Origin of the sequence: Stenotrophomonas sp. 22692 (assembly GCF_052045015.1) — a bacterium.
GTDB classification, from domain to species: Bacteria; Pseudomonadota; Gammaproteobacteria; order Xanthomonadales; family Xanthomonadaceae; genus Stenotrophomonas; species Stenotrophomonas geniculata.
Genome location: NZ_JBQEMR010000003.1, coordinates 1 through 57671, shown reverse-complemented (window position 1 = coordinate 57671; position 57671 = coordinate 1). Strand labels below are relative to the sequence as shown.

General features: G+C 65.8%; 46 protein-coding genes. 17 read left to right on the top strand and 29 right to left on the bottom strand.

The features are described from left to right. The first annotated feature begins 232 nt into the window (after positions 1-232). The 3 genes from ACTJJM_RS04810 (at position 233) to ACTJJM_RS04800 (ending at position 4337) form a co-directional block, all read left to right on the top strand. A complete protein-coding gene (locus tag ACTJJM_RS04810; protein ID WP_440865184.1) occupies positions 233-2695 on the top strand; it encodes a hypothetical protein in 2463 nt (820 codons plus the stop codon). A gap of 500 nt (positions 2696-3195) precedes the next feature. Further along, positions 3196-3750 (top strand): hypothetical protein, encoded by a 555-nt coding sequence (locus ACTJJM_RS04805; RefSeq protein ID WP_440865183.1) that lies wholly within the window; start codon positions 3196-3198, stop codon positions 3748-3750. Continuing rightward, on the top strand, positions 3747-4337 hold the full coding sequence (locus ACTJJM_RS04800; RefSeq protein WP_440865182.1) for a hypothetical protein: 591 nt from the start codon (positions 3747-3749) through the stop codon (positions 4335-4337). Before ACTJJM_RS04805 ends, ACTJJM_RS04800 begins: the two co-directional genes overlap by 4 nt. 92 nt (positions 4338-4429) lie before the next feature. On the opposite strand, the gene ACTJJM_RS04795 is transcribed toward ACTJJM_RS04800, so the two are convergent. The 8 genes from ACTJJM_RS04795 to ACTJJM_RS04760 form a co-directional block, all read right to left on the bottom strand. Beyond that, positions 4430-5650, bottom strand: coding sequence for a hypothetical protein (locus ACTJJM_RS04795; protein WP_440865181.1), 1221 nt, complete (start codon positions 5648-5650; stop codon positions 4430-4432). A gap of 670 nt (positions 5651-6320) precedes the next feature. After that, positions 6321-7886, bottom strand: a complete 1566-nt coding sequence (gene guaA / locus ACTJJM_RS04790) for a glutamine-hydrolyzing GMP synthase (protein WP_014646866.1) — start codon at positions 7884-7886, stop codon at positions 6321-6323. Continuing rightward, a complete protein-coding gene (locus tag ACTJJM_RS04785) occupies positions 7883-8362 on the bottom strand; it encodes a hypothetical protein (RefSeq protein WP_049410969.1) in 480 nt (159 codons plus the stop codon). The genes guaA and ACTJJM_RS04785 overlap by 4 nt, the downstream gene beginning before the upstream one ends. A 107-nt stretch (positions 8363-8469) precedes the next feature. Further along, a complete protein-coding gene (gene guaB / locus ACTJJM_RS04780) occupies positions 8470-9927 on the bottom strand; it encodes an IMP dehydrogenase (protein ID WP_005416248.1) in 1458 nt (485 codons plus the stop codon). Positions 9928-10376: 449 nt separating this feature from the next. Next, positions 10377-11255, bottom strand: a complete 879-nt coding sequence (gene folD, locus ACTJJM_RS04775; RefSeq protein WP_049402332.1) for a bifunctional methylenetetrahydrofolate dehydrogenase/methenyltetrahydrofolate cyclohydrolase FolD — start codon at positions 11253-11255, stop codon at positions 10377-10379. A gap of 92 nt (positions 11256-11347) precedes the next feature. Then, a complete protein-coding gene (locus tag ACTJJM_RS04770) occupies positions 11348-13180 on the bottom strand; it encodes a monovalent cation:proton antiporter-2 (CPA2) family protein (RefSeq protein WP_197598036.1) in 1833 nt (610 codons plus the stop codon). Positions 13181-13484: 304 nt separating this feature from the next. Then, entirely contained in the window at positions 13485-14621 is a 1137-nt protein-coding gene (gene moeB, locus ACTJJM_RS04765) for a molybdopterin-synthase adenylyltransferase MoeB (protein WP_440865180.1), read from the bottom strand. Positions 14622-14681: 60 nt separating this feature from the next. Then, a complete protein-coding gene (locus ACTJJM_RS04760) occupies positions 14682-15593 on the bottom strand; it encodes a LysR family transcriptional regulator (protein WP_312660241.1) in 912 nt (303 codons plus the stop codon). A gap of 119 nt (positions 15594-15712) precedes the next feature. Between ACTJJM_RS04760 and ACTJJM_RS04755 the strand changes: the two genes are divergently transcribed. Beyond that, positions 15713-16747, top strand: coding sequence for an alcohol dehydrogenase catalytic domain-containing protein (locus ACTJJM_RS04755; RefSeq protein ID WP_010484597.1), 1035 nt, complete (start codon positions 15713-15715; stop codon positions 16745-16747). A gap of 61 nt (positions 16748-16808) precedes the next feature. On the opposite strand, the gene der is transcribed toward ACTJJM_RS04755, so the two are convergent. The 7 genes from der to ndk all read right to left on the bottom strand — a co-directional run bounded on the left by der (position 16809) and on the right by ndk (position 23440). Then, positions 16809-18206: a ribosome biogenesis GTPase Der gene (gene der, locus ACTJJM_RS04750; RefSeq protein WP_010484595.1), complete on the bottom strand. Its 1398-nt coding sequence runs from the start codon at positions 18204-18206 to the stop codon at positions 16809-16811. 17 nt (positions 18207-18223) lie between these two features. Next, positions 18224-19432 carry an outer membrane protein assembly factor BamB gene (gene bamB, locus ACTJJM_RS04745; RefSeq protein ID WP_010484593.1) on the bottom strand — a complete coding sequence of 403 codons (1209 nt, stop codon included), beginning with the start codon at positions 19430-19432 and terminating at the stop codon, positions 18224-18226. Then, complete coding sequence (locus tag ACTJJM_RS04740; protein ID WP_010484590.1) at positions 19432-20070, bottom strand: YfgM family protein; 639 nt, start codon at positions 20068-20070, stop codon at positions 19432-19434. The genes bamB and ACTJJM_RS04740 overlap by 1 nt, the downstream gene beginning before the upstream one ends. A gap of 65 nt (positions 20071-20135) precedes the next feature. Further along, complete coding sequence (locus tag ACTJJM_RS04735) at positions 20136-21008, bottom strand: RodZ domain-containing protein (protein WP_019338408.1); 873 nt, start codon at positions 21006-21008, stop codon at positions 20136-20138. Between the two features lie 18 nt (positions 21009-21026). Continuing rightward, positions 21027-21812: a type IV pilus biogenesis/stability protein PilW gene (gene pilW, locus ACTJJM_RS04730; RefSeq protein WP_019338407.1), complete on the bottom strand. Its 786-nt coding sequence runs from the start codon at positions 21810-21812 to the stop codon at positions 21027-21029. Then, a complete protein-coding gene (rlmN, locus tag ACTJJM_RS04725; protein ID WP_005409296.1) occupies positions 21799-23004 on the bottom strand; it encodes a 23S rRNA (adenine(2503)-C(2))-methyltransferase RlmN in 1206 nt (401 codons plus the stop codon). The genes pilW and rlmN overlap by 14 nt, the downstream gene beginning before the upstream one ends. A 10-nt stretch (positions 23005-23014) precedes the next feature. Further along, entirely contained in the window at positions 23015-23440 is a 426-nt protein-coding gene (ndk, locus tag ACTJJM_RS04720) for a nucleoside-diphosphate kinase (RefSeq protein WP_008265389.1), read from the bottom strand. Between the two features lie 346 nt (positions 23441-23786). On the opposite strand from ndk, the gene ACTJJM_RS04715 reads away from it, so the two are divergent. The 3 genes from ACTJJM_RS04715 to ACTJJM_RS04705 all read left to right on the top strand — a co-directional run bounded on the left by ACTJJM_RS04715 (position 23787) and on the right by ACTJJM_RS04705 (position 28170). Continuing rightward, positions 23787-24440: a TetR/AcrR family transcriptional regulator gene (locus tag ACTJJM_RS04715; protein WP_049453251.1), complete on the top strand. Its 654-nt coding sequence runs from the start codon at positions 23787-23789 to the stop codon at positions 24438-24440. Positions 24441-24479: 39 nt separating this feature from the next. Next, complete coding sequence (locus ACTJJM_RS04710; RefSeq protein ID WP_033834902.1) at positions 24480-26852, top strand: 3-hydroxyacyl-CoA dehydrogenase/enoyl-CoA hydratase family protein; 2373 nt, start codon at positions 24480-24482, stop codon at positions 26850-26852. Between the two features lie 109 nt (positions 26853-26961). Continuing rightward, complete coding sequence (locus ACTJJM_RS04705; protein ID WP_005409292.1) at positions 26962-28170, top strand: acetyl-CoA C-acyltransferase; 1209 nt, start codon at positions 26962-26964, stop codon at positions 28168-28170. 638 nt (positions 28171-28808) lie between these two features. Here ACTJJM_RS04705 and galU read toward each other — a convergent pair. The 8 genes from galU to cmk all read right to left on the bottom strand — a co-directional run bounded on the left by galU (position 28809) and on the right by cmk (position 37095). Beyond that, positions 28809-29687 carry a UTP--glucose-1-phosphate uridylyltransferase GalU gene (gene galU, locus ACTJJM_RS04700; RefSeq protein ID WP_019336276.1) on the bottom strand — a complete coding sequence of 293 codons (879 nt, stop codon included), beginning with the start codon at positions 29685-29687 and terminating at the stop codon, positions 28809-28811. Further along, the gene (locus ACTJJM_RS04695) at positions 29684-31597 is read right to left on the bottom strand and encodes a polysaccharide biosynthesis protein (RefSeq protein WP_043397011.1); all 1914 of its coding nucleotides are present in this window, start codon (positions 31595-31597) and stop codon (positions 29684-29686) included. Before ACTJJM_RS04695 ends, galU begins: the two co-directional genes overlap by 4 nt. Positions 31598-31600: 3 nt before the next feature. Then, positions 31601-32590, bottom strand: coding sequence for an MraY family glycosyltransferase (locus tag ACTJJM_RS04690; protein ID WP_049454747.1), 990 nt, complete (start codon positions 32588-32590; stop codon positions 31601-31603). Positions 32591-32593: 3 nt separating this feature from the next. Beyond that, positions 32594-33772: a lipopolysaccharide assembly protein LapB gene (gene lapB / locus ACTJJM_RS04685; RefSeq protein ID WP_005416232.1), complete on the bottom strand. Its 1179-nt coding sequence runs from the start codon at positions 33770-33772 to the stop codon at positions 32594-32596. 6 nt (positions 33773-33778) lie between these two features. After that, complete coding sequence (locus tag ACTJJM_RS04680; RefSeq protein WP_010484569.1) at positions 33779-34063, bottom strand: LapA family protein; 285 nt, start codon at positions 34061-34063, stop codon at positions 33779-33781. Positions 34064-34140: 77 nt separating this feature from the next. Then, complete coding sequence (locus ACTJJM_RS04675) at positions 34141-34446, bottom strand: integration host factor subunit beta (protein WP_005409286.1); 306 nt, start codon at positions 34444-34446, stop codon at positions 34141-34143. An 87-nt stretch (positions 34447-34533) separates the two neighbouring features. Next, positions 34534-36219 carry a 30S ribosomal protein S1 gene (gene rpsA / locus ACTJJM_RS04670; protein ID WP_005416230.1) on the bottom strand — a complete coding sequence of 562 codons (1686 nt, stop codon included), beginning with the start codon at positions 36217-36219 and terminating at the stop codon, positions 34534-34536. Between the two features lie 198 nt (positions 36220-36417). Continuing rightward, a complete protein-coding gene (gene cmk, locus ACTJJM_RS04665) occupies positions 36418-37095 on the bottom strand; it encodes a (d)CMP kinase (RefSeq protein ID WP_010484566.1) in 678 nt (225 codons plus the stop codon). A 197-nt stretch (positions 37096-37292) separates the two neighbouring features. Here cmk and ykgO point away from each other — a divergent pair, with 197 nt between their 5' ends. From ykgO to ACTJJM_RS04635, 6 genes are all read left to right on the top strand, one after another. Beyond that, complete coding sequence (gene ykgO, locus ACTJJM_RS04660) at positions 37293-37418, top strand: type B 50S ribosomal protein L36 (RefSeq protein WP_005409283.1); 126 nt, start codon at positions 37293-37295, stop codon at positions 37416-37418. Between the two features lie 172 nt (positions 37419-37590). After that, a complete protein-coding gene (locus tag ACTJJM_RS04655) occupies positions 37591-37893 on the top strand; it encodes a hypothetical protein (RefSeq protein ID WP_440865314.1) in 303 nt (100 codons plus the stop codon). Positions 37894-37932: 39 nt separating this feature from the next. Beyond that, the gene (locus ACTJJM_RS04650; protein WP_043397004.1) at positions 37933-38970 is read left to right on the top strand and encodes an agmatine deiminase family protein; all 1038 of its coding nucleotides are present in this window, start codon (positions 37933-37935) and stop codon (positions 38968-38970) included. Between the two features lie 165 nt (positions 38971-39135). Continuing rightward, positions 39136-40023, top strand: coding sequence for a carbon-nitrogen hydrolase (locus ACTJJM_RS04645; protein WP_005409280.1), 888 nt, complete (start codon positions 39136-39138; stop codon positions 40021-40023). Positions 40024-40036: 13 nt separating this feature from the next. Further along, positions 40037-40567 (top strand): GNAT family N-acetyltransferase, encoded by a 531-nt coding sequence (locus ACTJJM_RS04640; protein WP_005409279.1) that lies wholly within the window; start codon positions 40037-40039, stop codon positions 40565-40567. Between the two features lie 4 nt (positions 40568-40571). Further along, positions 40572-41792, top strand: coding sequence for a TraB/GumN family protein (locus tag ACTJJM_RS04635; protein ID WP_005409278.1), 1221 nt, complete (start codon positions 40572-40574; stop codon positions 41790-41792). Between the two features lie 224 nt (positions 41793-42016). Here the strand turns inward: ACTJJM_RS04635 and ACTJJM_RS04630 are convergent, their stop codons facing one another. The 3 genes from ACTJJM_RS04630 to ACTJJM_RS04620 are packed head-to-tail and all read right to left on the bottom strand — an operon-like array spanning position 42017 to position 49763. Continuing rightward, on the bottom strand, positions 42017-45097 hold the full coding sequence (locus ACTJJM_RS04630; RefSeq protein ID WP_010484555.1) for an efflux RND transporter permease subunit: 3081 nt from the start codon (positions 45095-45097) through the stop codon (positions 42017-42019). Continuing rightward, the gene (locus ACTJJM_RS04625; protein WP_010484554.1) at positions 45094-48615 is read right to left on the bottom strand and encodes an efflux RND transporter permease subunit; all 3522 of its coding nucleotides are present in this window, start codon (positions 48613-48615) and stop codon (positions 45094-45096) included. Before ACTJJM_RS04625 ends, ACTJJM_RS04630 begins: the two co-directional genes overlap by 4 nt. Next, a complete protein-coding gene (locus tag ACTJJM_RS04620; RefSeq protein WP_010484552.1) occupies positions 48612-49763 on the bottom strand; it encodes an efflux RND transporter periplasmic adaptor subunit in 1152 nt (383 codons plus the stop codon). Before ACTJJM_RS04620 ends, ACTJJM_RS04625 begins: the two co-directional genes overlap by 4 nt. 212 nt (positions 49764-49975) lie before the next feature. Between ACTJJM_RS04620 and ACTJJM_RS04615 the strand changes: the two genes are divergently transcribed. Continuing rightward, positions 49976-50359 carry a c-type cytochrome gene (locus ACTJJM_RS04615; RefSeq protein WP_053463250.1) on the top strand — a complete coding sequence of 128 codons (384 nt, stop codon included), beginning with the start codon at positions 49976-49978 and terminating at the stop codon, positions 50357-50359. 9 nt (positions 50360-50368) lie between these two features. Beyond that, positions 50369-50830: a c-type cytochrome gene (locus ACTJJM_RS04610; protein WP_019661289.1), complete on the top strand. Its 462-nt coding sequence runs from the start codon at positions 50369-50371 to the stop codon at positions 50828-50830. A gap of 256 nt (positions 50831-51086) precedes the next feature. On the opposite strand, the gene ACTJJM_RS04605 is transcribed toward ACTJJM_RS04610, so the two are convergent. Continuing rightward, positions 51087-52970: an ATP-binding cassette domain-containing protein gene (locus tag ACTJJM_RS04605; RefSeq protein WP_341926404.1), complete on the bottom strand. Its 1884-nt coding sequence runs from the start codon at positions 52968-52970 to the stop codon at positions 51087-51089. A gap of 346 nt (positions 52971-53316) precedes the next feature. Continuing rightward, a complete protein-coding gene (locus tag ACTJJM_RS04600) occupies positions 53317-54192 on the bottom strand; it encodes a LysR family transcriptional regulator (RefSeq protein WP_049454745.1) in 876 nt (291 codons plus the stop codon). Between the two features lie 102 nt (positions 54193-54294). On the opposite strand from ACTJJM_RS04600, the gene ACTJJM_RS04595 reads away from it, so the two are divergent. Beyond that, a complete protein-coding gene (locus ACTJJM_RS04595; protein ID WP_440865179.1) occupies positions 54295-55374 on the top strand; it encodes a YeiH family protein in 1080 nt (359 codons plus the stop codon). 85 nt (positions 55375-55459) lie between these two features. After that, on the top strand, positions 55460-56836 hold the full coding sequence (dbpA, locus tag ACTJJM_RS04590) for an ATP-dependent RNA helicase DbpA (protein WP_010484543.1): 1377 nt from the start codon (positions 55460-55462) through the stop codon (positions 56834-56836). 78 nt (positions 56837-56914) lie between these two features. On the opposite strand, the gene ACTJJM_RS04585 is transcribed toward dbpA, so the two are convergent. After that, positions 56915-57451 carry an adenine phosphoribosyltransferase gene (locus ACTJJM_RS04585; protein WP_317216486.1) on the bottom strand — a complete coding sequence of 179 codons (537 nt, stop codon included), beginning with the start codon at positions 57449-57451 and terminating at the stop codon, positions 56915-56917. Positions 57452-57671: the final 220 nt, after the last annotated feature.

Genomic DNA, 57671 nt, shown 5'->3' with positions numbered 1-57671 from the left:
GATAGGGATTTCAACCGGGTCGGCTCGCCGATCAGTCGAGACTCGCCCGAAGGACCCAGGGTCTGGTGTCCTTGAAGCCGCAGGGGCCAGCGTTCCCGCTTTCAAAGGAAGAAGCGCACTCTAGCCAGGCGGTCGCGACGGCCTCACTCGGCATGTATTGTGGTTGCTGCATGAGTCGGGGGTCTCTGCCCTCTGGCTCAAGCAATTGACCAACAGGACAGACGAGCCGCCGATGCCCCAACGCCCGCCACCGTCAAGTGCTTCTCCCACGTTGGGAGAGGTGCTCTCTGCACGATCAGCCAATGCCGCGCCACCCGCGCATTGGAGCGAAGCCGATCGCGCCCTGTTTTCGAAGGACTATGCCGCGGCGGCTTCAAGCTATGCGGCCCTGGCCGATTCCAGTCCGACTGAGCGAGCCAAGCATGGCTTCTGTCTCGGCATGCAGGACGACGATGCCGGCGCCGAAGCGTTGTTGAGCGAGGCCAACGTCGGAACGCATCCAGAGGCCCTGGCCATGCTGGCCTGGGTCTTGGGCGGCTCTTCTGGGCAGCGGATACGCGGGGGACTCGGAAATACCGACGTGGCGCAACGCGTGGCCGCACGTCGGGCGCGAGTCGAGGCGCTGCTCACCGCAGCGCTCGCGCCAGAGCGCCCCCCAATGTTTGCCTTCAACGCGTTCTTCCAAGTGATCGGTACCTACGCGGAGACGGTGGTGCCGGAGGCTGCTCGTGCCCGCGAGTTGTACCCCAATTGGGCACTGCCGCACGCGATCGTTGGGACCAAGCAGCGCCTAGCCGGAAAATTCGACCCCAAACTCCTAGACGACCTGATTCGTACGCTTCCGGGAGCACGCCAGGAGAAGGTCTTCCATGAGGCCTATGTCCATGCGATGCACCTGGCGCAGTGGGGGGACGTAGCGCGTGTGATGGAAAAGCTCGAACAATTGGTGGGCCGCGATACGCAGATCGATGATCGCAACCGCGCCTCCCTTGCAGAGATGCGCGCAATGATGGCCCTGCATCGAGCGCGTACTGGCGAGACAGACGCCTACGAGACTGTCTTGAATCAGCTTGCCGCGTTCTTACCTGGAGTCTCGCCGACGACCGACGGCCATGACCCTACCGTAGTTGCGAAGTTTCTCCTGCAGGTAGCGCTGGAGACGGGTCAGCAGGATCGACTTCGTGATGCCGCCGCGACGCTAGTCTCGCTTGCCTGGGACAGGCACGGTGAAAGCGGCGAGGACCTCGATTGCTGGAGTCCCTGGATTTCTGCGCCCGGTCTCGACGGCGTTTTGCGGTTCGGGCACTTCGGCTTCGACTTTGTCCGGCGCTGGCACGAGATTGAGGCCCACCTGGACGGCCCTGTGCGCGAACACTGGCGACTGCTGTTGGCCGCAGACGCGACGCTACATCTCGAGCCTGACCCCGAGCAGATCGAGTACCTGCGCGCGACTCCCGCGCACGGATTGCCATGGTGGATCAGTCGAGCTATCTACCTGGCACATGCAGCCCACTCGGATGACCTGACCGGAGCTGGGGCAGTGCTCGCCGAACTCGCGGAAAGGGCCGCTGACGTCCCGCCAGCCGAAGACGATCGATACACCACGCCCTTGGAATCGCTCTACATCGATGTCGAAAGCCTCGAAGACCCGATAGCCCTCTTTAACGGAGCACTGGGCTGGCTGCGTGCGACACCAGGCGCAACAGGCCAGATGCTCTTGGAACAATGGGGGGCGGACCTTGCGGAGATTGACGGCGGTAGGACTGTTCTAGCCAGCATCGCCACACTCTCGCTGTCGCGTGCCGATTCACCCATCGCACGTCAGATGAAGGACCTTGCCGAGATTCCGGATACGCCCGAGGGAAAGCTGGCAGCAGTACTGGCAGGCTATCCACAACCGGAATCCACGCGCATTCGTCCTGAGGAGCTGACTCTGCTTGAAGCGGCGACCCTGATCGCCCTATTGCGCGCGAGTCCGCTCGATCACGTCCGCTGGACGCTGGCACCTCTGGCTGAATCTGGTCAGAGGTTCGAACCGACCAACAAGTTCATTGGGACGTTCTTTGGTTTGATGAAGAAAGGGGTACTCGCCCTGGACGCATCGACGCCTGCTGGCGTCATGGGTTTCGACGAGAGCGGTCGCCTGACCGCATACCTGACACGCGTGGTGTGGCGAATCTCCCCGAACACTCTCGCATTGCAGCGTGGTATCCGCGACCTGCCTCAAGCGCAGTGGCCAGAAGCATGGCGCGACCACGCTGCCGTCCTCGCTCGCGATCTCGGTGTCGAGGAGATGGTGACATACCTTGAACATGTCCTCACCGACCGCGACTTGCCGTCCCCGAACATGGACGATGCTCGCAGCCTGTTCCGCATGCAGCTGGAGCATCTATCCCTTGCACAGTGCTACTACCTGGCGCACAAGACGATGCGGGAGGCGCTGGACTATCAAGCGCGCTATCGGCCTGGACGTGCACAGCTGGAAACCCGAATAATCAATCTGCTGCGCGGCAATGGCGAACGTGCAATCGCGCTCCGCTGGGACACGCGCTATGACCGCATTCGCGAGCTGCCATCGTCACTACTGTCGGAAGCCCTACACGATGTCCTCACCCGTTGGGGACTTGCTGCCTTCAACGAGCCGGTGATGACACTAGCGCTTGGTAATACCGAGATCCCTCCGATACGCCACTGACCGAGTCTTGCATTTGACCCAAGCGACATATCGCTGGTCCTTCGCCGCGCTATCGGAATACGCGCTCTGGGAGCTCCGCCGTAGGCGGGGGGGCTATCGAGCCGCTTGCCTCTTGCACAGCAAAGTCGCGTCACTGGCGCTCCGCTAGACACCGGATCGTCAATCGCGGAGGAGGAACACAGGCGTGCCTCGTTCAAGGACACCTCCAGCTCTATCGATCACTAGATCCACACACTATTCTGAGCCGTACGCTTGCCCAGGCGTCGCCCATACTTCAGCTGATAGAGCCCCCACAAAACCCCCTGATAAACAAGGTCGGCAAGGCGACGATGCATCTTAACGACGTCAAAGTGGGCACCATTCCCGGCTTTCCCACCTTCTTCTGGCTGTTGCCTGGCAATGAACTTCTCGCGACCCTACGCATCGACAGCCCGGTCACCGCACAGGGCCCCTTCCAGGCCTACTGCGAATAGTTCCTGACCACGCAGTCCACACAGGCGGTGCAACTGCCGCCCGATCCCGCAGATCCTGACGCAATTACCGTCTTTGGATATCGCAAGGTCAAAACGGACGAGCCAAGCTCTCAGTTCCATCCCCGTTTCAGAACCGCTCTCTACAGCAAACCGGGTATCAACGATATCATCGTCAAGCGCTACGATGATATTCGAAAGGTCCATCGGCGGACCACGATCGAGTTCAAGACGGTCGAGCAGCGCAGCGTTTGGCAAAAGGGACTTGGCCTCATGGGGATGGGTGCCCCCAAGCAGGCGCCGCGAACGGCAAAGGTCAATTCCAGTTTGAGCATGCGGCTGACAAAGAAGGAGGTTCAGGAGCTTGTCGATAATTGGGGACAGCGAGCCCAAGACCTGGATTGGGACGACTACGGTTTCCAGTTCAAAGGCGAGAGCCGAGTGAACTGGCTCAGCGGGGCGACGGCGCGCGGCGAGGTCCGCCTGGACGGCATCCGTAGCCAGGATGGATCCATCAACACGAAGACGCTCTTGGAGAAGCTCATGAGGCGGCGCACAGCTCTACTGAAAGAACTCCTCGAATGAGAATCATCCTGTGCGGGGCAGCTGTTGGACTGACCGCCCTGCTGCTGGGCGGCGCGATGTGGTACGGCCGATGGATTCCGTTTGCCCAGCAATGGCCGCTCTTTGAGGCACTGCGAACGACCGCGGCCATCATCTTCGCGGTCGTTGGCGCTTGGCTAGCCATTGTTTACCCAGACCGCTTGCGGCTTTCGTTGGGAGAAAGCAAGAAGGCTGGCGAAGAAAGCGGTGAACGTTTTCGCAAGCTGTTCACCCCGATCGCCCACTCGACAATGATCCTCGGCATAGTTCTCGTCGCCGGCATCATCGTGCCCATGGCCCGGCAGGTCCCACTGGTGCTGAGGCATGTGGAGGCATCAAGAACGATCTCTTTCGTCATTCTGGTCGCCCTGACGCTATGGCAGGTGTGGACGGTGATCTTGACGCTGGTGCTTACGGACATGATCAAGTCCCAGGCGGACCGCGAGTTCGCGCAGACCACCTCCATGTCAGCTTTGCGAGGATTGGCCAGTACCGAAACGCCTATCGACACAGACGACGACACAGACCCCTCTCCCTCGTTCGGAAAGGACTCCGATCACCCTGCCTGATCACTGCCGCGCCGCGGACGCCGGTCGTCGATTCCACTGCCCAAGGCCTTTCTAACTCCCGACAAGAATCGTCAGGAATGGACCTGGCCGGATCATCCTGGCGGCCTCAACAAATCGACGAACAAGACCTGCATTCCGCCGTTGTACCCATCATCCGAGTCCGACTCGCTCATCTCGGGAGGCTCGCCTCCATCGTTGTTTTGCTCGGACGCGAGCATCTCTTCCGGCCATGACGACGTCTCCAGGCCATCGAACATTCGCAGTGATTCTCGAGCCTCTTGTTCTGGAAGGCCCGCGATCGCCCATTGGCCGCTGAACGAGGACTGAGCCCCAGAGAGCCATCCCACGGGCCTGTAGTCCGGGAACCCGAACCCGGAGTCCAACCAGCGCACGCTCGATGCCTCTTGGGCCATCAACTGACTGAACTGAAGAACAGAGCCGGAGGGGTTGCCTGACGACTTAGCGTGACCCGAAACCCCTCCTACGGAACGCGTCATCAGCGCGGTATACAAGCGGTGCCATTGAGGGTAGACCGACGGATCCAGCGGTGCGCCTGGAGCAAAGGTGCGGCACGCGCTTGCATGGCCTGGATGGCGCCAGGCCACCTGTTGCCCAGAGATGATGCCAAGCAGGCAGGCCGTGTAGGACGCCAGCAACGGACTGGCGCCGCCCCCAGCCCTCAACCACTGTTCTGCCCAACTTCCCGCTGGAGCAGACGGCGTTCCCAACCATCGAGCCGACACCGGGCTGAAATGATTGCGAGCGGCCGAGCTTGCATCCTTCACGTCGCTATCGAAATCCAAAAACGTCCAGGGCACCACGCCCGGACATGGCCAAGGCGACACGCCGGCAGGCGTCTTCCCAATCGCAAACTCGTTCGCCAGCGCAATATTGCTAGCAATGAGCCGACGGGTTTTCCCATCGCCTTCCAGCAATGAAAAGTCAGGCATGCGATGCAGCAGGTCCAGTTCATGGAGACTGCTGCTGCCGACGTATGAATCGAGGAGATGCATCGTCCGCTTTGCCTGCAGAAGCCACATCCATTGCGCGACCTTTCCCCCCATGGGCTGTCGCACTACCACCGCAAGGTCGGCGAGCTCACGACGGCTCACCAAATGTCCAGCCGAATCTTTCCACGTCACCCAAGCATTCTTGTCCAACCAGATGGACATAAGGCGAACGGGAATCCCCGTGGAAATCGTCAGATCAGCGGCAAGGCTACTCAATGCCCGCCCCTGGTGCAGGCCGCGGACAAAGTCCAGCTCCCAGTTTTTGTAGCGACGCCCCTTCTCCCGCGCAACCTTGCGCCCCATTCGCCAAATTTCCCTGTCCACGGCTCTGCCACTCCTTATATTGGCTCACTGCCGCCATGCTCCGCTCCTGATAGGCGTGGCGGACGACTGCATGACTATAGATGACCAGAGCCAAAATTGATCATCAGGGCACATTTCCAGTAGGCGATGTCCGGACGGTTCACTACAACGGCGCGGGGGCGCAGGCGAACCTTCAAGTCACTGTCAGATCCACGCCGCCTGAGATCACACGCACGGAAAGCTACTCCGGCACTGCCTACCTGCAGGGCCCGCATGACCGCTGTTGGCATCCCCATAGAAAAGCTCGCCCGGCAGGCCCTCCCACAGGGCTCTACCGGGCCAAAGGGCGACCCTGGAGATCAACAGGGCCAGCACCTGACGGCAGGATATAGACGCCCAAGGTCAACTGGAGTCAAACAGGCATCACATCCTGCGATAAGTGCCATCGCCCGTGCACCAACCCGTCGGATAGAGCTCCGCCCCCGCACCGCAGGTTGACTCCCCGGTAAAAAGCCATCAAGGACCGCATCCATGTCGGCCCTGACAGCGCGAGCGGACTCCACGCAGGATTGCGCCTTGTCCATCGGACTTATCAGAGGGTCAAATCCCAACTTCGTTGGCACCTACATATGAGAAAAAGGACGCCTCTCGGCGCCCTCGTTCGTTCAACTCACTCCCACTCAATAGTAGCCGGCGGCTTCCCCGAGATGTCATAAACAACCCGCGACACCCCCCGCAACTCATTGATGATCCGGTTGCTCACCGTCCCCAGGAACTCATACGGCAGATGCGCCCAATGCGCGGTCATGAAATCAATCGTCTCCACGGCACGCAGTGCAATCACCCACTCATAAGCGCGCGCATCGCCCACCACACCCACCGACTTCACCGGCAAGAACACAGCAAACGCCTGGCTGGTCTTGTCGTACAGATCCGCCTTGCGCAGCTCATCAATGAAGATGGCATCGGCCTTGGCCAGCAGTTCGGCGTATTCGCGCTTCACTTCGCCCAGAATGCGCACGCCCAGGCCCGGGCCCGGGAACGGATGGCGGTAGACCATGGTGCGCGGCAGGCCCAGTTCAACGCCCAGGCGGCGCACTTCGTCCTTGAACAGCTCGCGCAGCGGCTCCACCAGGCCCAGCTTCATGTGCTCCGGCAGGCCGCCCACGTTGTGGTGGCTCTTGATCACATGCGCCTTGCCGGTCTTGCTGCCGGCCGACTCGATCACATCCGGGTAGATGGTGCCCTGCGCCAACCACTTGGCGTTGCTCAGCTTGTTCGACTCTTCGTCGAAGATCTCAACGAACAGGTTGCCGATGATCTTGCGCTTGGCTTCCGGGTCGCTCACGCCTTCCAGCGCGGCGAAGTAACGGTCGGCGGCATTCACGCGCACGACCTTTACGCCCATGTGCTCGGCGAACATCGCCATCACCTGGTCGCCTTCCTGCCAGCGCAGCAGGCCGGTATCCACGAACACGCAGGTCAGCTTCTCGCCGATGGCCTTGTGCAGCAGCGCAGCCACAACCGACGAATCAACGCCGCCGGACAGGCCCAGGATCACTTCGTCATCACCCACCTGCTCGCGCACGCGGGCGATCTGGTCGTCGATGATGTTGGCGGCGGTCCACAGGGTCTGGCAGCCGCACACATCCACCACGAAGCGGCGCAGCAGCGCCTGGCCCTGCAGGGTGTGGGTCACTTCCGGGTGGAACTGCACGCCGTACCAGCGCTTTTCTTCGTTGGCCATGGCAGCCACCGGAATGCGGTCGGTGGTGGCGGTGATGGTGAAGCCCGGCGGTGCAACGGAGACGTGGTCGCCGTGGCTCATCCAGACATTCAGCTTCGGCTCGCCGCCGTGGTCGCTCAGGCCCTTGAACAGCGCATCCGGGTTGATCACGTTCACTTCGGCGTGGCCGAATTCGCGCTGATCCGCCGCTTCGGTGGCACCGCCCAGCTGCGCGGCCAGGGTCTGCATGCCGTAGCAGATGCCGAAGATCGGCAGGCCGCTGTCGAACACTTCCTGCGGCGCGGCCGGGGCGCCCGGCAGCGTGGTCGATTCCGGGCCACCGGACAGGATGATGCCCTTGGCGCCGAACGCCGCGATCTCGGCCGGGTTGTGGTCCCACGCCCAGATTTCGCAGTAGACGCCCAGCTCGCGGATGCGGCGGGCGATCAGCTGCGTGTACTGCGCGCCGAAATCGAGGATGAGGATCTTGTCGTTATGGATGTTGGTCATGGTGCCGTTCCAGTGGTGTTTTTCGCAGTGCCCGGCGCTTCAAGGCTCTGCGTCAGCGTGGCGATGAACGCCTCGCGTTGTTGAATATGTGAGGGGTCTTCCTCATCCCAGCGCAGCATCAGCAGGCCGTGCGGTGCGTTGGGGTTGGCGCGGTCGGCGCGCGGCAGCTCGGCGATTTCCTGCACTTCGGTGCCGGGCACGATGCGCCGTTGCAGCGTGTGCATCGGGTAACCGGAATCCACGGCGTTGCCCCAGAACGCGGACTGCACGCTCATCCGTTTCGGCTCCAGGGGCCCTAGCTCGACGGTGACCACAGGATCTTCAAGCCTCTCACTCAGATCGGTAACGCACCGCAGGATCACCTGCAGCGGGCGCTCGCCGGTGCCTTTCAGCAGCCAGCGCTGCTCGCCTGCGGCCTGCACCTGCCAGCCCTTCGGCAGCGAGAACGCGTTCTGGCACGCCTGCACGTCCTTCACTTGCGAAACCGCCGCGCCCGGAAACCCGGAGCGCGGCGGCGGTTCGGACAACGAACAGCCTGCCATCAGCAGGCTGCCCGTGATCGCAAGAGCAGTTCGCAAGCGCATCAGGCGCGGTAGTTCGGCGGCTCTTTGGTGATCGTCACGTCGTGGACGTGGCTCTCACGCTGGCCGGCGCCGCTGATCTTCACGAACTTGGGCTTGCTGCGCATGTCTTCGATGGTGGCGCAGCCCACGTAGCCCATGGTGGCGCGCAGGCCGCCCATCAGCTGGTGGATGATGCCGCCCACCGGGCCGCGGTACGGCACGCGGCCTTCGATGCCTTCCGGCACCAGCTTGTCGGCGGTGGCAGCGTCCTGGAAGTAGCGGTCCTTCGACCCCTTCTCCATGGCAGCCAGCGAACCCATGCCGCGGTAGCTCTTGTACGAGCGGCCCTGGTACAGCTCGGTCTCGCCCGGCGATTCCTCGGTACCGGCCAGCAGGCCGCCGACCATGATGGTCGAGGCACCGGCGGCCAGCGCCTTGCCGATGTCGCCCGAGTAGCGGATGCCACCGTCGGCGATCAGCGGGATGCGGTCCTGCAGCGCTTCGGCCACCAGATCAATGGCGGTGACCTGCGGCACGCCGACGCCGGCGACGACGCGGGTGGTGCAGATCGAGCCCGGGCCGATGCCGACCTTCACTGCGTCCGCGCCGCTGTCCAGCAGCGCCAGTGCGGCTTCGCCGGTGCAGATGTTGCCACCGATGACCTGCACGTTCGGGAAGTTCTTCTTGACCCAGCTGACGCGGTCCAGCACGCCCTGCGAGTGGCCGTGCGCGGTATCGACCACGATCACGTCCACGCCGGCGGCGACCAGCGCTTCCACGCGGCGATCGGTATCGCCACCCACGCCGACGGCCGCGCCGACCAGCAGGCGGGTCGACAGATCCTTGGCAGCGTTGGGGAAGTCGGTGTTCTTCTGGATGTCCTTGACGGTGATCAGGCCACGCAGTTCGAACGAGTCATTGACCACCAGCACCTTCTCGATGCGGTTGCGGTGCAGCAGCTGCAGCACTTCATCAGACGCGGCGCCTTCCTTGACCGTGATCAGGCGATCCTTCTTGGTCATGATGTGGCGGACCGGATCGTCCAGCTCGGTCTCGAAGCGCATGTCGCGGTGGGTCACGATGCCGGCCAGCTGGCCGTCGCTGCCCACCACCGGCACGCCGGAGATGTTGTGCGCCTGGGTCAGGGCCAGCACGTCGCGGATGGTGGTTTCCGGGCCGACGGTGATCGGGTCGCGGATGACACCGGCCTCGAACTTCTTGACCTTGGCCACTTCCGCGGCCTGCTGTTCCAGGCTGAGATTCTTGTGGATGATGCCCATGCCGCCGAGCTGGGCCATGGCGATGGCCAGGCGGGCTTCGGTGACGGTATCCATGGCAGCGGACAGGATCGGAAGCTTCAGCTTCAGGTCTCGGGTCAACCGCGTTTCGAGGTTGACGTCCTTGGGCAGGATGGTCGAATGGGCGGGGACGAGCGAGACGTCGTCGTAAGTGAGTGCTTCAGCCTGGATGCGCAGCATCGGCATACCCGAGATGTGGGGAAGCGCGACATTTTACCCTGTTTTCGCGCCGCGTGGCAGGGGGTAGATGCGACGCAGTGTCGCGCGGGCGGTGATTGGTTCAGGGGGCGGTGAAACCTGCCTCGGTGGGTGCGGACCGTTGGTCCGCACTACCTTCATACACCTGTGCACCGGCATTGTGCCGACCAACGGTCGGCACCCACCTTGACCTTGAGAGGATCACCTGGGCCAGCCCTGGGGCATCTTTGGTAGGTGCGGACCGTTGGTCCGCACTAGCCTTCAGACACCTGTGCGCCAGCATTGTGCCGACCAACGGTCGGCACCCACCAGGAGCACATCTCGAGCACATCTCGCGAGCCGACCCAAGGGCCAGATCCAGCCGCTTCAGGTGGGTGCGGACCGTTGGTCCGCACTATCCCTCAGACACCTGAGAACAGCCCCAGGTGAGGTCAGCTCAGCGCTTCCGCCGCTTCCAGGGTGTTCTGCATCAACGTAGCCACGGTCATCGGGCCCACGCCGCCCGGCACCGGGGTGATCCAGCTCGCCCGCTGCGCTGCGGCCTCGAACCCGACATCGCCCACCAACCGACCGTCGTCCAAGCGGTTGATGCCCACGTCGATCACCACCGCGCCCGGCTTCACCCATTCGCCCGGCACGATGCCCGGGCGGCCGACCGCCACCACCAGGATGTCGGCGTTGCGCACGGCCTGTTCCAGCACGTCCTTGGGGGTGAACTTGTGGCAGCTGGTCACGGTGCAGCCGGCAATCAGCAGCTCCAGGCCCATCGGCCGGCCAACGTGGTTGCTCACGCCCACGATGGTGGCGTTGCGGCCACGCACCGGCTGGTCGGTGTGGCCCAGCAGCGTGGTGATGCCGCGCGGGGTGCACGGGCGCAGGCCGAACTCGCGCAGGGCCAGGTGGCCGACGTTTTCCGGGTGGAAGCCGTCCACGTCCTTGCGCGGGTCGATGCGCTGGATCAACCGGCGCGCGTCGGGGATGCCCGGCAGCGGCAGCTGGATCAGGATGCCGTTGATCTTCGGATCGGCGTTGAGCTGGTCGATCAGGTCGAGCAGCTCGGCCTCGGTGGTACCGGCCGGCAGATCGTAGTCATGCGCCTCGATGCCGACCTTTTCGGCGGCACGGCGCTTGTTGCGCACGTATACGGTCGAGGCCGGGTCGCCGCCCACCAGCACCACGGCCAGGCCCGGACGGCTGCCGCCGGCGGCCACGCGGGCGTCGACGCGCACCTTCAGGCTGTCGAGCAGGTCCTCGGCGATACGGCGGCCATCAAGGATGCGGGCAGGATGCTGGGGGGCGGAATCGGTCATCGGAGGCAGGCGTGGGGCGGCGGGGACGCTATTGTCCCCGATTCAGGCCCCCTCGCCCACCGCCAATCCGGGCGAGCGCGGTGCGCGGCACCTCATTCTTCCTCTTCCGGCACATCCTGCGGATTGAGCGTCTTGCTCTCCCGCTTCGGCGCGGTGAACGGCGTTGGCGTCGGTACGCCCTGCGGGCTGTTGCCGTAGATCATCCGCGCGCCGGCATTCAGACCACCACCGGCAATTTCCAGCTCGAAGCGCTCGGCATCGCGGCGACGGATCTGCTCGGCAATCTCCACCGCATCGTCTTCGTCCGCACCCAGCTCCACCAGCGCGGCCTGGCCGAACAGCACCGCCGACTCGAACGTCTCGCGGATCTGGAAATCGACACCGGCATGGATCAGCCGCAGCGAATGCTCGCGGTCGAACGAGCGCACCATCAGCTTGGCCTGCGGGAACTCGTGCGCCACCAGTTCAACAATGCGGTCGGCGGCCTCGGCCTTGTCCACGCACACCGCAATCGCACGTGCGGTGGCCGCGCCCGAAGCATGCAGCACATCCAACCGCGTGCCGTCGCCGTAGTAGATCTTGAAGCCGAACCGCGCGGCGCTCTGGATCATCTCCACATCGTTGTCGATGATGGTCACGTCCACGTCGCGCGCCAGCAGCGACTGGCTGGCAACCTGGCCGAAGCGGCCGAAGCCGATCAGCAGCACGCTGCCGGACAGGCCCTCGGCCTCGTCCACGCCGTCCATGTTCACCGTCGGCTTCGGCGCGATGCGCTTGTAGAGCAGCACCACCAGCGGCGTCAGCGCCATCGACAGCACCACCACGGCAGTGAAGTTGGCATTGATCTCCAGGTTGATCACGCCGGCCGATGCCGCGGCGGAGAACAGCACGAAAGCGAATTCGCCGCCCTGCGCCATCAGCACGCCACGGTCCAGCGCCTGCGCGTGGTCGCTGCCCATGATGCGTGCGACCACGTAGATGCACAGCGCCTTGGCTGCCATCAGCGCCAGCACCAGGCCGAGGATCAGCTGCCAGTTGCCCGCCACCACGCCCAGGTCCAGCGCCATGCCCACGCTGAGGAAGAACAGGCCGAGCAGGATGCCGCGGAACGGTTCGATGTCCGCTTCGATCTGGTGGCGGAAGGTCGATTCGCTCAGCAGCACGCCGGCCAGGAACGCGCCCATCGCCATCGACAGGCCGGACAGCTGCATCAGTAGTGCCGCACCCAGCACCACCAGCAGCGCGGCGGCGGTCATCACTTCGCGCGCCTTCGATTCGGCCAGCACGCGGAACAACGGGTTGAGCAGGAAGCGGCCGACCAGCACCAGGCCGACGATGGCACCCACGCCGATCGCCACCGACAGCCAGCGCGAACCCTCGCCATCGGCACTACCCGCACTGGGGCCCATCCAGGCTACCAGCGCCAGCAACGGCACGATCAGCAGGTCTTCGAACAGCAGGATGGAGACGATCTTCTGCCCCGACGGCAGCGCGATGTCACCGCGCTCGGCCAGCAGCTGCATCACCACCGCGGTGGAGGTGAGCACGAAGCCGGTGGCGCCGATGAAGGCCACCTGCCACGGCAGGCCGAACAGCTTGGCGATGCTGGTCAGCACCAGCGCACAGGTGACGATCTGCAGCGTGCCCAGCCCGAAGATTTCCTTGCGCAGGCTCCACAGGTGCGAGGGCCGCATTTCCAGGCCGATCACGAACAGGAACATCACCACGCCGAGTTCGGCGGTATGCAGGATGGCCTGCGGGTCGGAGAACCAGCCCAGCCCGAACGGTCCGATCGCCAGGCCAGCGGCGAAGTAGCCCAGCACCGAGCCCAGACCGGCCCGGCGGAACAGGGGCACCATCACCACCGCCGCGCCCAACAGGGCGACGACCTTGACCAGCTCGCTGGTCGCTGCTTCTACCGCCATGCGGTGTGTTCCCCAAGATCCAGAATCGGGTTCAACAATAGAGCAATGCCGATGACGGCAATAGCACGCATGTTGCGCCGGATTGTCTTGGATGTGGAACGATGATGGGCGCCCGCCCCGGCATCATCCCGAAACCGTTGCAAGTCGCTGTAGAGCCGAGCCCACGCTCGGCTGCTTCTGCTGTGTGCGAAAAGCAGCCGAGCATGGGCTCGGCTCTACAGTAGATCCACGCCATGCGTGGATGACGCACAGCCGCCGCGCCCCGGTAGATCCACGCATGGCGTGGATGGATCCCCGGCCGGGTTCACCCACCCCGGCAGAACGCGGCGTAATCGATATACCCCGGGAACGGCACGCCCGGCGCACACACCGGGCAATGCGGGTCCGGCCGGATGCCGGTCTCGCGGAAGCGCATGCCCAGCGCATCGAAGCGCAGCAGCCGCCCCACCAGCGGCTCGCCGATGCCCAGCAGCAGCTTCAGCACCTCGGTGGCCTGCAGCACGCCGGCCAGGCCGGGCAGCACGCCCAGCACCCCTGCCTCCGAACAGTTCGGCGCGAACTCCGGCGGCGGCGGTTCCGGGAACAGGCAGCGATAGCACGGTGCCACGCCACGCTGGCGACCGGCATCAAACACGCTGACCTGGCCGTCGAAGCGCTCAATGGCGGCATACACCAACGGCTTGGCATGCTTGATGCAGGCGTCGTTGAGCAGGTAGCGCAGCGGGAAGTTGTCCGACCCATCCAGCACCACATCCACTCCCTCCAGCAGCGCATCCACGTTCTCGGAGGTGACCCGCTCGGGCACGGCCTCGACGTCGATGGAGGGGTTCAGCGCCAGCAGGCGCTCGCGCGCGGAATCGACCTTGAGCTGGCCGACACTGGCTTCGGTATGCACGATCTGCCGGTGCAGGTTGCTGCGCTCCACGCGGTCGTGGTCGGCGAAGCGCAGGTGCCCTACCCCCGCGGCGGCCAGGTAGAAGCCGGCCGGGGCACCCAGCCCGCCCGCGCCCAGCACCAGCACGCGCGACTGCTGCAACCGGCGCTGGCCGGCCTCGCCTACCTGTGGCAACAGCAGGTGCCGCGAATAGCGATCAAAGAAATCGCGGTCGGCGGCGCTGGCCAGCGGCTGCACCAGCGGTAGCGACTGCTCGCGCCAGGCCACGGTGCCGCCCGTCACGGAAGCGACGTTTGTGTAGCCGGCCTCCAGCAGGAACTGCGCGGCATCGACCGAGCGCTTACCGCTCTGGCAGATCAGCAGGATCTCCTGGTCGCGCTTTGGCAGATGCACGCCAGGATCAGCCTGCAGCTCGCCCTTGGCCACGCCGCGCGCGCCCTCGGCCATCCCGCCGGCCCGTTCGTGCGCCTCGCGCACATCGATCAGCACGGCGCCGTGGGTCAGGCGCTCGCACGCCTGCGCGGGGGAAAGCTCTTGGATGCTCATGGCCGCATTATCGCGCAGGCCGCTCTGCCTTGCCTTGATCAATGCCCAGCGCTACCCGGACTACCCGCGCCCGCCGTGCTGTTCCTGAAGAAGACCGATCAGCGCTTTCAGCCCGGGCGGCACATGCCGATGGCCCGGGTAGTACAGCGAGAGGCCAGGAAATTCAGGACACCAGTCCTCAAGCAACCGCAGCAGGCGGCCATCGGCCAACGGTTCCAGTGCCAGATGCTCGGGAACGAAGGCGATGCCGATCCCTTCAATGGCCGCGTCGACCATCAACGGCTGGTCCGTCAACGTGATCGGCCCGGAGACGTTCACCCGCTCGGTAGTGCCCTGGTGCTCGAACTCCCACCGGTAGATCGCCCCACTTTCAAAGCGGAAACGGATGCAGTCGTGCTGATGCAGATCCAGCGGCCGCAGTGGACGGCCACGCGCCTGCAGATACGCCGGCGAGGCCACCGCCGCGAAGCGCATCGGGGCGGTCACCGCTATCGCGACCATGTCCTGGGGCACGGCTTCGGTCAGGCGGATACCCGCATCGAACCCCTCCGAAACGATATCGCCCAACCGGCCGTCACTGACGATGTCCAGGTGGACCTGCGGGTACTGGCGCAGGAACCGCGCAAGCACCGGCTTCAGCACGAGCCGTATGGCGCCCTCACTGGCGTTGATGCGGACCGTGCCACGCGGCGTGCCGGCTTCAGTGTCCACGGACTGCAGGGCCTCCTCGATCGAGGCCATGGCCGGCCGCAGTTTTTCCGCCAGGCGCTCCCCGGCATCGGTCAGCGAGACGCTGCGCGTGGTGCGATTGAACAGGCGCGCACCCAGCCGCTGCTCGAGCGCCTTGATCGCATGGCTGATCGCCGACGGCGTGATGTTCAGCTCTGCCGCCGCGCTGCGGAAGCTCCGATGCGCCGCCACCGCCAGGAACGCGGTGAAGGCGGTCAGATCCCCTCCGCTCGTTTGTTGAATTCGGCTCACCATATCGTGAAATATTGAAGCGATTGTCTTGATAGTCAACCGATTCTACGCTCCGAGTAGTCCGCGGGCACCCGCCCTCGGCGCTCACCCACCGGGACAGGATCAAGACGATGAAGACGATGAAAGCGGTTGTGATGACCGGGCCGAATGCGCCGTGGCAGGTCCAGGACGTGCCGATGCCCGTGATCGAACCGGGCCAGGTGCTGGTCAAGGTCCACGCATCGGGCATGTGCTACACGGACGTGTGGGCAACCCAGGGCTATGGCGGCGACATCTACCCGCAGACACCGGGGCATGAAGTAGTCGGAGAAGTGGTGGAGGTGGGCGCCGGCGTGCACTCGCGCCGGGTGGGCGATCGCGTGGGCACCACGTGGGTCCAGTCGTCCTGTGGGCGTTGCCCCTACTGCCGCGAGAACCGCCCCTTGTCCGGACAGACGGCAATGAACTGCGATGCACCCCGCACCACCGGCTTCGCCGCGCAGGGCGGCCATGCCCAGTACATCGCGATCTCCGCCGAAGGCACGGTGCTGCTGCCTGACGGACTCTCCTACGTGGATGCGGCGCCGATGATGTGTGCCGGCTACACGACCTGGAGCGGGCTGCGCGATGCGGCGCCCCAGCCACGGGAGAAGATCGCGGTACTGGGCATCGGCGGACTGGGCCATGTCGCCCTGCAGCTGTCCAAGGCCTGCGGCTTCGAGACCATCGCCATCACCCATTCCGCAGACAAGCATGCGCTCGCCCAGCAGCTGGGCGCCGACAAGGTCGTGGCCAATGGCAAGGAGCTGAAGGCCATCGGCGGCGCCGACGTGCTGCTGGTGACCACCAATGAATTCAGCTCGGCCGAAGAAGCGATGACCGGCCTGCGTGTCGACGGGCGCGTTGTGCTGTGCGGCCTGGACTTCAGTCAGCCGTTCTCGATCTCGTCCGAAGGCGTGCCGTTCCACATGATGCGCCAGCGCGTGATCGGCGCCACCCATGGTGGCCAGCACTACCTCAGCGAAGTGCTGCAGCTTGCCGCCGCCGGCAAGGTGAAGCCGATGGTCGAGACCTTTGATCTGGATCAGGCGACCGAGGCGTACGACCGCCTGTCGTCAGGACGGATGAGGTTCCGTGGCGTGCTGTTGCCGTGGGGCCACGCCTGAGCAAGGCGGCCGCCCCTGCATCACAACGAAAAAGGCGGCCCTCAGGCCGCCTTTTTCTGCATCACTTGCCCTTGACGTGCTTCATCAAGCGCCGCTTGGCCTTGACCTGCCGCTCGGTGAGGACGTTCTTCTTGCCCTCGTACGGGTTGGTACCCTCGCGGAAGATGAAGCTCACCGGCGTGCCGATCAGCTTGAAACGCTTGCGGAAGAAGTTCTCCAGGTAGCGCTTGTAGGATTCCTGCAGCTCCTTCAGGCGGGTGCCGTGCACGATGAAGGTCGGCGGATTGGAGCCGGCCGGGTGCACGTAGCGCAGCTTGGAGACGTGGCCGCGGATGGTCGGCGGCGGGTTGGTCTCGTAAGCCACTTCCAGCGCCTTGTTCACTTCGCTGGTGGTGAAGGTCTTGTTCGCCGATTCGTGCGCGCGGTGCACCGCACGGAACAGCTCACGCAGGCCCGAGCCGTGCTTGGCCGAGATGCGCACCGACTCGGCCCACGGCACGAAGCCCAGCTTCAGCGACAGCATGGTTTCCGCCTGCTCGCGCTGGTACTCGGTCAGGCCGTCCCACTTGTTGATGGCGATCACCAGCGCGCGGCCGGCATCGAGCACGGCGCCGAGCACGGTGGCATCCTGGTCGGTCACACCTTCGGTGGCGTCCAGCATCAGCACGGCCACCTGGCACTGCTCGATCGACTGCATGGTCTTGACCACCGAGAACTTCTCGACGACCTCGTCCACGCGCGAACGACGGCGCAGGCCGGCGGTATCGATCAGGCGGTATTCGCGGCCGTCACGCTCCAGGTCCACCGCGATCGAGTCACGGGTGGTGCCCGGCACGTCGGAGGCGATCATGCGCTCCTCGCCAAGAATGCGGTTGACCAGCGTCGACTTGCCCACGTTCGGGCGGCCGACGAAGGCGATGCGGATGCGGTTCGGATCGTTGTCCAGCTCTTCGCCGCTGCCTTCTTCCGGCAGGCGCTGGACCACTTCGTCCAGCAAGTCGTCCAGGCCCTGGCGGTGCGCAGCCGACACGGTCAGCATCTCGCCGAAACCGTAACGGGCGAACTCCGAACGCACGGTGTCCTCGTCGGTGCCGTCGATCTTGTTGATCAGAAGCAGCGTCGGGCGCGACAGCTTGCGCAGCCAGGCCAGGATCTCGTCGTCCATCGCCGACGTACCCTCACGGGCATCAACCACGAACAGGATCAGGTCGGCTTCCGCCGCAGCGGCGCGGGCCTGGCGGGTGGTAGCCCCGGCCAGACCTTCTTCCTCTTCCGCGATACCGCCGGTATCCACGACGAGGAAATGGTTGTCCTCGTCGAGGCGGCAGACGCCGTAGTTGCGGTCGCGGGTGACGCCGGGCTGGTCATGGACCAGCGCGTCACGGGTGCGCGTAAGCGCATTGAAAATAGTCGACTTGCCGACATTCGGCCGTCCAACCAGGGCGACCAAAGGCAGCATCGCGATTACTCCAATTTTTAATTTGCCAACCGGAAGGCGGTCAGCTTGCCATCAACGTTCTGCACCAGCAGCACCCCGTCTACGACGACCGGCTGGGCCAGCAGGGCGTCGCCGCCACTTTTCGCCCGTGCCGCCATCGCACCATCGGAGGTCTGCAACCAGTGCACGTATCCCTTGTAGTCGCCGACCACGACGTAGTCGCCGTGCAGTGCCGGACCGGTCAGCGAGCGACGGGCCAGTGCGGTCTGCGACCACATCGCTGCGCCGCTGGCCTTGTCCAGGCCGAACACGCCGCCCTTGTTGTCGGTGACGAACACATTGCCAGACGAGACCGCCACACCACCGGCACCGCCATGGTCGCGCGCCCACAGCGGGCGACCGGTCGGGCCTTCGATGGCCATCGTCTGGTTCTTGAAGCTGCTCACGAACAGGGTGTTGCCATCCAGCACTGGCGCGCCGTCGACATCGGCCATGCGCTCCAGCTCGGTACGGCCTTCACCGTTGCCCACGTTCTGTTCCCACAGGGTGCGGCCATCCTGCTGGGCCAGGGCGGCAACCGCGCCTTCGTCCTTGCCGATGAACAGCACGCCCGGGCCGGTCACCACCGGCGCGTTGCCACGCACGGTCAGTGCCGGCAGCTCGCTCGGGTTGAACCACTTCTGGGTGCCGTTGCCGGCATCGAACGCGGTGATGCGGCCGTCATTGCTGCGCACGTAGACCGCGCCCTGGGCGATGGCCGGCGCGGCGATGACTTCACCCGGAACACGGGCGCGCCACTTCTCGCTGCCGTCGTTGATGTCCAGGGCGATGACCTGGCCATCCAGCGTGCCGATCACGACCAGGTTCTCACCGACCCCCGGGCCGCCGGACAGGCGCAGCTTGGCCTTCTTCTTTTCCTTCTTCGGCTCCCAGGTCCAGACCTTCTTGCCGGTCTGCAGGTCGATGGCGTGCACGCCACCGGTGAGCGCCGCAGCGAACACGTGGCCGTTGGCCACCGCCGGGCCCTGGCGCACGCCGATGCGGCGCTCGCCCTTGCCGAGGTTGACCGACCAGGCCTTGTTGACCTTCAGGGTCGGCTCGAACTTGACCAGCTCAGCCGGTTCCTGTGCCTTCTTCGCGGCCGCGTCCTTGCCGGCGAACCAGCCCTTCACGGTGCTGCAGCCGCTCAGGGCCATGCCCATCAGGAGCACGGTGGCGACGCGGGTGATCATGACCTTCTGACTCATCAAACCGACTCCGCAGGGGCGGCAACGGTGCCGCCGGCGTCCATAACCTTGGTTTCCAGCAGGCGCCGCTGCGGCGCTGCCACGTCCAGCGACTTCAGCGCTTTCTCGTACTGGCTCCGGGCGTCATCGCGCTTGCCCTGCGCCATCAGCGCGTCGCCATGGATTTCCAGGCTGCTGCTGTCAGTGGCGCTGCCCAGCAGCTTGATCGCCTCGTCACTCTTGCCGGTGGCCACCAGCAGGCGGGCCACACGCTGGTCGACCACGCGCTGCAGGTCACCTTCGACCTTCACGCCGCGCAGGGTGGCCAGGGCTTCTTCGTTCTTGCCGGCGTCGACCTGGGCCTTGGCCAGCTGCAGCGCCGCGAGGTCGCCGTAGATGCTGGACGGGCCGGCTTCGAGCGCCTTGACCGCCTTGGAGGCGTCGTCGAGCTTGTTCTGCTGCAGGCCAACGAGCGCCTTCTGGTACTCGACATTGGCCGAGGCCAGCTTGCCGCCCTGATCCTTCTGGTACCACTGCCAGCCGGCAATGGCACCGATGGCGATGACTACGCCACCGAGGATGCTGGCGCCATTCTTCCGCAGCCAGCTGCGGACGCGTTCACTTTGTTCGTGCTCGTCGAGCAGATCGTCGATCGCCATGCGTACTCTCGCCCCGCCCATCGGGAGGGACCATTGGGATTAATCGAAGGTGGTGAAACCGCGCCTCAGTGCGAAACCGGGACTACGGAGCCTTCAGAGGATACCTGAAAGCGTGCCACGTTGGCTCGCTGGTAGGGGGTCAGATCGACGATAGCGCCGTTCTGCTGAACCTGGACCGCCGAGGCGTTGCCCAGGGTCACCCGGGTCACCTGGCCCGGTGTGAAGCTGCGGCTTTCGCCGGACTTGATCAGCGCCTTCTCGACGGTAGCGCCGTCCGGGCCGCCGATATCGACCCAGCTGTCGCCGCTGAACTGCATGTCCAGCGTGTTGGCGGCAGCCGCTGGCGCCGGGGCTGAACGCGGCACCGGGGCCAGCGAGGCCACGTACGGGGTGGCGGCCGGCTTGCTGGCCGGGGCGCTCGCCACTTCAGCCGGCGCCGAGGGCTCGACACCCGCAGCGGACGGGGTTACCGGCACGGCGGCCGGGATGGCGTCCAGCGAGGCGGTATTCGGCGACGGGGTGGCACTGCCATCGAAATGGCCACGGGTGGCAAACCACACCGGCACCGCCAGCACCGCGGTGATGCCGACATACAGCACGCGACGGCCGAGATTCTCGGCAATGCGGCGCGCACGCGGGGTATGGGTATGGCTGACCAGGGTGGGCGGAACCACCGGGCCGACCTGGGCCTGCTCCAGCAGCTCTCCCACGTCCACATCCAGAAGCCGCGCGTAGCTGCGCAGCTGGCCGCGCACGAACACCGGCGCGCCAAGCTTCTGCCATTGTTCTTCTTCCAGCGACCTGACCACCTGGACCGGCATGCGCAGGCGCGAGCCGACATCTTCGAGGGTCAGTCCGGCCGCCTCGCGGGCCTGGCGCAGGCGGCTGCCGCAGCCGGCCGCAGTCTCGAGAGCGCTCACAGTCTGGTCATCAATCACAATGCATCAACCCTGGAGTTAGGAGCCCGCTTCCTGCGGAAATTCCTGTCGAATCCGCTGAATATAGCGATCAGATGCCGCCCGATCACCCAGCCGCGCTTCGATTTGAGACGCAAGTTGTAACACGGAACGCGTTGCGGGTGCAGCCGCAATCCTACGTTCGGCGAAGGCCCGGGCCTCCATGTAGCGGCCCTGGCGGAAGCTGAGCTGGGCCATCGCCTCCAGCGCGACCGGGTTTCCCGGCAGCGTCGACAGCGCCGCGCGCAGGTCGCGCTCGGCACGTTCAAGCTGGCCAGCGTCCAGGGCACAGCCCCCGGCATTGGCCTGGGCCTCGGCCGGTGTGGCGTAGCCCGGCGCCTGCAGCGCACGATCGAACCAGGCCAGCGACTCGGCCGGCCGGCCCTGCTGGCACAGCCACGCGCCGTAATTGTTGAGGACGTCCCCGCGCTGCGGCGCCCGTTCGGCAGCCCTGCGGAAGCTTTCGCCGGCCTGCTGGGTACGGCCACGGCGCTCGTCGATGCCGGCCATCAGCACCAGCGCATCAGGCGATTCGGGTGCCAGCTTCAGCGCCTCGCGCGCCTTGCGTTCGGCCGCATCGAGGTTGCCGACCTGCATGTCGCGGGCGGCCAGTGCCAGCAGGTCCTGCAGGCGCACCTGACGCCGCACGTTGTCCGGATCGCGGACCGAGTAGACCGGCGCTTCGCTGGGGCCCAGCCTGGCCTTGGGTTGGGATTTGCAGCCGCCGACCGCAACGGCCAGCACGCCTGCGAGCAGAACCAGCCAGAGGCGGTCAGGCCGCGGCATCGCTCCCCTTCCCCGCCTGCAGCGTCTTGTTGAACTCCGCCTGGCGGCGGGTGCGGTCCATCACCTGGCCCTTGAGCTGGCCACAGGCAGCGTCGATGTCGTCGCCACGGGTGCGGCGGACCATGGTCAGCACGTTGCTGTCGAGCAGGATCTTCTGGAAGGCGCGGATATGCGCCTCTTCCGAGCGCTCGTAGCGGGTACCCGGGAACGGGTTGAACGGAATCAGGTTGACCTTGCCCGAATCCTTGGCCTGCACCGCGTTGTCGAACTGGCGCATCAGGCGGGCCAGCTCGCGGGCATGCTCGGGCTTGTCGTTGATGCCCTTCATCAGGGTGTATTCGAAGGTGACCGATTCGCGGCGCTTGTTGGCGCGCAGGTAGCGTGCGCACGAGGCCATCAGCTCGGCGATCGGGTACTTCTTGTTGAGCGGCACCAGGGTCTCGCGCAGCGCATCGTTCGGCGCATGCAGCGACACCGCCAGCGACACGTCGCTTTCGGCAGACAGGCGGTCGATCTGCGGGACCAGGCCGGAGGTCGACAGGGTCACGCGCTTGTTGGCCAGGCCGTAGCCCAGGTCGTCGCGCATCACGCTCATGGCGCGCACGACGTTGTCGAAATTCATCAGTGGCTCGCCCATGCCCATCATCACCACGTTGGTGAGGCGGCGCATCTGGTGCGGCACGTTGCCCAGGTGGCGCGCGGCAACCCACACCTGGCCGATGATCTCGGCGGTGGTCAGGTTGCGGTTGAAGCCCTGGGTGGCGGTGGAGCAGAACGTGCAGTTCAGGCCGCAACCGACCTGCGAAGACACGCACAGCGTGCCGCGGGTCTTGTCCGGGATGTACACGGTCTCGATGGCGTTCTTGCCATCCACGCCCATCGCCAGCAGCCACTTGTGGGTGCCGTCGGCGGAGGGCTTGTCGAACACGATGTTCGGAACCAGTACCTCGGCATGGGCCTGCAGCTTGGCGCGCAGGACCTTGCCGAGGTCGGTCATTTCATCGAAGTCGGTGACGTAGCGATGGTGGATCCACTTCATCACCTGGTGGGCACGGAACTTCTTTTCGCCAAGAACCTCGACGAAAAACTTCTCCAGGCCCGCGCGATCGAGGTCGAGCAGGTTCTGCTTGCCAGCCGTGGGTGCCGACTTCGGCAGCGGCTGGATGGCGGGGGACTGTACGACCTCGTTCACGGCATTACTCTCAGCGCGAGACGACTTCGGTGGCGGCGAAGAAGTAGGCGATTTCAATCGCGGCATTCTCGACCGAGTCCGAGCCGTGGGCGGCGTTGGCATCGATGGATTCGGCGAAGTCGGCGCGGATGGTGCCCGCAGCGGCTTCCTTCGGGTTGGTGGCGCCCAGCAGGTCGCGGTGGGCCAGGACGGCGTTCTCGCCTTCCAGGGCCTGGATCATCACCGGGCCGGAGATCATGAACTCGACCAGCGCGTTGAAGAACGGACGCTCGCGGTGCACGGCGTAGAAGCCTTCGGCTTCACGGCGCGACAGCTGCTTGTACTTGGCGGCCACGACCTTCAGGCCGGCCTTCTCGAAGCGGGCGTAGATTTCGCCGATGACGTTCTTGGCAACGGCGTCCGGCTTGATGATCGAAAGGGTGCGCTCCAGCGCCATGGGATGTCTCCAATGGAATCGGGCCGCTGATGGCCCGAAGGGTAACATGAAAAAAACCCGCGTCGGGACGCGGGCTTAGCCTGATAAACGTAGGCGAATTGTAAAAGATAACGTGGCCGGGTGGTAGAGGGCCGTGTGGGCCTGTAGTAGAGCCGAGCCCATGCTCGGCTGGCCTTTGGGCTGAAGAGCAGCCGAGCGCGGACTCGGCTCTACAGGCTCAGGTCCACCCATTCACCCACCTGAGTGAAATCTGACCGAGCCGGCTGATTTTGCTGCACTGCAAAATGCCATACGGTACCGTCTGGTTCTAGTATCAAACAATCGTTTGATTAAGGTCCGCCCATCGATGGCCAAGCCCGCCCACTTCTCGACCAAGGACCGGATCCTCGGCGCGGCCGAGGAGCTGTTCGCCCAGCACGGCTTCGCCGGCACCTCGCTGCGCCAGGTGACCAGCCAGGCCGACGTCAACATCGCCGCGGTCAACTACCACTTCGGCTCCAAGGAAAACCTGGTCAACGAGGTCTTCCGCCGCCGCATGGACGAGATGACCGGTGCGCGCCTGGCACAGCTGGAGCGCGCCCGCAGCGAACACCCCGGTGAACTGCGCCCGGTGCTGGCCGCCTTCGTCGAACCGGCGCTGGCGCTGGCCCAGGACCGCCAGAACGGCGGCGCCTTCGTGCGCGTGATCGCCCGCGCCTATGCCGAGAAGAACGACAACCTGCGCAAGTTCCTGTCTGACCACTACGGCCACGTGCTGCGTGCGTTCGGCAAGGCCATCGGCGAGTGCGTGCCCGGCCTGAGCAAGGAAGAGCTGTACTGGCGCCTGGACTTCCTGGCCGGCTCGCTCACCTATGCCATGGCCGACTTCGGGCTGATCAAGCGTCCCGCCGGTGTCACCGAAGCGGCGCATCGTGCCCATGCCGCCCACGAACTGATCCATTTCGCCGAAGCCGGGTTCCGCGCCGCCGCACGCGCCAGCGCCCTGCCCGCTTCCCTTTGATTCCACCCAGTAACTGCTGACCAACAAAGGCCCTACACCATGTCCAATTCCCTGCTAGTCCGCCGCGCCGCCGTGCTGGGTGCCGGCGTCATGGGTGCCCAGATCGCCGCCCACCTCACCAACGCTGGCGTCGACACCGTGCTGTTCGACCTGCCTGCCAAGGAAGGTCCGGCCGACGGCATCGTGCTGAAGGCGATCGCCAACCTGGGCAAGCTGAGCCCGGCGCCGCTGGCCAGCAAGTCGCTGGCCGAAGCCATCACCCCGGCCAACTATGAGTCGGGCCTGGAGCAGCTGAAGGACTGCGACCTGATCATCGAGGCCATTGCCGAGCGCATGGACTGGAAGCAGGACCTGTACAAGAAGATCGCGCCGTTCGTGGCCGACCACGCGGTGCTGGCCTCCAACACCTCGGGCCTGGGCATCAACAAGCTGGCCGACGTGCTGCCCGAGCAGCTGCGTCACCGCTTCTGCGGCGTGCACTTCTTCAACCCGCCGCGCTACATGCACCTGGCCGAGCTGATCCCGGCCACCACCACCGACGCCGCCGTGCTGGAAGGCCTGGAAGCCTTCCTGGTCACCACCCTGGGCAAGGGCGTGGTGTACGCCAAGGACACCCCGAACTTCATCGGCAACCGCATCGGCGTGTTCTCGATCCTGTCCACCATCCACCACACCCAGCAGTTCGGCCTGGGCTTCGATGAAGTGGACGGCCTGACCGGCCCGCTGGTCGGCCGCCCGAAGTCGGCGACCTACCGCACCTCCGACGTGGTCGGCCTGGACACCATGGCGCACGTCATCAAGACCATGGGCGACACCCTGCCGAATGATCCGTGGCATGAGTTCTTCAAGTCGCCGAAGTGGCTGGACGCGCTGATTTCCAAGGGCGCGCTGGGCCAGAAGACCGGCGCCGGCATCTTCCGCAAGGTTGGCAAGGACATCGTGGTGCTGGACCTGGAGAAGCAGGACTACCGCCCAGCCGATCGCGCTGCCGCGCCGGAAGTGGTCGAGATCCTGAAGATCAAGAACCCGGCCGAGAAGTTCGCCAAGCTGCGCGAAAGCCAGCACCCGCAGGCGCAGTTCCTGTGGGCGACCTTCCGCGACCTGTTCCACTACAGCGCCTACCACCTGGCCGACATCGCCGAGACCGCGCGCGACGTGGACCTGGCCATCCGCTGGGGCTACGGCTGGTCGCTGGGCCCGTTCGAAACCTGGCAGGCCGCCGGCTGGAAGCAGGTCGCACAGTGGATCGCCGATGACATCGTGGCCGGCAAGAGCATGAGCAACGCCCCGCTGCCGGACTGGGTGTTCGATGGCCGCGACGGCGTGCATGCCGCCGAAGGCAGCTACAGCCCGTCGCGCAATGCCAAGCTGCCGCGCTCGTCGCTGCCGGTGTACCAGCGCCAGCGCTTCCCCGATCCGCTGCTGGGCGAGAAGTTCGCGCCGGGCGAGACCGTGTTCGAGAACGACGGCCTGCGCATGTGGCACGACGGTGATGGCATTGCCGTGGTCAGCTTCAAGACCAAGATGAACACCGTGTCCGACCAGGTGCTGGACGGCCTGCAGGAATGCGTCAGCCGCGCCGAGAAGGACTTCCAGGGCCTGGTGATCTGGCAGCAGAAGGAGCCCTTCTCTGCCGGTGCCGATCTGGCCGGTGCACTGGGCCTGCTGCAGGCCGGCAAGGTCGACCAGTTCGAAGAAATGGTTGCCAACTTCCAGCGCACCAGCCAGCGCATCAAGTACTCGCTGGTGCCGGTGGTTGCCGCCGTGCGTGGCCTGGCGCTGGGTGGTGGCTGCGAGTTCCAGATGCACAGCGCCAAGACCGTGGCCTTCCTGGAAAGCTACATCGGCCTGGTCGAGGCCGGCGTCGGCCTGCTGCCGGCCGGTGGTGGCCTGAAGGAACTGGCCGTGCGCGCCTCGCAGGCCGCAGGCCCGGGCGGTGATGTGTTCGCCGAACTGAAGAAGACCTTCGAGACCGTGGCGATGGCCAAGGTGTCCAACTCCGCGGTCAACGCCAAGGAACTGGGCCTGCTGCGCAGCACCGACAAGGTGGTGTTCAACAGCTACGAAGCGCTGCACATCGCCAAGGCCGAAGCGCGCGCCCTGGCCGAAGCGGGCTACCGTCCGCCGCTGCCGGCACGCCGCATCCAGGTGGCCGGTGACGTGGGTATCGCCACCTTCAAGATGATGCTGGTCAACATGCTGGAAGGCCGCTTCATCAGCCCGTACGACTACGAGATCGCCGAGCGCATCGCCACCGTGCTGTGCGGCGGCAAGGTCGACCGCGGCACCCTGGTGGACGAAGAGTGGCTGCTGACCCTGGAGCGCAAGCACTTCGTCGAACTGGCCCAGCAGGAAAAGACCCAGGCCCGCATCGCGCACATGCTGAAGACCGGCAAGCCGCTGCGTAACTGATCGCCATCCCTGCTTTTGGTGGGTGCCCACCTTGGTGGGCACTCCTCCGCCTCTGGTAGGTGCCCACCCTGGTGGGCACACCGGCAAAAAACTTCGAGAGATCACTGCAATGACCAAGCAAATCCAGGACGCCTACATCGTCGCCGCCACCCGTACTCCGGTCGGCAAGGCGCCCAAGGGCATGTTCCGCAACACCCGCCCCGACGACATGCTCGCGCACGTGCTGCGCAGCGTCGTCGCGCAGGCCCCGGGCGTGGACGTCAACCGCATCGATGACGCGATCATCGGCTGCGCGATGCCGGAAGCCGAGCAGGGCATGAACGTCGCCCGCATCGGCGTGCTGCTGGCCGGCCTGCCGAACACCATCGCCGCACAGACCGTGAACCGCTTCTGCTCCTCCGGCCTGCAGGCCGTGGCGCAGGCTGCCGACGCGATCCGCCTGGGCAACGCCGACCTGATGCTGGCCGGTGGCACCGAGTCGATGTCAATGGTGCCGATGATGGGCAACAAGATCGCCATGGCACCGAGCGTGTTCGACAACGACCACGTGGCCATCGCCTACGGCATGGGCATCACCGCCGAGAAGGTGGCCGAAGAGTGGAAGGTCTCGCGCGAAGACCAGGACGCCTTCGCCCTCGCCTCGCACCAGAAGGCCATGGCGGCGATCCAGAACGGCGAGTTCAAGGACGAGATCAGCCCGTACGAGATCGTCTCGCACCTGCCGGACCTGGCCGATGGCCAGCGCATCATCACCCGCAACAAGATCGCCGACACCGACGAAGGCCCGCGCCCGGACTCCTCCGCCGAAGGCCTGGCCAAGCTGCGCCCGGTGTTCCGCAACGGCCAGTTCGGCGGCACCGTCACCGCCGGCAACTCCTCGCAGATGAGCGATGGCGCCGGTGCCGTGCTGCTGGCCTCTGAGCAGGCGATCAAGGATTACGGCCTGACCCCGCTGGCCCGTTTCGTCAGTTTCTCGGTGGCCGGCGTGCGCCCGGAAGTGATGGGCATCGGCCCGATCGCCGCGATCCCGAAGGCACTGAAGCAGGCGGGCCTGACCCAGGACCAGCTGGACTGGATTGAACTGAACGAAGCGTTCGCCGCGCAGTCGCTGGCGGTGATCCGCGATTGCGGCCTGGACCCGAGCAAGGTCAACCCGCTGGGCGGCGCGATCGCCCTGGGCCACCCGCTGGGTGCAACCGGCGCGATCCGTACCGCAACCCTGCTGCACGGCCTGCGTCGTCGCCAGCAGAAGTACGGCATGGTGACGATGTGCATCGGCACCGGCATGGGCGCGGCGGGTATTTTCGAGGCGCTGTAAGGTTCAAAGCGTTGCCGGCTGATTGTTGGTTGGCTGTGGGGCCCGGGTGAGTGAGGCTGCCCGGGACACGCCGTAAACCCGTCCCTGGGGGCTTGGCAGCGGCTTGCTAGCGTGCGCAATCCTGCGCACGCAGCAAGGCCGGGGTTGGGCGTCCTGCCCAACCCGCCAGGCGCATGCGCCTGGCCCATGCCGCTGACAGTCCCGGTCAGCCTCACCCACCCGCGCCACCCAACATTCCGCGCGGCGGAGGGATGAGCAAAGGCAGGGTCAAAGGCTGGGGTCAGAGCCCTTTGCTGCGCAAAGGGATCTGACCCCAACAATCAAAAAAGGCAGCCAGAGGCTGCCTTTTTTGATTGTGCTTCTGCCTTTGATTCCGCCCTTCCCGTCCGCGCCGCACGGAAACTGTCGAGAGGGGGCGGATGGCCCTCTCCAAAACCGTTGGCGCCATGGGCCCGAGGCATGCCTCGGGCGGGTTGGGCAGGACGCCCAACCCCGGTCTTGCCGTGTGCGCAGGACAGCGCACACGAGCAAGGCGCCATCGAGCACCATGGAAGGGCTTTGGCGTGTTTTGGAGAGGGCCATCCGCCCCCTCCCCCACGTATCAATCAAGGCGCCGCGAACGGAGCGCTTGATAAACCTTATTCCGCCAACATCGCCGTCAGTTTCTCCCGCGCCGGCCCGGCCAGCTTCGGGTTGTCCAGCGCAAAGCGGATCGTCGCTTCCACCAGCCCCAGATGCGTGCCGCAGTCGAAGCGGGTGCCCTCGAAACGATAGGCATCAACCTCTTCGGTCTTCAGCAGCTGCGCGATCGCGTCGGTCAGCTGGATCTCGCCACCGGCACCGCTGCCGGTCTGCTCCAGCAGCTCGAAGATCTTCGGGCTCAGTACATAACGGCCGACCACCGCCAGGTCGCTCGGCGCGTCCTCCGGCTTCGGCTTCTCCACGATCTGCGAAATGCGACCCTTGCGGCCGTCGAACGCGTCAGTGGCCACGATGCCGTAGCTGGCAGTCTTGTCGTGCGGCACGTCTTCAACGGCGATCACGCTTGCACCACTGGCCTCGTTGAGGTCGGCCATCTGCTTCAGTGCGCCGTCGCCGCGGTTCCAGATCAGGTCATCCGGCAGCAGCACCGCGAACGGCTCGTCGCCGATCACGGCCTTGGCGCACAGCACCGCATGGCCCAGGCCCAGGGCCTCGGCCTGGGTCACGAAGATCGCACGCACGCCGTTGGGCAGCACGTGGCGGATCATCTCCAGCTGTTCCTGTTTGCCGGCGCGCTCGAGCTTCTGCTCCAGCTCGTAGGCCTTGTCGAAGTAGTCGGCGACCGCGTGCTTGTAGCGGTTGGTAATGAACACCAGCGTGTCACAGCCCGCTTCGATCGCCTCATCGACCGCGTACTGGATCAGCGGACGATCAATGATCGGCAACATTTCCTTCGGAACCGTCTTGGTTGCCGGCAAAAAGCGCGTCCCGAGCCCTGCCACTGGAAAAACTGCCTTGCGAATTCGCTTGCTCATTGGTGCCTGTTGGCCTCACGTGCCGGAAAAGGTACGACTTTAGCGGATGAAATGTAAGCATCCTGTTCGATAGGAGAAAACTCCGGCATCGTCGCGAACAGGATCTCCTGGATGCTGGTGGTGTCGTAACCAGCCACGGCATCGCGCAGACGTGGAACATTGCCCAACACCAGATCACGCGAGAACGTGCGTACACCGGCCTCGAGAATCTTCGGGTGCGCGGTGGAACGGTAGTCCTCGTCCGAATAGAACAGCGTCTCGTGCAGCTTCTCGCCCGGACGCAGCCCGGTGTAGATGATCGGAATGTCCTTGTACGGCTGCTTGCCGGCCAGGCGGATCATCTGCTCGGCCAGCACGCGGATCGGCACCGGCTCGCCCATGTCGAGCGTATAGATCGCACCGTGCGACGCCGAAGCGGCCGCCTGCAGGATCAGCTGGCAGGCCTCCGGGATGGTCATGAAGTAGCGACTGACCTCCGGATCGGTGACGGTCACCGGCCCGCCACGCAGGATCTGTTCGCGGAACAACGGCACCACGCTGCCTGCAGAGGCCAGCACGTTGCCGAAGCGCACCGTGACGAAACGGGTATGCGTGGACTTCTGGTCCAGGCTCTGGCAGATCATCTCCGCATAGCGCTTGCTGGCGCCGAGCGCATTGACCGGGTCGACCGCCTTGTCGGTGGAGATGAACACGAAATGCTCCACGCGTGCCTCCAGGCAGGCGCGGGCCACGTTCTCGGTGGCCAGGATGTTGTTGCGCACCGCTTCGCGCAGCTGCCGCTCCAGCACCGGCACATGCTTGTAGGCGGCGGCATGGAAGGCGGTGTCGACGGGGTGCAGCGACAGGGCGTGGCGGATCACCGCCGGGTCACCGCAGTCGCCCAGCACCGCTTCGACCTCGACATCCGGGAAGCTGCGCCGCAGCTCGCCCTCGATGGTCAGCAGCAGCAGTTCGCTGATCTCGAGCAGGATGATGCGGCCGGCGCCGTGACGCGCGCACTGGCGGCACAGCTCGGAGCCGATCGAACCACCGGCGCCGGTGACCATCACCGTACGCCCGCCCAACCAGCCACGGATCAGGTTCCAGTCCGGCATGATCGGCTTGCGGCCGAGCAGGTCCTCGATCGCCACTTCCTTCAACTGCCCCGGCAGCGACTGGCCCTGCAGGATATCGCTGAGCTTGGGCACGGTGCGGAACGGCACGCCGGTACTTTCGCAGATGGCGACGATGCGCTGCATGCCCGCAGCGTCCAGCGACGGAATGGCGATCACCAGCAGCTTGGCCGCGGTCTCGCGGACCACTGTCGGCGCATCGTCCAGGGTGCCGAGGATCGGCAGGCCCTGCAGCTTGGCACCGCGCAGGTGCGGCGCGTCGTCCAGCAGGCCGACCGGCTCGAAATTGCCCGAACGGCGCAGGTCGCGGACCAGGGTCTCGGCGGCCTGGCCGGCACCCAGGATCAGCACGCGACGCGCGGACGAGTCCGACTGCAGCGCCTGATAGTCCTTCCAGGCCCGGTACAGCAGGCGCGGCGCGCCCAGCAGCGCCGACAGCGCGAACGGATAGATCACCAGCACCGACATCGGCACGCCGTCGAAGCGCTTCCACATCAGCACCAGCACGATGGCGACCATGCCGATGAAGCTGGCCTTGAAGATGTTCAGCAGGTCGCTGACGCTGGCGAACCGCCACAGGCCGCGATAGAGGCCGACGCGCCAGAACACCATGCCCTGCAGCAGCAGCACCAGCGTGGTGTCGACGTTCCAGAGTGGGAGCTCGGGGGCGTTGGCCAGGATCGAGTACCGCCCCGCGTGGAGCAGCTGCCAGCACGCCCAGACCATGAACAGGTCATGGCAGACGATGGCCGAACGCGGCATCAGGCCGAGGATTCTGTCCCGCCAGGGTGAAGCCATAAGTCAGGTATTTCCTTTTGGGTGGCGCAATCCATTGCGCAGGAGGAGCCAGAGGACGCTCAGCGCGGTGAACCACGCGATCGCCACGGCAGCCTCCCACCTCGGCTGCAAATTGGAGCAGACATTAAGCACTGTAATACTGAACAGGCCCAAAGCAAAGTACATCCCTGTTACCTGGGCGTGACTGGCTCCTGCCTGCACCGCGCGCTGGTAAACGTGCTGGGTATGGGGTTCCATCCAGCGTTGTCCGGAAATGATGCGCGCCAGCAGTGTGAAGCCCGCGTCCACAAGGAAGGGCGATGCCGACACCAGCAGCAGCATCCAGTGGATGTCGGTCTTTACGCTGGCCAGTGCCAGCACTGCCGACACCGCGTAGCCCAGCGCGCCACTTCCGACATCGCCCATGAAGATCCGGGCCCGCGGGAAGTTGAACGGCAGGAAGCCAAGGCAGGCCAGGCCCAACGCGACCGCCGCCAGCGAGTACGGCCAAGGCAGCAGCGGCGCCAGTCCCAGCGCGACCACGATGGCCTGGCTGGCGGCGATGCCGTTGATCCCATCCATGAAATTCCAGATGTTGATCAGCGAAGCGGTGAACAGCAGGACCAGTACGGCCAGCAGCCAGCTGCCGCCATGGACCTTGACCAGCGCGGCCAGCAGCGCGGCGGCGATGAAGTGCACCATCAGGCGGCGCATGGCCGGAAGCGGCCGGTGGTCGTCCCACCAGCCGATACCCGCCACCAGCGCCAGGCCAAGGCTGGCGACCAGCAGGCTCGGACGCGCTTCGGGCCAGGCCCACATGGCAACACCGGCGGTCACCAGCAGGCTGATGACGATGGCGATGCCGCCGCCACGCGGGGTCGCCACGCTATGACTGCGGCGTTCGCCCGGCTGGTCAAACAGTTGCCGGCGCAGCGCATAGCCCCGCGCTGCCCAGGTCAGTGCCGCACTCAGCAGGGCCAGACCCAACAGCGCGCCCATCACGAGCCACGGCATGGATCAGAGCACCGCGTAGTTCAGCAGCGGCTTGACCGTACCCCACTCCTTGCAGCTCGGGCACTGCCAGTGGTGGGTGCGCGCACCGAAACCACAACGGGTGCAGCGATAGGCCGGATTGCGCACCAGCAACTGGTCGGTGATGTGCTTGAGGTCATGCAGGGTCGCCGTGGAATCGGCACCTTCAGCCAGGGTCAGGTCGATCAGCGCGGACTCGCCACGCACCGACGGGCGATCCTTGAGCTGGCGGCCCAGGTAGGCACGGGCCGGGGCCACGCCCTCCTGCTCTTCCATCAGACGGGTCAGCGCCAGCACCGGGGCAATGCCACGGTAATGCTCGGTCATCTCCGACAGGAAGGCGCGCGCGCCGGCCAGATCGCCCACCTTGCGGTAGTTCTGCATCAGCGCCGGCAGCAGCTCCGGCAGGTACTCCGGATCGTTGCGCGCCGCGCGCTCGAAGGCGCGCACGGCCGCTTCCGGATTGCCGGCATCGGTTTCCAGGCGCCCTTCAATGATGCCGGCACGGACCGACATCGCATCGGCCTGGTAGGCCCGGGCAATCGCTGCCCTCGCCTCTTCCAGCTTGCCGGCACCGCGGAAGCGTTCGGCCAGTTCGCATTCGAACTGCCCGATCAGCTTGCCCATCGGCTCGCCGGTGACATCCTCGAAACGGGTGGCGTTGTCGATCGCCTTTTCCCAGTCGCGCTCGGCCTGGTAGATGCCGATCAGGTGCTTGAGTGCCTGCGGGGCACGCTGGTCCAGCTGGGCCAGTTCGGTGAACACGGTTTCGGCGCGGTCCAGCAGGCCGGACTTCATATAGTCCTCGCCCAGCGCCAGCAGCGCCTGCACGCGTTGCGCATCGCTGAGGTCGTGGCGGTTGACCAGGCCCTGGTGCAAGCGGATGGCGCGGTCGACTTCGCCGCGGCGACGGAACAGATGGCCCAGCGCGACCTGGGTCTCGAAGGTTTCCTTGTCCAGCTCGGCGATGTGCAGGAACAGCTCGATGGCCTTGTCCGGCTGCTCGTTGAGCAGGTAGTTCAGGCCACGGAAATAGGTGCTCGACAGGCGGCTGACCTGGCTGTCACCGTGGCGTTGACCACCACGCCGTCCGATCACCCACCCGGCCAGTGCGGCCAGCGGAACGAACAGGAAGAACCAGAACCACTCGGTGACGAAATCCATCTTCGATCAGCGTCCATCAAAAGATTGGGGGGAAGCAACCGGTGCCGGCGTGGCGACAGCGGACTTGTTGGCGCGGCGCAACTGGCTGTAGAGCGGAATGACCACGCTCACCAGCACCAGGCCAGCGCCGACGATGACACCCACCAGCAGCGCGGCGATCAGGGCCACGCCCACCGAGGTGTGCAGTTGGGTAAACAGCAGGTTGATCGACATCGCGGTCATGTTGACCGCACCGATGATCAATCCAAGGATCAGTACCGCCAGCAGGACCAGCAGACGAAAAACCTTCATGCGACAGCTCCAGTGGCAGGAGTCCGTAGCTTATCCGACTCGCGGCTGGATTCGCACGCGGTGGCGCGACGGGAGGCTCAGGCCGGATCGGCGTCCAGCGGCAGCACACTGCTGACCCGCTCGCGCAGTTCCTTGCCCGGCTTGAAATGGGGGACGTGCTTGCCCGGCAGGGCAACCGATTCGCCGGTCTTCGGGTTGCGACCCAGGCGCGGCGGACGATAGTGCAGCGAGAAGCTGCCAAAACCACGGATTTCGATGCGATCCCCGGCGGACAGCGATCCGCCCATCATTTCCAGCAACGACTTCACCGCCAGATCGACATCATCGGCCTTCAGGTGCGCCTGGCGGCGCGCAAGGATTTCGATCAGTTCGGATTTGGTCATTACCGGCTCACATCAGGGGTATCCCAGCCTGAAACGGCCCGGGCAATGCCCGGGCCGTCCAGGAAACAACGAACAGCGTAAGGCCGATTACTCGGACTTGTTGCCGTTCAGCTGTGCACGCAGCAGCGCGCCCAGCTGGGTGGTGCCGCTGGAAGCCGAAGAGGACTGGTATTCCTCCAGCACTTCGCGCATTTCAGCGTCGTCCTTCGCCTTGATCGACAGCTGCAGGGTACGGCCCTTGCGGTCCATGCCCACGAACTTGGCTTCGACCTTGTCGCCGACCTTCAGGTGCTGGGTGGCGTCGTCAACGCGCTCGTTGGCGATGTCGCGGGCCGAGACGTAACCTTCGATGCCGTCAGCCAGCTCGATGATCGCGCCCTTGGCGTCGACTTCCTTCACCACGCCTTCGACCTTGGAGCCCTTCGGATTGGCAGCCATGTACTGGCCGAACGGATCCTGCTCCAGCTGCTTCACGCCCAGGGAGATGCGCTCGCGCTCCGGATCGACAGCCAGGACGACGGCGTCCAGGGTATCGCCCTTTTTGAAGTTGCGAACGACGTCTTCGCCGGTGGTGTTCCAGCTGATGTCGGACAGGTGGACCAGGCCGTCGATGCCGCCGTCCAGGCCGATGAAGATGCCGAAGTCGGTGATCGACTTGATCTGGCCCGACACCTTGTCACCCTTCTTGTGGGTGGCAGCGAAGGTTTCCCACGGATTGGCGGCAACCTGCTTCATGCCCAGCGAGATACGGCGACGCTCTTCATCGACGTCCAGCACCATCACTTCGACTTCATCACCCACCTGGACAACCTTGGACGGGTTGACGTTCTTGTTGGTCCAATCCATCTCGGAGACGTGCACCAGGCCTTCGACGCCCGGCTCGATCTCAACGAACGCACCGTAATCGGTGACGTTGGAGACCTTGCCGAAGACGCGGCTGTTGGCCGGGTAACGACGGCCGATGTTGTCCCACGGATCCTCGCCCAGCTGCTTCAGGCCCAGCGAAACGCGGTTGCGCTCGCGGTCGAACTTCAGCACGCGGACGTCCAGCTCGTCGCCGACGTTCACGACTTCCGACGGGTGACGCACGCGCTTCCACGCCATGTCGGTGATGTGCAGCAGGCCGTCGATACCGCCCAGGTCCACGAACGCGCCGTAATCGGTCAGGTTCTTGACGACACCCTTCAGGATCGCGCCTTCCTGCAGCTTGTCCATCAGCTGCTCGCGCTCTTCCGAGTGCTCGCTTTCGACGACAGCGCGGCGCGAGACGACGACGTTGTTACGCTTGCGGTCCAGCTTGATGAGCTTGAACTCGAGCTCCTTGCCTTCCAGGTAGGCCGGATCGCGCACCGGGCGCACATCGACCAGGGAACCCGGCAGGAAGGCGCGGACATCCTTGATGTCCACGGTGAAACCACCCTTGACCTTGCCGCTGATGCGGCCGGTGATGGTTTCGTTCTTTTCCAACGCTTCTTCCAGCTCGTCCCACACCATCGCGCGCTTGGCCTTCTCGCGCGACAGGACGGTTTCGCCGAAGCCGTTCTCGATCGAGTCGAGGGCGACCTTGACGATGTCGCCTTCGGCGACGTCGATTTCGCCAGCGTCGTTACGGAACTGTTCGATCGGCACGATGCCTTCGGACTTCAGGCCAGCGTTGATCACCACGACATCGCCGCGGACTTCAACAACGGTACCGCTGACGATGGCGCCCGGCTTCAGCTTGGCCAGGTTGGCCTGGCTGGCTTCAAACAGTTCGGCAAATGATTCGGTCATTAGATTTACTCTGTTGGACACATGGGTCGGTGGCGTCCCCTTCAGGGGAATGGCGACCGCCCGCCTGTTGGTCGACCCCGGAAACGCAGGTCGTGTGTAGTAGGAAAACCGCCACGCATCATTGCGCGACGGAGCTGGTACAGCACTGTTATGCGCGACCACCGCCGATGCTGCTGGCAGTGCTCCCGCGCGAACGGATCAGGCAGCCGGAACCGGAAGCAGATCCATCACTCTGGCAACGACATCTGCGATGCCGATGCCTGTGGTGTCGATGAGGACAGCATCGTCTGCCGGCTTCAGGGGCGCCACGGTACGCTGAGCATCACGGGCGTCGCGGGCCATGATCTCGCGCAGGAGGTCATCAAAGTTAACAGAAACCCCCTTGTCTTTCAACTGCTTATGCCGGCGCTCGGCGCGCTCCTCGGCACTGGCGGTCAGGAAGACCTTATAGGGGGCGTCCTTGAAGATCACCGTACCCATGTCGCGGCCATCGGCAACCAGGCCGGGCAGCTCCCTGAATGCGCGCTGGCGCTCCTTCAGGGCCGCGCGGACCTCCGGAATGGCGGCAATGGCCGAGGCCAGGGCGCCAGTGGTCTCCAGGCGCAGCTCGTCGGTGGCATCGGTGCCGTTGACCATGACCCGCATCGACTCGCCCTGTTCAACAAACTGAACATGGGTGTCGAAGGTGCAGCGCACCAGTGCCGAGGCATCGGACGTATCAATGTCGGCCCAGCTCGCGGCCACGCCCACTGCCCGGTACAGCGCGCCCGAATCCAGGTAATGCCAGCCCATCCGGCGCGCGATGATGCGGCTGATGGTACCCTTGCCGGCCCCGGAAGGGCCGTCGATGGTCAGGACGGGAGCGAGTGGATTCATGGGGTTCCCAGAGCGTGTGAAGGGGTCATTCTAGCCCCTGCCAGACACCCCCAGCGGGATCTTTTGTGCAACCACTTGAAACCACGAGGAAAAGCCCGGTAGAATGGCGGGCTTGAACGAGCGTCAACTGCCGATTGTCTTTCGCATATCGCGGCCACGCTCCACCCGAACAACTACTGTTTACGCCGAGGTATGCCATGAAAGTCCTGTCCTCCCTGAAGTCGGCGAAGGCCCGTCACCGTGACTGCAAGGTCGTGCGTCGTCGTGGCAAGATCTTCGTCATCTGCAAGTCGAACCCGCGTTTCAAGGCGCGTCAGCGCTAAGCCTCACAGCCTTCCGGCTGCGGCTGGCCCTACGCGGGGCCGACCCGATGCAAGAAACCGCCTTCGGGCGGTTTTTTGTTTATGCGGCTTTTTCCTGCCGTTTTTGCTGTAATCGCCTTTCTTGACCACTGGGGAGTAGATCGAGATGAAGCGTTACCTGTCCGCCTTGGCCATGATGGCCACCCTGGCCGCCGCCACACCGGCACTGGCCGATACCCTGCTTGTCGACCGTGCCCGCGAGAAGCCGGCCGGTGCCCTGCCCGTGCGCGGCCAGAGCATGCAGCAGGTGCAGGCGCAGTTCGGCGCGCCCAGCGAGCAGCTGCAGCCACGTGGCGGACAGAAGCGGCAGTGGCCGACCATCAACCGCTGGGTGTACCCGCAGTTCACCGTCTACTTCGAGAAGCAGAAGGTGATCGACGTGGTGGCCAACCAGGCGGACCCGAACGAAATCGGCCCGAAACCGCCGATCCGTTGATCCCTTTACCCGCCGTGGGCGGGCCTGTGTAGCGAGACCATGAACCAGACCCTTCGTTTTCCTGCCGAGTGGGAAGCCCAGAGCGGCGTCCTGATTGCCTGGCCCACTGCCGACACCGACTGGGCCGACCGCCTGGGCCAGGTGGAAGAGACCTACATCGCCTTGGTCGCGGCCATCACCCGCTTCCAGCCGGTGCTGATCTGCGTGGCCGACGATGATGTGGAGACCTACGCCGAGATGCGGCTGCGCTCCAACCGCATCGACATGGACAAGGTCCACTTCACCACGGCCGCCTACGACGATACCTGGCTGCGCGACTCCGGCCCGATCACCCTGCGCCGTGCCGACGGCGGCTTCCAGCTGCTGGATTTCCGCTTCACCGGCTGGGGCGGCAAGTTCGACGCCACCCTGGATGACCAGCTGGTGGGCGTGCTCGACCAGGCCGGCGTGTTCAACGACGCACCGGTGCGCAGCATCCCGTTCGCGCTGGAAGGCGGCGGCATCGAGACCGACGGTGAAGGCACCCTGCTGACCACCTGGAAGTGCCTGCACGAGCGCCACCCGGACCGCGACCGCGCCAGCCTGAGCGCCGACCTCGCCGACTGGCTGCAGCAGGACCGCGTGCTGTGGCTGGACCACGGCTACCTGGAAGGCGACGACACCGACGCACACATCGACACCCTCGCCCGCTTCGCCTCGGCTGACAGCATCGTCTACCAGGCCTGCGACGACGCGAGCGACTCGCACTACGCCGAGCTGCAGGCGATGGGCAACGAACTGGCCGCGCTGCGCACCAAGGACGGCCAGCCGTATCGCCTGTTCCCGCTGCCGTGGGCACAGCCAGTGATCGACGAAGGCCGCCGCCTGGCTGCGTCGTACGCCAATTACCTGATCGTCAATGGTGCGGTGCTGATGCCGGCCTACGGTGATCCGGCCGACGACCTGGCCCGCGACGTGCTGGCGCAGGCGCACCCGGGCCGCGAGATCGTGCAGGTGCCCTGCCGCTCGCTGATCTGGCAGAACGGCAGCCTGCACTGCATCACCATGCAGCTGCCGGCAGGGCTGTTGAAGGCGTAAGCCGAACCGGTAGCGCCGGGCCATGCCCGGCGAACGCTGCCGCATCTGGAAAATCCGCCGGGCATGGCCCGGCGCTACCGATTGCGTGCACCCATTCAGCGCGCGACACGCCGTCGCCGCCCATCCGCGCTAACATGCTGGTTTTCCCCCGCAGGAACGCCCCGCATGAACTCGCGCAGCCCCCTTACCGTCGCCCTGATCCAGGAGCGCAACCACGGTGATGCCGCCGCCAACCTGGCGGTGATCGAAGCACGCGTGGCCGAGGCGGCTGCGCAGGGTGCCAAGCTGGTGCTGCTGCAGGAACTGCATAACGGTCCGTACTTCTGCCAGCACGAGTCGGTGGACGAGTTCGACCTGGCCGAGCCGATTCCGGGCCCGAGCACCGAGCGCCTGGGCGCGCTGGCGAAGAAGCATGGCGTGGTGCTGGTGGGCTCGCTGTTCGAGCGCCGCGCTGCCGGCCTGTACCACAACACCGCCGTCGTCTTCGAGAAGGACGGCACGTTGCTGGGCAAGTACCGCAAGATGCATATCCCGGACGACCCGGGCTTCTACGAGAAGTTCTACTTCACCCCGGGCGACATCGGCTTCAAGCCGATCGACACCTCGGTGGGCCGCCTTGGCGTGCTGGTGTGCTGGGACCAGTGGTACCCGGAAGCGGCACGCCTGATGGCGCTGGCCGGTGCCGAACTGCTGCTCTACCCGACCGCGATCGGCTGGGACCCGGACGACGTGCAGGACGAGAAGACCCGCCAGCGCGACGCCTGGGTGCTGAGCCACCGCGGCCACGCCGTGGCCAACGGCCTGCCGGTGCTGAGCTGCAACCGCGTCGGCCACGAGGCTTCGCCGCTGGGCGCGTCGGGCATCCAGTTCTGGGGCAACAGCCACGTGCTCGGCCCGCAGGGTGAGTTCCTGGCCGAAGCCGGCACCGACGCCACCGTGCTGCTGTGCGATGTCGACCTGCAGCGCAGCGAGCACGTGCGCCGCATCTGGCCGTTCCTGCGCGACCGTCGCATCGACGCGTACGGTGACCTGCTCAAGCGCTACATCGACTGAGCCGGAGCCGCGCATGGCCGTCCTCATCCGTGATGCCGGCCCGGCCGACATCGCCGCGATCACCGCGATCTACGCGGTGGAAGTGACCGACTTCGTCAACACTTACGAGTACGACATCCCGGACGCGTCCGAGATGCTGCGCCGCATGCGCGACATCATCGACCGCGGCTTCCCCTACCTGGTCGCCGAGATCGACGGCCAGGTGGCCGGCTATGCCTACGCCAACACCTACCGTACCCGCGTTGCCTACCAGTGGACCGTGGAGAACTCGGTCTACGTCGATGCCGCGTTCCAGGGCAAGGGCGTTGGCACCGGCCTGCTGCAGGCGTTGATCGATGCCTGCGTGGCGCGTGGCTACCGGCAGATGGTGGCGGTGATCGGTGAACCGACCAATACCGCTTCAATCAAGCTGCACGAACGCTTCGGCTTCGAGCTGGTCGGCGTGTTCCGTGGCCTCGGCCGCAAGCACGGCCGCTGGCTGGATACCGTGCAGATGCAGCGCGCGCTCGGCGATGGCGCCGACACCGCACCTTCCAATGAATGAACCCATGACCGAAACCCTTCCCGAAACCGGCGACGACCTGTTCGCCGGCCAGCCGGTACGCGTCGTCGAACGCGACGGCGTGCGCTACACCCTGCTGGGCACTGCCCACGTTTCGCGCGCCAGCGTTGAGGCGGTGGAGAAAGCCATCGACAGCGGCCGCTTCGATGCCGTTGCCGTTGAACTGGACCCGCAGCGCCTGCAGGCACTGAGTGATCCGGACACGCTGGCCAAGCTCGACCTGGTCGAGGTGATCCGCAAGGGCCGCGTCGCCCTGTTCGCGGCCAACCTGGCGCTGTCCGCCTACCAGCGCCGCTTGGCCGAACAGCTGGACATCGAGCCGGGCGCCGAACTGAAGCGCGCGGTGGAACTGGCCCGCGAACGCGACCTGCCGGTGCACCTGATCGACCGCGAGGTCGGCCTGACCTTCCGCCGCGCCTCGCAGCGGCTGGGTTTCTTCGGCAAGCTGAAGCTGGTCGCCGGCCTCGGCGCCGGCCTGTTCTCGTCCGAGGAAGTGGGCGAGAACGAGATCGAGAAGCTCAAGCAGGGCGACATGCTGGAATCGAGCTTCGGTGAGTTCGCCAGCGAGAGCCCAGCGCTGTACGAGACCATCATCGGCGAGCGCGACCGCTACATGGCCACGCGCCTGCGCGAGGAGCACAACCCGCAGCAGCGTGAAGTGCTGGCGGTTGTCGGTGCGGGTCACCTTGCAGGCCTGGCGCGCTACCTGGAAACCGACACCGAAGCACCGGCGCCGCTGCGTGCCGAGCTGGAAGCGGTACCGAAGAAGCGCAACATCCCTTGGTTCACGCTGGGCATCCTGGCGATCGTGGCGACCGGCATCGGCGTGGGCTTCTATCGCGGCGGCCTCGGCGTGGGTACCGAGCTGCTGGCGACCTGGGCGATGTATACCGGCGGCCTGGCGGGCCTGGGCTGCCTGCTGGCCGGTGGCCACCCGCTGAGCATCCTCACTGCAATCGCGGTGGCCCCGTTCAAGCCGTTCCGCCTGAGCATCCCGACCGGCGCATTCTCGGCCTTGGTGGAAGCGCGCCTGCGCAAGCCGGCGTATGAGGACTTCCTCAAGCTGCGCGACGATGCGCAGAGCCTGAAGGGCTGGTATCGCAATCGCGTCACCCGCGTGGTGCTGACCTTCATGCTGACCAACATCGGCAGCATGCTCGGCCTGTGGCTGACCACGTTCAAGGTGTGGGGCAAGGTGGCGGGGTAAACCCCTCAACCGGCCACAGAATCTGTAGCGCGCGAGCCCACGCTCGGCCGACTCGGCGACGCGGCGACGCGGCGACGCGGCGAACAGCAGCCGAGCATGGGCTCGGCTCTACAGAGACAAACAGACGCGGCGAGCAGAAAAAAAGGGGGAGGCCGCCCCACTACGACCGGCCTCCCCCACACCACAACACGTTGTCGCGCATTACGGTCGACCAAGCTCGACCACTACACCGGGGTACCCGCCACGACCTCCAGGCCGCGCGCGCGGCGGATCAGCCGCGTCACGGCATTGCGCAGGTCATCGAGCACCGCGTAGATGGTCGGCAGGAAGAGCAGGCTGACCACGGTCGAGAACGCCAGGCCCCCGGCAATCGCGCGCGCCATCGGCGCGTACTCCGGGCCGTTGCCGAACATCTGCGTATTGGTCAGCGAGATCGGCACCATCGCCAGGATCGCCGTGCCCATGGTCATCATGATCGGGCGCAGGCGCTCGCGGGAGCCTTCAACCAGTGCCTGCGTTCGGCCCATGCCGCCGCGCCGCAGGTTGTTGATGTGTTCGATCATCACGATGCCGTTGTTCACCACCACCCCCATCAGCACAAGGATGCCGATGAAGGACATGATCCCGAACGAGGTGCCGGTGATCCAGAACAGCCAGAACACGCCGAAGATCGAGAACAGCACGCCGCTCATGATCGCCGCCGGGAACAGCAGCGACTCGAACACCGCTGCCATCACCACGTAGATCATCACCAGCGCGATCAGCAAATTGAACACCATCTGCTGCATTGCTTCGTCATCGTTGCCGTAGTCGCCGCCGTCGAAGGTGAAGCCATAGCCGGCCGGGAAGTTCATCGGCTTGAGCACCGACTCCATCGCCTTGCGGCCATCCGGCGCGGTGACCTTCTCGGCCAGGTTGGCCTTGATGGTCAGCGTGGTCTGGCGGTTGGTGCGGCCGATCTGGGTGGCCGACGAGCCGACGTCAACGGTGACCAGGCTCAGCAGCGGCACGCTGCGGCCGTCGCCGGTGCGCACGCTGAAACCGGCCAGGTCTTCCGGGCTGCTCTGCTCGGCGCCCGCGAAGCGCACCCACACCGGCACTTCATTGTCGCCGCGGCGGAACTCGCGCATCGGCGCACCGCGCAGGGCCAGGCCGACGAAGCTAGCCACCTGCTCGGCATTGAAGCCGAATGCGGCGGCGCGCTCGCGGTCGACGCGCACCTTCAGCTCACCGCCCTTCTCACCATTGTCGATGCGCACATCGCGCAGCTCGGCACGCTGGGCCAGCAGCGGCACCACTTCCTGGCCGATCTCCTGCAGCATGGAACTGGAGTCGCCGACCAGCTGCACCTGCACGCCCTGGTTGCCGCCGCCCCCCCCATCGCCGCCCTGGTTGCCGACGAAGTAGTCGGTGCGGGCTGACTTCGGCAGGCCCTTGCGCAGTTCTTCCTGCAGCGCCTTGATGTCCTTGGCGTACTTCTCGTCCAGGGTGACCACGGTGGAGCTGCCTTCCTGCTCGCTGTACCAGGAATAGACCTGCTTGACGTGCAGGCGTTCACGGTTGGCATCGATCCAGTTCTCCACCCGCGCCACTTCCTCGGACATCTGCCGGTAGGTGTAGGCGCCCTTCCACATGTAGCCGATGAAGATGTCCTTGCCGCCGTCACCACCGAACATGTCGATCTTGGTCAGCTTCATCGGCACCAGGCTGACCAGCACCACCAGCAGAATGCCGAGCAGGCTCCAGCCACGATGGTGCAGCGACCAGTCCAGCAGCCTGGCGTAGCGGCGCTGCAGGCGCGCGATCATGCCGGTCTGCGAGTGCACCAGCTTGGGCGTGGCCATGCGCGCGGACAGCATCGGGATCAGGCTGACCGCGACCAGCCACGAGGCCAGCAGCGAGACCGAGATGGTGATCGCGATCTGCGCCATGAAGATGCTGATGTTGTTGGTCTCGCCGAACAGGTTCGGCACGAACACAATGCAGTGGCACAGCGTGCCGGCGCTGAGCGCGATGGCCACGTTGCGGGTGCCGATGATCGAGGCCAGCCGCGGCTGCCCGGGCAGGCGCTCGCGCTCCTGGTAGATGCTCTCCACCACCACCACGGCGTTGTCGACCAGCATGCCGACGGCCAGCAGCAGGCCCATCATGGTCAGGATGTTCAGCGTCACCCCGACGAAGTACATGAAGCCCAGGGTGATGGTGAAGCAGATCGGGATGGCCAGGGTGACCATCAGCGTGGACGGCCAATGGCGCAGGAAGAAGAACAGCACCGTCACCGACAGGATCAGGCCGACCGCACCGGCCTCGGCCAGTTCCAGCAGCGAGGAGGTCACCGCCTTGCCCTGGTTGTCGATCACCTTGATCTGCACGTCGCGCATCGACGGCTCCGCACGGATCGATTCGACCTCGGCCAGCGCCGCGCGCGAGACTTCCACCAGGTTGGCGCTGCGTTCCTTGAAGATGTCCAGGCCGACCGCCGGGTTGCCGTCCAGGCGACGCCCGTAGTTCATCCGCGCCGGTTTCAGGCGCACGTCGGCGATGTCGCCCAGGCGCAGGCCCTTGGCGTTGATCACCAGGTCGCGCATTTCCTGCAGGTCGGTGATCTCGCCCACCGGCTGCACGCGCACGCGCTGGCCGTTGTCATCGATCTGCCCGGCGGAGATCGAGAAGTTCAGCGTGCGCAGGCGCTCGCTCAGCTCATTGATGCTCAGACCGTGCGCGTTGAGGCGGTTCGGATCGATGGCGATCTCCACCTCGTTCGGCGGCGCGCCGGTGATGTCGACGCGGGCCACGCCGGGGATGCGCTCGATGCGCCGCTTGAACTCGCGGTCGAGCATGTCATAGGCAGTGGTCAGGTCGGTGGTGCTGGCCAGCCGCACCTTCAGCACCGGCTGGTCACTGCTGGACCACTTGAACACGTTGTAGCGCTGCAGGTCATCGGGCAGGTCGCTGCGGATCGCATCGATGCGTTCGCGTGCATCGGAGGCGGCGATGGCGATGTCGCGGTCCCAGTCGCTGAACTCGATGAAGATCAGCGCCGCCTCGGAGGTGGCCGACGAGCGCATGCGCTTGATGCCGGTCATCGTCGCCAGCGATTCCTCCACCGGGCGGATGATGGTCCGCTCCACTTCCTCCGGGGTTGAACCGGTGTACGGGATCTGCACGAACAGGAACGGCGCGGAGATGTCCGGCAGCGCTTCCAGCGGCAGCCGGAACGAGGCGATCAGGCCGATCACCACCAGTGACACAAAACACATGATGGTGGTGACCGGACGGCGGATGGAGAACTCGGCAACACTCATGCCGGCTCCTCCACACCCGCCGCGCTGCCTGCTGCACCCGGCTCGATCTCACCGGCGTGCTTGCGGCCACGCTCGCGGTAGTAGGCATCACCGCGGCGATCCATCAGGTCGTACACCACCGGGATCACCAGCAGGGTGAGCAGGGTCGACACCAGCAGGCCACCGATTACGGTGATTGCCATCGGCGCACGCACTTCAGCACCCTCGCCCATCGCCACCGCCAGCGGCAGGAAGCCGAACAGCGTGCACAGCGTGGTCATGATGATCGGCCGCAGGCGCGAGCGCGCACCTTCCACCAGGGCCTCATGCTTGGCCACGCCGGCCTCGCGCAGCTGGTTGACCTTGTCGATCAGGATGATCGCGTTCTTGGTGACCAGGCCCACCAGCAGGATCAGGCCGATGAACACCACCACCGAGATGGGCTTGCCGGTCAGCATCAGTGCCAGGATCGCGCCGACCAGCGCCAGCGGGATGGTGAACAGGATCACGAACGGATGCAGCAGCGACTCGAACTGCGACGCCATCACCAGGTAGACCAGGAAGATCGCCAGGCCGAAGGCGAAGATCAGCGACTTCGCCGCCTGCGCCAGCTCTTCACCCTGGCCGCCGATGTGCAGGCCGACACCCGCGCCCAGCGGTTGCTCGGCGACCATCTGCTGCACTTCACGCATGGCCGCACCCAGATCGATGTCGCGCAGGTTGGCCGAGACCACCGCAACGCGGGTCTGGTCGGCACGATGGATCTCGCTGGGGCCAGTGGTGGCAACCACGTCGGCAACCGCGTCCAGCGTCACCGGACGGGTACTGCCGGGATTGACGATCAGGCGGCGGATGCTTTCCACACTGGCACGATCACCTTCCTGTGCACGCACCAGCACGTCGATCTTGCGGTCACGGAAGCTGTAGCGGGTGGCCACGTCACCGCGCACCTTCTTCACCACCACATCGGCGATCTGGCGGGTGGTCAGGCCCAGCGCACCCGCGCGTTCCTGGTCGAAGCGGATTTGGATTTCCGGGAAGCCCTCCTCCACCGTCGACTTCACGTCGGCGTAGTGCGCGTTGCCGCGCAGCATCGCCGCCAGGCGCTGGCCGGCCACTTCGAGCGTCGCCATGTCCTGCCCACGCAGCTCGATTTCCAGCGGCGTGGAGAAGCTGAACAGCGCCGGGCGCGCGAAGTCGACCTGTGCACCCGGATGCTGGCCCATGGTGTCACGCAGGCGCTCGGTGATCTCCGCCTCGGTGCGCGCGTTGCCGCCGCCTTCCATCACCACGGTCAGCTTGCCGATGTTCTCGCCGCTTTCGGTCGGGCTGGCATCCAGGCGGGTGCCGCTGCCACTGACACCATACAGCGAGGCCACGCCTTCACCCTTGCCATGCGCCAGCTGCAGCTCGCGTACCAGCGCATCGGTCTGCTTCAGCGGCGTGCCTGCCGGCAGCTTCACCGTCATTTCGAAGCGGTCCTGTGCCAGCTGCGGAATCAGGTCGGCACCGAGCATCGGCACCAGCGCCATGGTCGCCACGAAGATGATCGTGGCCACGCCCAGCACCTTGCCCGGGTGCGCCAGCGCGCTCGGCAGCAGTCGCAGGTAGCCGCGCTCGGCACCGGCATAGGGCTTCATCGCCAGATCGCTGGCCTTGCGCATCACTGGGCCAACCACCGCCACCACGCCACGCCACGCCCGCACGACCAGCCAGGCCAGTGCATAGAAGCTCCAGCGCGCGGTCGCCACGGCACCACGGCGACCCAGCGCCACCGGCTTCTGCCAACGGTTCTGCGGCTGCCACGGCTCGTTCGGTGCCTCTTCCGGGAACGCCAGCGGCGGCCGTCCCTTCAGCGAGCTCAGCATCGGGATCAGCGTCATCGACACCAGCAGCGAGATCGCAATGGCGATCGCCACGGTCAGTGCCTGGTCGCGGAACAGCTGGCCGGCGATGCCGTCGACGAACACCAGCGGCAGGAACACCGCGATGGTGGTCAGGGTCGAGGCGACCACCGCCATGCTCACTTCGCGGGTACCGACGATGGCCGCCTGCAGGATGCCCAGGCCACGCTCGCGGGCCTTGGCGATGCTCTCCAGCACCACGATCGAGTCGTCCACCACCAGGCCGGTGGCCAGTGCCAGACCGCCCAGCGACATCACGTTCAGGCTCAGGCCGAGCTGGCCCATGAAGAAGAACGTGGCGATGATCGAGACCGGCAGCGACAGGCTGATCACGAACGTGCTCCAGCCATCACGCAGGAACAGGAAGATGATCAGGATGGCCAGCAGCCCGCCGATCACCGCATCCTTCTTGACGTCGGCGATGGCGTGCTCGATGAAGCGCGACTGGTCCTCGATGGTGGTCATCTCGACATCGGAGGGGAACGTGCCCTTGATCTGCTCCAGGCGCTTGCGCAGCGCTTCGGCGGTGGACACGGTGTTGGCATCGCCTTCCTTGTAGATGGCCAGTTCAACCGATTCCTTGCCACCCAGGCGGATCACCGCTTCGCGTTCCTTGTAGCCCTGGCGCACGGTGGCCACATCCTTCAGGCGCACCGGCACACCGTTGGCGACCACGCTGGAACCACCGCCGGAGGACGCGCTCTGCGCCGCCGACGCCGCCGCGATCGCGGCCGCCGAACCGGTCGATGCGGCGATGTTGAACATCTGCTGCAGTGCCGAGTCGGCCGCGCTGCCATTGGCGGCCTGGGTGGTCACCAGCAGGTTGCGGATTTCCTCCAGGTCGGCGAACTGGTTGACAGTGCGCACCAGGAAGCGCTGCGAACCCTCCTCCAGGCGACCGCCGGAGATGTTGATGTTCTCGTCCTTCAGGCGCTTGATGACGGTGTCGATCGGCAGGTTCAGCTGCGCCAGCTTCTGCTGGTCGATGTCGACCTGGATCTCGTCTTCCAGGCCACCGCCGACCTTGACCGCTGCGACGCCGGTGACCGGCTCCAGCTTCTTCTTCAGGTCTTCATCGGCATAGCGGCGCAGGCCGGTCAGCTCGCGGATCGCGTCGGCATCGCTGGCCGGTGCCACCTTGTTCGACAGCACCAGGCGCATGATCGGCTCGGTGGACGGATTGAAGCGCAGCAGCACCGGGGCCTTGGCCTCCAGTGGCAGGTTCAGCGCTTCCATCTTGTCGCGCACCTCCAGGCTGGCCTGGTCCATGTTGGTGCCCCAGGCGAACTCCAGCACCACGTCGCTCTGGCCGGTGCGCGAGACCGACTTCAGCTTGCGCAGGTTCTTGACCACGCCCACCGCTTCTTCGACCGGCTGGGTGATCAGGGTTTCGATTTCGGTCGGCGCCGCACCGGTGTACTCGGTGCGCACGGTCAGCGTCGGGTAGCTCAGGTCGGGCAGCAGGTTGACCTTGAGGTTGCCCAGCGCGATCAGGCCGAACAGCAGCAGGGTGACCGTGCACATGGCGATGGTCACGCGGCGGCGGGTGGCGAATTCCACCAGGCCGCCGCGCATGCCCGCGGCGGCGCCGTCGCTCGCCGGCGAGGCACCGTGGTCGTGGCCCGGGGCGGTCATTGCTTGCTCCCGGCCTTGTCTGCCGGCTTGGCGGCCGCTGCGACCGTCTTCGCCTTTGCCTTCGGATCGGCGATCACCTGCACTGCGGTGCCGTCGCGCAGCGCGACCTTGCCGGCGGTGACCACCTGATCACCGGCCGCCAGGCCATCACGGATCTCCACCCACGGGCCCTCGGCGTAACCCAGCTTGACCGGAACGCGTGCGACCTTGCCTTCGCGCACCCGGAACACCGCCGGCTCACCGTCGTCGAGCAGCGCCAGGCGCGGCACCACCAGCGCATCGGCACGCTGGTCGTAATCGATGCGGATGCGGCCGAACATGCCGGGCTGCAGCGCATGCGCGGCGCCATCGAAGGCGCTGACCACGCGAAATGTGCCGCTGCCCGAATCCACCACCGGCGCGATGCGATCGACGGTGCCGGTGAAGCTCTGCCCCGGCAGTGCATCGGCAGCCAGTGTCACCGGCTGGCCGGCGCGCAGCGTAGCCAGCTCGCGCTCGGGCACATTGAGCGTGGCTTCCAGCCGCGAGTTGTCGACGATGCGGAAGATCGGCGTGTTGATCTGCACGAAGTTGCCGGTCTTGATCGAGCGCGAGGCGATCACGCCGGAGATCGGCGCCACCACCGTGGTGTAGGACAGTTCCAGCGTGGCCAGGCGGTACTGCGCACGGACGTTTTCCAGGTCGTAGCGCAGCTGGTCAACGCTGGCCGCACTGACCAGCTGCTGGACGACCAGCTTCTGTGCACGCTGATAGTCGTTTTCCAGCTTGCGCATCTGCGCTTCGCTCTGCGCCACGGCCAGGCGTGCGCGGTCCGGGTCCAGGCGCACCAGCGGCTGGCCAGCGGTCACCCGCTGGCCTTCCTCGACCAGCACCGCCAGCGCCACGCCGGAGGTCTTGGCGACCACCTGCGATTCGGCGCGTGGTTCCAACGCGGCGGTACCGGTGTAGCTGGCCGCGACGGCACGGTGGCTGGCCACGGCCACTTCGACCGGGACCGCGTCGACCTTCTTCTCCTCCTTGGTCTCGGCGGCCTTGGCTTCGGAATTGGGCCCTGCGGCGCAACCGCCCAGCAGCAGGGAGGTGGAGATCAGCAGTGCGGCAGCGCAGATTCCGCTGCGACGGCCGGACAGGAAGGTTGGGTGCGACATCGTCAGGTCCCTGGAGGATGCGTGGACAGGTGTGGTAGCAAAGTAATGCACCACTTCACGGCAACACCATATCCCAAAGGTCATGGTGCCTTCACGCCACCGGTCGGCCCGCCCCCCCCCCCCATTTCAGCTAGATGAAACCTGGGGCTATACTCGGGTCGTTCCGTACCCCACGCCGGAACGACCAGACCCGAATCCCCGGAAACGACACCATGCGCCCGCAGCCGCTCGCCGCTTGTCTCGCTCTGGCCGTCCTCCTGCCCCTTGGGGCCGCCGCACAGCCCGCTCCTGCTCCTGCCACACCGGCCCCGGCTCCCGCCGCTGCCCCGGCGCCCGCCGCCCCCACCGGCAACTTCGACAATGGCCGTGTCCTGGCCTACACCTGTCAGGGCTGCCACGGGATCACCGGCTACAAGAACGCCTACCCCAGCTACCGGGTGCCGAAGATCGGCGGCCAGACCCAGCAGTATCTGGCCCAGGCCCTGACCGAATACCGCCAGGGCAAGCGCCGGCATCCGACGATGCAGGCGCAGTCGATGAGTTTCAGCGAACAGGAGATCGCCGATCTCTCTGTTTACCTGTCCACCGTCAAGTAAGGCCCGCCCATGTCGAAAGCCGCGCATCCGATGCGTCACGCCATCGCCCTGTCCGTTGCCCTGCTGCTGGCGGCCTGTTCGCAGTCGCAGGTGGAAAACAGCGAGAAATCCGCCGCCGACCCGGGCCATGCCAGCGGCGAACACGGCTCTTCTTCTTCGGCCGGCCTGCCTGCAGGCCGCGAGGCCGCCGGTGAAGCCCGCGCCAAGGTGAAGGGCAAGGCCACCAACCAGAGCTGCATCGACTGCCACGGGGCTGATGGCAATGCGCCGATCGATCCGACCTATCCGAAGCTGGGTGGGCAGTACGGTGACTACCTGGCGCATGCGCTGCAGGCCTACCGCGCCGGTGACCGCCAGCACATGTTGATGACGCCACAGGCGAAGGACCTGAGTGATCAGGACATCGCCGATCTGGCGGCGTATTTCGGCAGCCGGCCGAGCCAGCTGCGGGATCTGCACGGGGTCAAATGACCGCAGGCCCCCGGTGGGTGCGGACCGTCGGTTGGTAGGTGCGGACCGTTGGTCCGCACAGATTCCGGATATCCACGCATGGTGTGGCTCTACCAGGCATCGGCGTCGGTAGGTGCGAACCGTTGGTCCGTACGGAGGTGTAACCGGCTTCGGTGGGTGCGGACCTTGGTCCGCACTGATGCCACCATCCACGCATGGCGTGGATCTATTGATTCTCGACTCGATCAATCGGCGCACTGCTGGCGCCGACCGATACTCAGCCTTCCAGCTCTTCCCAGCGCGCGTAAGCGGCATCCAGCTCGGCCTGCACCTTGGCCAGCTGCTGGGTGTGCGCCGTCACTTCAGCACTGCTGCGGGTGTAGAACGACGGGTCGTTCATCGCCGAGGTCAGGCCTTCGACATCGCCTTCCAGCTTCTCGATGGTCTTCGGCAGCTGCTCCAGTTCGCGCGCTTCCTTGTAGGCCAGCTTGCGCTTGGGTGCGGCCGGAGCTGCGGTGCCCGGGGTGGCCGATGCAGGGGCCGCCGGCTTGGCGGCAGGGGCCGCGGCAGGCGCTGCGATGCTGGCCGCATAACGCTGCCAGTCGCTGTAACCGCCCACGTATTCGCCGATCACGCCATCGCCTTCCATCACCAGCGTGGAGGTGACCACGTTGTCGATGAAGTCACGGTCATGGCTGACCAGCAGCAGGGTGCCGGTGTAATCGCCCAGCAGCTCTTCCAGCAGCTCCAGCGTTTCCACGTCCAGGTCGTTGGTCGGTTCGTCCATCACCAGCAGGTTGGACGGCTGCGCGAACAGCTTGGCCAGCAGCAGGCGGTTGCGCTCGCCACCGGACAGGCGGGTAATCGGCGCACGCGCGCGCTCCGGGGTGAACATGAAGTCCTGCAGGTAGGCATGCACGTGCTTGCGCTTGCCGTTGAACTCGAGGAAATCGCGGCCTTCGGCGACGTTCTCGATCGCGCTCCAGTCTTCGCGCAGCACCGCGCGGTACTGGTCGAAATACGCGATCTGCAGGTTGGTACCCGCATTGACCTCACCCTTGGCCGGCTGCAGTTCGCCCAGTAGCAGCTTCAACAGCGTGGTCTTGCCGCTGCCGTTGGGACCGATCAGGCCGATGCGGTCGCCGCGCATGATGGTGGTGGTGAAATCGCGGACCATGGTGCGCTCGCCGAAGGCGAACGAAATGTCCTTGACGTCGATGACCTTCTTTCCGGAACTGACGCCCTGTGCGGCTTCCATCTTGACGTTGCCGCTGAGGTCGCGGCGCTGCGAACGCTCCACGCGCATCGCCTTCAGGCGGCGCACGCGGCCTTCGTCGCGGGTGCGACGGGCCTTGATGCCCTGCCGGATCCAGACTTCTTCCTGCGCCAGCAGCTTGTCGAAGCGGGCGTTTTCCTGCGCCTGCGCATTGAGACGTTCCTCGCGGCGGCGCTCGTAGTTGGCCCAGTCGCCTGGCCAGCTGGTGACCTGGCCGCGGTCGATCTCGACGATGCGGGTGGCCAGGGCACGCAGGAAGCGACGGTCATGGGTGACGAACACCACGCTGCCGCTCCAGCCCTTCAGGAACGCTTCGAGCCAGTCGATGGCTTCGATGTCCAGGTGGTTGGTCGGTTCGTCCAGCAGCAGCACATCGGGGCTGGACACCAGCGCGCGGGCGAGCAGCACGCGGCGCTTCATGCCGCCGGACAGGCGGCCGAACTCGGCCTCGCCATCCAGGTCGAGCTTGGTCAGGGTTTCGCTGACGCGCTGGTCCAGGCCCCAGCCGTTGGCGGCATCGATCTTGGCCTGCACATTGCCGAGGGCTTCGCCATCGAACACCTCGGCATGGCTGAGGTGGTGGAATTCGGCCAGCCACTGGCCCAGTTCGCCGAGGCCATCGGCGACGACGTCGAACACCGAGCCGGCGGCGCCGTGTGGCACTTCCTGCTCCAGGCGGGTGACGCGCACGCCCTGCTGCACGCGGACTTCGCCGTCATCGGGCTTGTGGTCGCCGGACAGCAGCTTGAGCAGGGTGGATTTGCCGGCGCCGTTGCGGCCGATCAGGGCGATGCGTTCGCCCGGCTCGATCGACAGTTCGGCCTTTTCCAGCAACAACGGGCCGCCGACGCTGAAGTCGACGTTCTGCAGAGTAATCAGAGGCATCCGGATATTGTACGGGTTGGGGGCGTCGGCCGGGTTGCACCCGGCACCCGCAGAGGCAACCGCCGCAGCCAAAGCAACGTCAAAAGCTGGTTTCCTGTGGGATGGCGGGATGGGTCCGGTCGCGGGGGACGCCGTAAACCCGTCCCTGGGGGCTTGGCCGCGGCATCCATGCCGCGGACACCCCCGCAACCGGACCCATCCCGCCTTCGACAGATTTCTGCGATCTGTCGGAACGGCATTCTGCTCTGGTGGGTGGCGACCTTGGTGGACACGGTCGATCCACGCCATGCGTGGATGAGCGCTACAAGAAGTGTCGATGGATGGACTCGACTGGGGGTCTGATGGATTACTCCACCTGCCCCAGCAACGCCTGCAACCCCGGCAGCCACTGCTTGCCCGGGTGGCGCACCAGCCACAGCGTGCGCTGCAGGGGAGGCAGCGGGGTGTCCAGCACGCGCAGGTGGCCCAGCGCCAGCGGCTCTTCCAGCGCGTGGCGCGAGAGGCAGGCCAGGCCGAGGCCGGCGATCGCGGCCTGCTTGATCGCTTCGGTATTGCCCAGCTGCAGGGTCTGGGCGAAACCTCGCAGATGCGGCAGCAGGGCCTGCTCCACCGCTTCGCGGGTACCGGAACCCGGTTCGCGCAGCAGCCAGCGGGCGCGGCGCAGTTCGTCCAGCGTCCAGCGCGGCGGAGCGTCGTCGGCGGCGACGATCACCAGCGGATCCTGCTGCCAGGCGGTCACCTGCAGGCCGCGCTCGTGACACGGGCCTTCGATCAGGCCGGCGTCGACGTCCAGGCGCTGCACGGCGGCGACAACGCCGGCACTGTTGTCGATGCGCAGATCAACCTCGGCCTGTGGCGCCTGGCGCAGCAGTTCGGCGATGCGTGGCGGCAGCAGGTAATTGCCGATGGTGGTACTGGCCGCCAGCACCAGCCGCAGCGGCGCGCCCTGCGACGGGTCGCCGCCGGCGGCCAGCTGCCGCTCCAGATCGGCGGCGTTGACCAGCAAGGTACGCGCCGGCTCCAGCAGTGCGCGGCCGTGCCCGTTCAGCGCCAGGCGGCGTCCGATGCGGTCGAACAGCGGGGTGCCGAAGTGGGCTTCCAACTCCTGCAGGGCGGCACTGCTGGCTGATTGCGAAAGCGCGATGGCCTGGCCGGCGGCGGTAGTGCTGCCGTGATCGGCGATGGCGACGAAGACCTGCAGCTGGCGCAAGGTCAGGCGCATGGCACTTACCTTCTTGATGGGTAGGTTTCACCTATATTATTTGTTTTACAGGTAATCGTCTCAGGCGCACGCTTGCCCCATCTCTCCAGCGCTGCCCGTGCCATGAACGCCCCCGCCCTCTCCCCCTGGTCCCTGCCCGCCCTGCGCCAACGCTGGCAGCCGCGCCTGCCCGGCCTGCTGCTGGTCGGCCTGATCGCAGCGGCGTCGCTGTACCTGGCCGAGCTGCCGTGGCTGCAGGCACACGGCCTGAGTGCGCTGACCGTGGCCATCGTCGCCGGCATCGTGATCGGCAACACCCTCTACCCGCGGCTGGCGCCGAGCAGCGCGGCCGGTGTCGGCTTTTCCAAGCACTGGCTGCTGCGCGCCGGCATCGTGCTGTACGGCCTGCGCCTGACCTTCCAGGACATCGGCCACGTCGGCGTCAGCGGCGTGCTGATGGACGTGCTGGTGGTCGCCAGCACCTTCGGCCTGGCCTGCTGGCTGGGTGTGCGCGTGTTCAAGATGGAGCGCGAGGCAGCGATGCTGATCGGTGCTGGCAGCGCGATCTGCGGCGCGGCAGCGGTGATGGCCGCCGAACCCGTGGTGCGTGGCCGCGCGGCACAGGTCACGGTGGCCGTGTCGACGGTGGTGGTGTTCGGCACGCTGGCGATGTTCCTCTACCCGGCGCTGTATGCCCTGGTGCAGTCGCACGGCTGGCTGGCGATGGATGCGCGGCAGTACGGCCTTTTCTCCGGTGCGACGGTGCATGAAGTGGCACAGGTGGTGGCGGCAGGCCGTGCGGTCAATGAAGCGGCGGCTGATACGGCGGTGATCACCAAGATGGTGCGGGTGATGCTGCTGGCGCCGTTCCTGGTTGCGCTGTCGCTGTGGCTGGCGCGTGGCGGCAAGGCCAGCGCCGACGGCAGCAAGGCGCGCATCGTGGTGCCGTGGTTCGCCTTCGGTTTCGTGGCGGTGGCCGGTTTCAACTCGCTGCATCTGCTGCCGGCTGGCCTGCAGGCCGGGCTGGTGCAGCTGGATACCGTGCTGCTGGCGATGGCGATGGCCGCGCTGGGCCTGACCACCCACGTCTCGGCGCTGCGCCAGGCCGGCCTGAAGCCGCTGCTGCTGGCGCTGATCCTGTTCGCCTGGCTGCTGTTCGGGGGGCTGGCGATTCATCAGGGCGTGTTGGCGGTGCTGGGCTGATCAAGAGCGTGCCGACCAAGGTCGGCGCCCACATGGATGAAGGCCCTGTGGCAGGGAGCGGCCGCGCGGACGGGTACAATGCGCCATGACTGACTTCTCGACCCTGCCGCTGAGCCCGGCCCTGCAGCCCGGCCTGGATGCCCTCGGCTACACCACCCTCACCCCCGTGCAGGCGCAGAGCCTGCCGGCCATTCTGGATGGCCGCGATGTGATCGCACAGGCGCCGACCGGCAGCGGCAAGACCGCCGCCTTCGGCCTGGGCCTGCTGCAGGCCATCGACCCCAGCCTGATCCGCGTGCAGGCGCTGGTGCTGTGCCCGACCCGCGAACTGGCCGACCAAGTCGGCAAGCAGATCCGCAAACTGGCCACCGGCATTCCCAACCTGAAGCTGTTGCTGCTGGTGGGCGGCGTGCCGCTGGGCCCTCAGCTGGCGTCGCTGGAAGGCCATGACCCGCATGTGGTGGTCGGCACACCCGGCCGCGTGCAGGAGCTGGCACGCAAGCGCGCGCTGAATCTGGGCGCGGTGCGCACGCTGGTGCTGGACGAAGCCGACCGCATGCTCGATATGGGCTTCGAGGAGCCGATCCGCGAGATCGCCGGCCGCACCCACAAGGACCGCCAGAGCCTGCTGTTCTCCGCCACCTTCCCCGACAGCATCCGCGCCATGGCGCGTGACCTGCTGCGCGACGCGGTGGAAGTGACCGTGGAAGGCGCCGATCAGGCGCCGGCCATCCGCCACCTGTTCTGCGAGGTGGAACCGGCGCACCGCCAGAAGGCGCTGGCGGGCCTGCTGCTGAAGTACACGCCGGAATCAGCGGTAGTGTTCTGCAACACCCGCAAGGACGTGGACGAGGTTGCGAATTCCCTGCAGCAGTTCGGCTTCTCCGCGCTCGCCCTGCATGGCGACATGGAGCAGCGCGACCGCGAGGAAGTGCTGTTGCTGCTGGCCAACCGCAGCTGCAACGTGCTGGTGGCCAGCGACGTGGCCGCACGTGGCCTGGACGTGGAAGAGCTGGCGGCGGTGATCAACTACGAGCTGCCGACCGACGTGGAGAGCTACCAGCATCGCGTGGGCCGTACCGGCCGTGCCGGTGCCAGCGGCCTGGCGATCAGCCTGGTGGCCGGCCGTGAGAAGACCCGCGCCGAAGCCATCGAAGCGCAGATGGGGCAGCCGTTGGACTGGCAGAAGACGCCGCTGGCGACCTCGCGCCCGGCCGAATTGCCGCAGGCCGCGATGCGCACCCTGCGCATTGATGGTGGCAAGACCGACAAGCTGCGCCCGGGCGACATCCTTGGCGCGCTGACCGGTGATGCCGGCCTGTCAGCCAAGTTCATCGGGAAGATCGCGATCTTCCCGACCCGCTCCTACGTGGCGATCGCCCGAGAGCAGGCCAACAAGGCCGTGGCCAGGCTGGAAGCCGGCAAGATCAAGGGCCGTCGCTTCCGCGTGCGGATGATGTGATTGGCAAGGTAGTCGCCGGGCATGGCCCGGCACTCCATGCATGCCGTGTGTAGCGGCGGGCCACGCCCGGCGACAGACTCAGAACACCAGTTCGGTGTGCAGCGGCAAATCCGATTCCCAGCGCGCACGACCGCCGAGGCCATCGAGCTCGACCAGCACGCCGGCACCGACCACGTCCACACCCAGGCGGCGCACCAGCGACAACGCGGCGACCAGCGTGCCGCCCGTGGCCAGCACGTCGTCGATGATCGCCACGCGGGCACCGGCCGGCAGGGCATCGGCGTGCACTTCGATGCAGTCGCTGCGGTATTCCAGCGTGTATTCCTCGCGCAGCACCTGACCCGGCAGCTTGCCCGGCTTGCGCACCGGCACGAAGCCCACGCCCAGTTCCAGCGCCATGGCGGCACCGAGGATGAAACCACGCGATTCGATACCGATCACCGCGTCCAGCTTCTGGTCGCGCCAACGGCCGGCCATCGCGGTGATGGCACCGCGGAAGTCCTCGCCATGGGCGAGCAGCGGCATGATGTCCTTGAAGAGGATGCCGGGCTTGGGGAAGTCGGCGATGTCGCGCAGGCGGGAGGCCCACTGCGGAGCGACGAGGGCGTCGGTCATGTCACGTTGGTTGTCTGATGGCGGCATAGGGTACCTGTTCCGGGCGCCGGCTGCCTGTTGGGGGTGTCGGCCGGGCTGCGCCCGGCACCTGCAGAGGCTTCAAGCAACGGCAACGGCAACAGCAGAAGCGGGTTTCCTGTGGGATGGCGGGGTGGGTCCGGTTGCGGGGGCCGCTGCAAGTACGTCCATGTAAGCTCGGTCGCCGCATCCATGCGGCTCA

What these genes read in the sequence shown, in the direction of transcription:
- cmk (WP_010484566.1), bottom strand. Translation starts at nt 37,095, where the DNA reads ATGAATCCACTCGCTCCCGTCCTGACCATCGACGGCCCTTCCGGGGCC.
- ACTJJM_RS04695 (WP_043397011.1), bottom strand. Translation starts at nt 31,597, where the DNA reads ATGGCTTCACCCTGGCGGGACAGAATCCTCGGCCTGATGCCGCGTTCG.
- der (WP_010484595.1), bottom strand. Translation starts at nt 18,206, where the DNA reads ATGCTGCCTTTGGTCGCCCTGGTTGGACGGCCGAATGTCGGCAAGTCG.
- ACTJJM_RS04740 (WP_010484590.1), bottom strand. Translation starts at nt 20,070, where the DNA reads ATGGCGATCGACGATCTGCTCGACGAGCACGAACAAAGTGAACGCGTC.
- ACTJJM_RS04585 (WP_317216486.1), bottom strand. Translation starts at nt 57,451, where the DNA reads ATGACCGACGCCCTCGTCGCTCCGCAGTGGGCCTCCCGCCTGCGCGAC.
- pilW (WP_019338407.1), bottom strand. Translation starts at nt 21,812, where the DNA reads ATGCCGCGGCCTGACCGCCTCTGGCTGGTTCTGCTCGCAGGCGTGCTG.
- ACTJJM_RS04615 (WP_053463250.1), top strand. Translation starts at nt 49,976, where the DNA reads ATGCGCCCGCAGCCGCTCGCCGCTTGTCTCGCTCTGGCCGTCCTCCTG.
- ACTJJM_RS04690 (WP_049454747.1), bottom strand. Translation starts at nt 32,590, where the DNA reads ATGCCGTGGCTCGTGATGGGCGCGCTGTTGGGTCTGGCCCTGCTGAGT.
- ACTJJM_RS04595 (WP_440865179.1), top strand. Translation starts at nt 54,295, where the DNA reads ATGAACGCCCCCGCCCTCTCCCCCTGGTCCCTGCCCGCCCTGCGCCAA.
- ACTJJM_RS04610 (WP_019661289.1), top strand. Translation starts at nt 50,369, where the DNA reads ATGTCGAAAGCCGCGCATCCGATGCGTCACGCCATCGCCCTGTCCGTT.
- guaA (WP_014646866.1), bottom strand. Translation starts at nt 7,886, where the DNA reads ATGACCAACATCCATAACGACAAGATCCTCATCCTCGATTTCGGCGCG.
- ACTJJM_RS04680 (WP_010484569.1), bottom strand. Translation starts at nt 34,063, where the DNA reads ATGAAGGTTTTTCGTCTGCTGGTCCTGCTGGCGGTACTGATCCTTGGA.
- galU (WP_019336276.1), bottom strand. Translation starts at nt 29,687, where the DNA reads ATGAGCAAGCGAATTCGCAAGGCAGTTTTTCCAGTGGCAGGGCTCGGG.
- ACTJJM_RS04710 (WP_033834902.1), top strand. Translation starts at nt 24,480, where the DNA reads ATGTCCAATTCCCTGCTAGTCCGCCGCGCCGCCGTGCTGGGTGCCGGC.
- ACTJJM_RS04600 (WP_049454745.1), bottom strand. Translation starts at nt 54,192, where the DNA reads ATGCGCCTGACCTTGCGCCAGCTGCAGGTCTTCGTCGCCATCGCCGAT.
- bamB (WP_010484593.1), bottom strand. Translation starts at nt 19,432, where the DNA reads ATGAGTCAGAAGGTCATGATCACCCGCGTCGCCACCGTGCTCCTGATG.
- ACTJJM_RS04705 (WP_005409292.1), top strand. Translation starts at nt 26,962, where the DNA reads ATGACCAAGCAAATCCAGGACGCCTACATCGTCGCCGCCACCCGTACT.
- ACTJJM_RS04650 (WP_043397004.1), top strand. Translation starts at nt 37,933, where the DNA reads ATGAACCAGACCCTTCGTTTTCCTGCCGAGTGGGAAGCCCAGAGCGGC.
- ACTJJM_RS04675 (WP_005409286.1), bottom strand. Translation starts at nt 34,446, where the DNA reads ATGACCAAATCCGAACTGATCGAAATCCTTGCGCGCCGCCAGGCGCAC.
- ACTJJM_RS04605 (WP_341926404.1), bottom strand. Translation starts at nt 52,970, where the DNA reads ATGCCTCTGATTACTCTGCAGAACGTCGACTTCAGCGTCGGCGGCCCG.
- dbpA (WP_010484543.1), top strand. Translation starts at nt 55,460, where the DNA reads ATGACTGACTTCTCGACCCTGCCGCTGAGCCCGGCCCTGCAGCCCGGC.
- ACTJJM_RS04715 (WP_049453251.1), top strand. Translation starts at nt 23,787, where the DNA reads ATGGCCAAGCCCGCCCACTTCTCGACCAAGGACCGGATCCTCGGCGCG.
- ACTJJM_RS04635 (WP_005409278.1), top strand. Translation starts at nt 40,572, where the DNA reads ATGACCGAAACCCTTCCCGAAACCGGCGACGACCTGTTCGCCGGCCAG.
- ACTJJM_RS04810 (WP_440865184.1), top strand. Translation starts at nt 233, where the DNA reads ATGCCCCAACGCCCGCCACCGTCAAGTGCTTCTCCCACGTTGGGAGAG.
- ACTJJM_RS04795 (WP_440865181.1), bottom strand. Translation starts at nt 5,650, where the DNA reads ATGGGGCGCAAGGTTGCGCGGGAGAAGGGGCGTCGCTACAAAAACTGG.
- rpsA (WP_005416230.1), bottom strand. Translation starts at nt 36,219, where the DNA reads ATGACCGAATCATTTGCCGAACTGTTTGAAGCCAGCCAGGCCAACCTG.
- ACTJJM_RS04625 (WP_010484554.1), bottom strand. Translation starts at nt 48,615, where the DNA reads ATGACCGCCCCGGGCCACGACCACGGTGCCTCGCCGGCGAGCGACGGC.
- guaB (WP_005416248.1), bottom strand. Translation starts at nt 9,927, where the DNA reads ATGCTGCGCATCCAGGCTGAAGCACTCACTTACGACGACGTCTCGCTC.
- ACTJJM_RS04770 (WP_197598036.1), bottom strand. Translation starts at nt 13,180, where the DNA reads ATGGCGGTAGAAGCAGCGACCAGCGAGCTGGTCAAGGTCGTCGCCCTG.
- ACTJJM_RS04640 (WP_005409279.1), top strand. Translation starts at nt 40,037, where the DNA reads ATGGCCGTCCTCATCCGTGATGCCGGCCCGGCCGACATCGCCGCGATC.
- ndk (WP_008265389.1), bottom strand. Translation starts at nt 23,440, where the DNA reads ATGGCGCTGGAGCGCACCCTTTCGATCATCAAGCCGGACGCCGTTGCC.
- ACTJJM_RS04645 (WP_005409280.1), top strand. Translation starts at nt 39,136, where the DNA reads ATGAACTCGCGCAGCCCCCTTACCGTCGCCCTGATCCAGGAGCGCAAC.
- ACTJJM_RS04755 (WP_010484597.1), top strand. Translation starts at nt 15,713, where the DNA reads ATGAAGACGATGAAAGCGGTTGTGATGACCGGGCCGAATGCGCCGTGG.
- ACTJJM_RS04620 (WP_010484552.1), bottom strand. Translation starts at nt 49,763, where the DNA reads ATGTCGCACCCAACCTTCCTGTCCGGCCGTCGCAGCGGAATCTGCGCT.
- lapB (WP_005416232.1), bottom strand. Translation starts at nt 33,772, where the DNA reads ATGGATTTCGTCACCGAGTGGTTCTGGTTCTTCCTGTTCGTTCCGCTG.
- ACTJJM_RS04630 (WP_010484555.1), bottom strand. Translation starts at nt 45,097, where the DNA reads ATGAGTGTTGCCGAGTTCTCCATCCGCCGTCCGGTCACCACCATCATG.
- moeB (WP_440865180.1), bottom strand. Translation starts at nt 14,621, where the DNA reads ATGAGCATCCAAGAGCTTTCCCCCGCGCAGGCGTGCGAGCGCCTGACC.
- ACTJJM_RS04655 (WP_440865314.1), top strand. Translation starts at nt 37,591, where the DNA reads ATGATGGCCACCCTGGCCGCCGCCACACCGGCACTGGCCGATACCCTG.
- folD (WP_049402332.1), bottom strand. Translation starts at nt 11,255, where the DNA reads ATGACCGATTCCGCCCCCCAGCATCCTGCCCGCATCCTTGATGGCCGC.
- ykgO (WP_005409283.1), top strand. Translation starts at nt 37,293, where the DNA reads ATGAAAGTCCTGTCCTCCCTGAAGTCGGCGAAGGCCCGTCACCGTGAC.
- ACTJJM_RS04800 (WP_440865182.1), top strand. Translation starts at nt 3,747, where the DNA reads ATGAGAATCATCCTGTGCGGGGCAGCTGTTGGACTGACCGCCCTGCTG.